Source organism: Amycolatopsis nalaikhensis (assembly GCF_030264295.1).
Classification (GTDB): domain Bacteria; phylum Actinomycetota; class Actinomycetes; order Mycobacteriales; family Pseudonocardiaceae; genus Amycolatopsis; species Amycolatopsis nalaikhensis.
This window is the reverse complement of the sequence record NZ_CP127173.1, coordinates 4479436-4535491: the sequence shown is the minus strand read 5'-3', so window position 1 is coordinate 4535491 and position 56056 is coordinate 4479436. Positions and strand designations below refer to the sequence as shown.

Annotated in this window: 55 protein-coding genes, 2 pseudogenes and 1 riboswitch (2 of these 58 running past the window's edge); of the genes and pseudogenes, 29 read left to right on the top strand and 28 right to left on the bottom strand. The window is 71.2% G+C overall.

Features of this window, described 5'->3' with window-relative positions; genetic code table 11:
* The 5 genes from QP939_RS22440 to typA all read right to left on the bottom strand — a co-directional run.
* Positions 1-25, bottom strand: the 5' end (the start) of a protein-coding gene (locus QP939_RS22440) for an ABC transporter permease (protein WP_414641914.1). 905 nt of this gene lie to the left of the window's left edge; the window shows 25 of its 930 coding nt (coding positions 1-25); the start codon lies at positions 23-25; its stop codon lies beyond the left edge, outside the window.
* A complete protein-coding gene (locus QP939_RS22435) occupies positions 18-1034 on the bottom strand; it encodes an ABC transporter permease (protein ID WP_285458782.1) in 1017 nt (338 codons plus the stop codon). The genes QP939_RS22440 and QP939_RS22435 overlap by 8 nt, the downstream gene beginning before the upstream one ends.
* A 186-nt stretch (positions 1035-1220) precedes the next feature.
* Positions 1221-3032: an ABC transporter family substrate-binding protein gene (locus tag QP939_RS22430; RefSeq protein ID WP_285458781.1), complete on the bottom strand. Its 1812-nt coding sequence runs from the start codon at positions 3030-3032 to the stop codon at positions 1221-1223.
* Between the two features lie 285 nt (positions 3033-3317).
* Complete coding sequence (locus QP939_RS22425) at positions 3318-5054, bottom strand: ABC transporter family substrate-binding protein (RefSeq protein ID WP_285459817.1); 1737 nt, start codon at positions 5052-5054, stop codon at positions 3318-3320.
* A gap of 377 nt (positions 5055-5431) precedes the next feature.
* Positions 5432-7357 carry a translational GTPase TypA gene (gene typA / locus QP939_RS22420; RefSeq protein WP_285458780.1) on the bottom strand — a complete coding sequence of 642 codons (1926 nt, stop codon included), beginning with the start codon at positions 7355-7357 and terminating at the stop codon, positions 5432-5434.
* 190 nt (positions 7358-7547) lie between these two features.
* Between typA and QP939_RS22415 the strand changes: the two genes are divergently transcribed.
* Positions 7548-7697: a hypothetical protein gene (locus tag QP939_RS22415; protein WP_285458779.1), complete on the top strand. Its 150-nt coding sequence runs from the start codon at positions 7548-7550 to the stop codon at positions 7695-7697.
* Here QP939_RS22415 and QP939_RS22410 read toward each other — a convergent pair.
* Positions 7694-7993: a YciI family protein gene (locus QP939_RS22410; RefSeq protein ID WP_285458778.1), complete on the bottom strand. Its 300-nt coding sequence runs from the start codon at positions 7991-7993 to the stop codon at positions 7694-7696. The genes QP939_RS22415 and QP939_RS22410 overlap by 4 nt on opposite strands.
* A gap of 257 nt (positions 7994-8250) precedes the next feature.
* Between QP939_RS22410 and trpS the strand changes: the two genes are divergently transcribed.
* Positions 8251-9216: a tryptophan--tRNA ligase gene (gene trpS, locus QP939_RS22405; RefSeq protein WP_285458777.1), complete on the top strand. Its 966-nt coding sequence runs from the start codon at positions 8251-8253 to the stop codon at positions 9214-9216.
* A 69-nt stretch (positions 9217-9285) separates the two neighbouring features.
* On the opposite strand, the gene QP939_RS22400 is transcribed toward trpS, so the two are convergent.
* The gene (locus QP939_RS22400; protein WP_285458776.1) at positions 9286-9678 is read right to left on the bottom strand and encodes an NUDIX domain-containing protein; all 393 of its coding nucleotides are present in this window, start codon (positions 9676-9678) and stop codon (positions 9286-9288) included.
* A 216-nt stretch (positions 9679-9894) separates the two neighbouring features.
* Here QP939_RS22400 and QP939_RS22395 point away from each other — a divergent pair, with 216 nt between their 5' ends.
* A complete protein-coding gene (locus tag QP939_RS22395; protein ID WP_285459667.1) occupies positions 9895-11169 on the top strand; it encodes an IS701 family transposase in 1275 nt (424 codons plus the stop codon).
* Here the strand turns inward: QP939_RS22395 and QP939_RS22390 are convergent.
* Positions 11166-12485, bottom strand: a complete 1320-nt coding sequence (locus QP939_RS22390; RefSeq protein WP_285458775.1) for a sensor histidine kinase — start codon at positions 12483-12485, stop codon at positions 11166-11168. The genes QP939_RS22395 and QP939_RS22390 overlap by 4 nt on opposite strands.
* On the bottom strand, positions 12482-13198 hold the full coding sequence (locus tag QP939_RS22385; protein ID WP_285458774.1) for a response regulator transcription factor: 717 nt from the start codon (positions 13196-13198) through the stop codon (positions 12482-12484). The genes QP939_RS22390 and QP939_RS22385 overlap by 4 nt, the downstream gene beginning before the upstream one ends.
* Before the next feature lie 148 nt (positions 13199-13346).
* On the opposite strand from QP939_RS22385, the gene QP939_RS22380 reads away from it, so the two are divergent.
* The 3 genes from QP939_RS22380 to QP939_RS22370 are packed head-to-tail and all read left to right on the top strand — an operon-like array spanning position 13347 to position 16290.
* Positions 13347-14441 carry a LolA family protein gene (locus QP939_RS22380; RefSeq protein WP_285458773.1) on the top strand — a complete coding sequence of 365 codons (1095 nt, stop codon included), beginning with the start codon at positions 13347-13349 and terminating at the stop codon, positions 14439-14441.
* The gene (locus QP939_RS22375) at positions 14438-15412 is read left to right on the top strand and encodes an ABC transporter ATP-binding protein (RefSeq protein WP_285458772.1); all 975 of its coding nucleotides are present in this window, start codon (positions 14438-14440) and stop codon (positions 15410-15412) included. Before QP939_RS22380 ends, QP939_RS22375 begins: the two co-directional genes overlap by 4 nt.
* Entirely contained in the window at positions 15409-16290 is an 882-nt protein-coding gene (locus tag QP939_RS22370) for an ABC transporter permease (RefSeq protein WP_285458771.1), read from the top strand. The genes QP939_RS22375 and QP939_RS22370 overlap by 4 nt, the downstream gene beginning before the upstream one ends.
* A 52-nt stretch (positions 16291-16342) precedes the next feature.
* Here QP939_RS22370 and QP939_RS22365 read toward each other — a convergent pair whose 3' ends face one another.
* The 4 genes from QP939_RS22365 to QP939_RS22350 form a co-directional block, all read right to left on the bottom strand.
* Positions 16343-16684, bottom strand: a complete 342-nt coding sequence (locus tag QP939_RS22365) for an antibiotic biosynthesis monooxygenase family protein (RefSeq protein ID WP_285458770.1) — start codon at positions 16682-16684, stop codon at positions 16343-16345.
* 53 nt (positions 16685-16737) lie between these two features.
* Complete coding sequence (locus QP939_RS22360) at positions 16738-17745, bottom strand: ABC transporter ATP-binding protein (protein WP_285458769.1); 1008 nt, start codon at positions 17743-17745, stop codon at positions 16738-16740.
* Positions 17745-19307, bottom strand: a complete 1563-nt coding sequence (locus tag QP939_RS22355) for an ABC transporter permease (RefSeq protein ID WP_285459816.1) — start codon at positions 19305-19307, stop codon at positions 17745-17747. Before QP939_RS22355 ends, QP939_RS22360 begins: the two co-directional genes overlap by 1 nt.
* 110 nt (positions 19308-19417) lie before the next feature.
* On the bottom strand, positions 19418-20467 hold the full coding sequence (locus tag QP939_RS22350) for a thiamine ABC transporter substrate-binding protein (protein WP_285458768.1): 1050 nt from the start codon (positions 20465-20467) through the stop codon (positions 19418-19420).
* A 20-nt stretch (positions 20468-20487) separates the two neighbouring features.
* A riboswitch (TPP riboswitch) is annotated at positions 20488-20594 on the bottom strand.
* A 32-nt stretch (positions 20595-20626) separates the two neighbouring features.
* Here QP939_RS22350 and QP939_RS22345 point away from each other — a divergent pair.
* Complete coding sequence (locus QP939_RS22345) at positions 20627-20911, top strand: 4a-hydroxytetrahydrobiopterin dehydratase (protein ID WP_285458767.1); 285 nt, start codon at positions 20627-20629, stop codon at positions 20909-20911.
* Positions 20912-21329: 418 nt separating this feature from the next.
* Here QP939_RS22345 and QP939_RS22340 read toward each other — a convergent pair whose 3' ends face one another.
* Together QP939_RS22340 and ychF are read right to left on the bottom strand one after the other, a co-directional pair.
* Entirely contained in the window at positions 21330-21623 is a 294-nt protein-coding gene (locus QP939_RS22340) for a DUF1330 domain-containing protein (protein ID WP_285458766.1), read from the bottom strand.
* Between the two features lie 78 nt (positions 21624-21701).
* The gene (gene ychF, locus QP939_RS22335) at positions 21702-22784 is read right to left on the bottom strand and encodes a redox-regulated ATPase YchF (protein ID WP_285458765.1); all 1083 of its coding nucleotides are present in this window, start codon (positions 22782-22784) and stop codon (positions 21702-21704) included.
* 102 nt (positions 22785-22886) lie between these two features.
* Here ychF and QP939_RS22330 point away from each other — a divergent pair, with 102 nt between their 5' ends.
* Complete coding sequence (locus QP939_RS22330; protein WP_285458764.1) at positions 22887-24269, top strand: DNA-3-methyladenine glycosylase 2 family protein; 1383 nt, start codon at positions 22887-22889, stop codon at positions 24267-24269.
* Here the strand turns inward: QP939_RS22330 and QP939_RS22325 are convergent.
* From QP939_RS22325 to QP939_RS22315, 3 genes are read right to left on the bottom strand one after another with little or no spacing between them, the layout of a single operon-like run.
* Positions 24266-24457, bottom strand: coding sequence for a DUF1737 domain-containing protein (locus QP939_RS22325; RefSeq protein WP_285458763.1), 192 nt, complete (start codon positions 24455-24457; stop codon positions 24266-24268). The genes QP939_RS22330 and QP939_RS22325 overlap by 4 nt on opposite strands.
* Positions 24458-24478: 21 nt before the next feature.
* On the bottom strand, positions 24479-27430 hold the full coding sequence (locus tag QP939_RS22320; RefSeq protein WP_285458762.1) for an AAA family ATPase: 2952 nt from the start codon (positions 27428-27430) through the stop codon (positions 24479-24481).
* Positions 27427-28578 (bottom strand): exonuclease SbcCD subunit D, encoded by a 1152-nt coding sequence (locus QP939_RS22315; RefSeq protein WP_285458761.1) that lies wholly within the window; start codon positions 28576-28578, stop codon positions 27427-27429. Before QP939_RS22315 ends, QP939_RS22320 begins: the two co-directional genes overlap by 4 nt.
* A 222-nt stretch (positions 28579-28800) precedes the next feature.
* On the opposite strand from QP939_RS22315, the gene QP939_RS22310 reads away from it, so the two are divergent.
* The 3 genes from QP939_RS22310 (at position 28801) to QP939_RS22300 (ending at position 31192) form a co-directional block, all read left to right on the top strand.
* Positions 28801-29715 (top strand): DNA recombination protein RmuC, encoded by a 915-nt coding sequence (locus tag QP939_RS22310; protein ID WP_285458760.1) that lies wholly within the window; start codon positions 28801-28803, stop codon positions 29713-29715.
* 65 nt (positions 29716-29780) lie between these two features.
* Positions 29781-29936, top strand: a complete 156-nt coding sequence (locus QP939_RS22305; protein ID WP_285458759.1) for a hypothetical protein — start codon at positions 29781-29783, stop codon at positions 29934-29936.
* A 398-nt stretch (positions 29937-30334) separates the two neighbouring features.
* Complete coding sequence (locus QP939_RS22300) at positions 30335-31192, top strand: DUF6542 domain-containing protein (protein WP_285458758.1); 858 nt, start codon at positions 30335-30337, stop codon at positions 31190-31192.
* A gap of 59 nt (positions 31193-31251) precedes the next feature.
* Here QP939_RS22300 and QP939_RS22295 read toward each other — a convergent pair whose 3' ends face one another.
* Positions 31252-32247, bottom strand: coding sequence for a 4-hydroxy-3-methylbut-2-enyl diphosphate reductase (locus tag QP939_RS22295; RefSeq protein WP_285458757.1), 996 nt, complete (start codon positions 32245-32247; stop codon positions 31252-31254).
* Positions 32248-32398: 151 nt separating this feature from the next.
* Between QP939_RS22295 and QP939_RS22290 the strand changes: the two genes are divergently transcribed.
* From QP939_RS22290 to QP939_RS22265, 6 genes are all read left to right on the top strand, one after another.
* A complete protein-coding gene (locus tag QP939_RS22290; RefSeq protein ID WP_285458756.1) occupies positions 32399-33124 on the top strand; it encodes a lipid droplet-associated protein in 726 nt (241 codons plus the stop codon).
* The gene (gene xseA / locus QP939_RS22285) at positions 33121-34359 is read left to right on the top strand and encodes an exodeoxyribonuclease VII large subunit (RefSeq protein WP_285458755.1); all 1239 of its coding nucleotides are present in this window, start codon (positions 33121-33123) and stop codon (positions 34357-34359) included. Before QP939_RS22290 ends, xseA begins: the two co-directional genes overlap by 4 nt.
* The gene (locus QP939_RS22280; RefSeq protein ID WP_285458754.1) at positions 34356-34754 is read left to right on the top strand and encodes a hypothetical protein; all 399 of its coding nucleotides are present in this window, start codon (positions 34356-34358) and stop codon (positions 34752-34754) included. The genes xseA and QP939_RS22280 overlap by 4 nt, the downstream gene beginning before the upstream one ends.
* On the top strand, positions 34751-34972 hold the full coding sequence (locus QP939_RS22275; protein ID WP_285458753.1) for an exodeoxyribonuclease VII small subunit: 222 nt from the start codon (positions 34751-34753) through the stop codon (positions 34970-34972). Before QP939_RS22280 ends, QP939_RS22275 begins: the two co-directional genes overlap by 4 nt.
* Positions 34973-35056: 84 nt before the next feature.
* Complete coding sequence (gene glpX, locus QP939_RS22270) at positions 35057-36106, top strand: class II fructose-bisphosphatase (RefSeq protein ID WP_285458752.1); 1050 nt, start codon at positions 35057-35059, stop codon at positions 36104-36106.
* 8 nt (positions 36107-36114) lie between these two features.
* Positions 36115-36864, top strand: a complete 750-nt coding sequence (locus tag QP939_RS22265; protein ID WP_285458751.1) for a S1 family peptidase — start codon at positions 36115-36117, stop codon at positions 36862-36864.
* 1 nt (position 36865) lies between these two features.
* Here the strand turns inward: QP939_RS22265 and QP939_RS22260 are convergent, their stop codons facing one another.
* Positions 36866-37855: an NAD(P)/FAD-dependent oxidoreductase gene (locus QP939_RS22260; protein ID WP_285458750.1), complete on the bottom strand. Its 990-nt coding sequence runs from the start codon at positions 37853-37855 to the stop codon at positions 36866-36868.
* A gap of 77 nt (positions 37856-37932) precedes the next feature.
* Here QP939_RS22260 and QP939_RS22255 point away from each other — a divergent pair, with 77 nt between their 5' ends.
* From QP939_RS22255 to QP939_RS22230, 6 genes are all read left to right on the top strand, one after another.
* A complete protein-coding gene (locus QP939_RS22255) occupies positions 37933-38556 on the top strand; it encodes a hypothetical protein (RefSeq protein WP_285458749.1) in 624 nt (207 codons plus the stop codon).
* A gap of 27 nt (positions 38557-38583) precedes the next feature.
* On the top strand, positions 38584-39981 hold the full coding sequence (locus tag QP939_RS22250; protein ID WP_285458748.1) for a class II fumarate hydratase: 1398 nt from the start codon (positions 38584-38586) through the stop codon (positions 39979-39981).
* A gap of 18 nt (positions 39982-39999) precedes the next feature.
* Entirely contained in the window at positions 40000-40863 is an 864-nt protein-coding gene (locus QP939_RS22245) for a helix-turn-helix domain-containing protein (RefSeq protein ID WP_285458747.1), read from the top strand.
* Positions 40864-40914: 51 nt separating this feature from the next.
* On the top strand, positions 40915-42573 hold the full coding sequence (locus QP939_RS22240; protein WP_285458746.1) for a PstS family phosphate ABC transporter substrate-binding protein: 1659 nt from the start codon (positions 40915-40917) through the stop codon (positions 42571-42573).
* Positions 42574-42613: 40 nt separating this feature from the next.
* Positions 42614-44146, top strand: a complete 1533-nt coding sequence (locus QP939_RS22235) for an ATP-dependent DNA ligase (RefSeq protein WP_285458745.1) — start codon at positions 42614-42616, stop codon at positions 44144-44146.
* Positions 44147-44333: 187 nt separating this feature from the next.
* Positions 44334-44774: a hypothetical protein gene (locus QP939_RS22230; protein ID WP_285458744.1), complete on the top strand. Its 441-nt coding sequence runs from the start codon at positions 44334-44336 to the stop codon at positions 44772-44774.
* Between the two features lie 41 nt (positions 44775-44815).
* Here QP939_RS22230 and QP939_RS22225 read toward each other — a convergent pair whose 3' ends face one another.
* The 3 genes from QP939_RS22225 to QP939_RS22215 all read right to left on the bottom strand — a co-directional run bounded on the left by QP939_RS22225 (position 44816) and on the right by QP939_RS22215 (position 46522).
* Positions 44816-45190 (bottom strand): hypothetical protein, encoded by a 375-nt coding sequence (locus QP939_RS22225; protein ID WP_285458743.1) that lies wholly within the window; start codon positions 45188-45190, stop codon positions 44816-44818.
* Positions 45190-45537: a hypothetical protein gene (locus tag QP939_RS22220; protein WP_285458742.1), complete on the bottom strand. Its 348-nt coding sequence runs from the start codon at positions 45535-45537 to the stop codon at positions 45190-45192. The genes QP939_RS22225 and QP939_RS22220 overlap by 1 nt, the downstream gene beginning before the upstream one ends.
* Positions 45538-45718: 181 nt before the next feature.
* A complete protein-coding gene (locus tag QP939_RS22215; protein ID WP_285458741.1) occupies positions 45719-46522 on the bottom strand; it encodes an NBR1-Ig-like domain-containing protein in 804 nt (267 codons plus the stop codon).
* Between the two features lie 88 nt (positions 46523-46610).
* On the opposite strand from QP939_RS22215, the gene QP939_RS22210 reads away from it, so the two are divergent.
* On the top strand, positions 46611-47246 hold the full coding sequence (locus QP939_RS22210) for a Pr6Pr family membrane protein (RefSeq protein ID WP_285458740.1): 636 nt from the start codon (positions 46611-46613) through the stop codon (positions 47244-47246).
* Here the strand turns inward: QP939_RS22210 and QP939_RS22205 are convergent.
* Entirely contained in the window at positions 47243-48463 is a 1221-nt protein-coding gene (locus tag QP939_RS22205) for an NADH:flavin oxidoreductase/NADH oxidase family protein (protein ID WP_285458739.1), read from the bottom strand. The genes QP939_RS22210 and QP939_RS22205 overlap by 4 nt on opposite strands.
* A gap of 97 nt (positions 48464-48560) precedes the next feature.
* Between QP939_RS22205 and QP939_RS22200 the strand changes: the two are divergent.
* A pseudogene (locus QP939_RS22200) lies at positions 48561-49185 on the top strand (MBL fold metallo-hydrolase).
* Here QP939_RS22200 and QP939_RS22195 read toward each other — a convergent pair.
* Positions 49182-49649, bottom strand: a complete 468-nt coding sequence (locus QP939_RS22195; RefSeq protein ID WP_285458738.1) for a DUF309 domain-containing protein — start codon at positions 49647-49649, stop codon at positions 49182-49184. The pseudogene QP939_RS22200 and the gene QP939_RS22195 overlap by 4 nt on opposite strands.
* Before the next feature lie 68 nt (positions 49650-49717).
* On the opposite strand from QP939_RS22195, the gene guaB1 reads away from it, so the two are divergent.
* Positions 49718-51157 carry a GMP reductase gene (guaB1, locus tag QP939_RS22190; RefSeq protein WP_285458736.1) on the top strand — a complete coding sequence of 480 codons (1440 nt, stop codon included), beginning with the start codon at positions 49718-49720 and terminating at the stop codon, positions 51155-51157.
* A 59-nt stretch (positions 51158-51216) separates the two neighbouring features.
* Here guaB1 and phoH2 read toward each other — a convergent pair.
* Positions 51217-52510, bottom strand: a pseudogene (gene phoH2, locus QP939_RS22185) (RNA 5'-3' helicase PhoH2).
* Between the two features lie 725 nt (positions 52511-53235).
* On the opposite strand from phoH2, the gene QP939_RS22180 reads away from it, so the two are divergent.
* On the top strand, positions 53236-53484 hold the full coding sequence (locus tag QP939_RS22180) for a hypothetical protein (protein WP_285458735.1): 249 nt from the start codon (positions 53236-53238) through the stop codon (positions 53482-53484).
* A gap of 59 nt (positions 53485-53543) precedes the next feature.
* Here the strand turns inward: QP939_RS22180 and QP939_RS22175 are convergent, their stop codons facing one another.
* The gene (locus QP939_RS22175; RefSeq protein WP_285458734.1) at positions 53544-54320 is read right to left on the bottom strand and encodes an isoprenyl transferase; all 777 of its coding nucleotides are present in this window, start codon (positions 54318-54320) and stop codon (positions 53544-53546) included.
* Positions 54321-54433: 113 nt separating this feature from the next.
* Here QP939_RS22175 and trhA point away from each other — a divergent pair, with 113 nt between their 5' ends.
* Positions 54434-55075, top strand: a complete 642-nt coding sequence (trhA, locus tag QP939_RS22170) for a PAQR family membrane homeostasis protein TrhA (protein WP_285459815.1) — start codon at positions 54434-54436, stop codon at positions 55073-55075.
* Positions 55076-55183: 108 nt separating this feature from the next.
* Here trhA and QP939_RS22165 read toward each other — a convergent pair whose 3' ends face one another.
* Complete coding sequence (locus QP939_RS22165; protein ID WP_285458732.1) at positions 55184-55657, bottom strand: carboxymuconolactone decarboxylase family protein; 474 nt, start codon at positions 55655-55657, stop codon at positions 55184-55186.
* Between the two features lie 294 nt (positions 55658-55951).
* Between QP939_RS22165 and QP939_RS22160 the strand changes: the two genes are divergently transcribed.
* Positions 55952-56056: the start of a PRC and DUF2382 domain-containing protein gene (locus tag QP939_RS22160; protein ID WP_285458731.1), read on the top strand. It continues 675 nt past the right edge of the window; only the first 105 of its 780 coding nucleotides appear in the window; the start codon lies at positions 55952-55954; its stop codon lies beyond the right edge, outside the window.

The window sequence follows — 56056 nt, the reverse complement described above, 5'->3', positions numbered from 1 at the left end:
CGAGAAGGGAGTTCAAGTCAGCCAACGCGAATCCTCGGGTCCAGGATGCCGTACACCAGGTCGGCGATCAGGTTGGCGACGATCACGCTGGTGGCGATCACCACGAGCCAGCCCATCATCACCTGAGTGTCGTTCTTCGAGACGGCTTCCACCAGCAATGTGCCCATACCGTGCCAGTTGAACACCGTTTCGGTGATGATCGCGCCGGCGAGCACCGACCCGAAGTTCACCGAGAACAGCGTCGTGACGGGGATCAGGGCGTTGCGGAACGCGTGCCGGAAGATGACCCGGCCGTTGCCGAGGCCCTTGGCGCGCGCGGTGCGGACGTAGTCCGAGCCCATCACCTCGAGCATCGACGCCCGCTGGAACCGGCTGTACGCGGCGAAGCTGATCGCCATGATCGACAGCGTCGGCAGCAGGTAGGCACCGATGGTGCTCGTTATGAAGTCCCCGACGCCGTCCGTTTTCAGCTGTTCCGGGCTGGTCGTGCGTAGCCACGGATTGCCGAGGACGTCCTGGAGGCCGAGGTCGCGGACCCACCCGTTGATCTCGATCGCGTAGTTCTTCAGGACGATCGCCACGCAGAAGATCGGCATGGAGAACAGCAGGAAGGCCAGGGTGGTGGCCAGGTAGTCGATGATCGAGTACTGCTTCACCGCGGCGAGCACGCCGACGATGATCCCGATGACCAGCGCGAGGATCTCGGCTCCGACGACCAGCTTGAACGTGACGCCGAACGCCGCCATCACCTTCGGCGCGACCGGCTGCAGCGCGTTGCCCTGCGCGATGGACGTGCCCCAGTCGCCCTGGAGGAAGTCCCCGAGCCAGCTGAAGTACCGCGGCACGACACCCTGGTCCAGGCCCAGCTTGTGGGAGAGCGCGTCGATCGCGTCCTTGCTCAGCTGCGGGTTGTTGCGGAGCTCGCCGAGCGGGTCACCGGTGGCGGCGACCATCACGAACGACAAAAAGGTCCCGACCAGCAGGACGGGAATCGATATCGCCAGACGGCGAAGGATGTAGATCACCAGGTTCAACGAACTGCTCCTCATCCGGGCCTGGTCGTCAGAAGTGCGCTGGACCGCTACCCGGTTGTCTACCGTAGTGGGGGTAACCCTACGGTCAACAGCTACTTCCGGTGGGTACCGGGGCCCGGCTCGTGGCCGGGCCCCGGTACCCCCCAGGTCATCTGGAACGAGGGGAAAGAAGAGGCGGGACGAGCCCTACTTCTTCTGCTCCCACTCGCCGGCGTTCCACAGGACACCGTTGTAGGACTGCATGTACACGCGGTCGATGCCCTTGAACGCCCACATGCTCGGCGTCTGGAACAGCGGGAGCGTCGCGTACTTGTCCGCGATGGCCTTGTCGGCCGCCTGGTAGGACTGCAGCTTGACCTGCTCGTCCGTCGCGCTCACAGCGGTCTTGAACGCGTCGTCGATCTTCGGGTCGCACAGGTTCTGGTAGTTCTGGTCGCCACCGTTGTTCGGGCAGACGTAGATCGACCGCGACTGCGACTTGTACGGAGCCGACGACCAGCCGAACAGCGCGATGTCGTAGTCACCGGTCGAAACGCGGCCACCCTTGAGGAAGTTGGCGTCGGTCTCGTCCTTGACCTCGATACCGGCCGCCTTGGCCTGCGAGATGATGATCTCGACGGTCTGGCTGCGGCGGGCGTTCTGGTTGTGCGTGATCTTGAACGAAGCCCGCTGGCCGCCCTTGGCGAAGATGCCGTCGGCACCCTTGGTCCAGCCCGCGTCGGTCAGCGTCTTCGCCGCCGCCTCGGCACCCAGGCCGGCCTTGCTGCCGTACAGGTCGGTGTAGCCCTCTTCACCCTGGAAGAACACGATCGAGTTCAGCGGGGCCGCGTCGGCCTGGACTTCCTTGAGCAGCTTGTCGGTGATCGCCTTGCGGTCGACGACCTCGAAGAACGCCTTGCGGAGCGCGTCGTCCTTGAACATGCGGTTGAACTGCAGGTCCAGGTGCTCGTAGGTCAGCTGCGGGGCCGAACCGTAGGTCACGCCCTGCGCCGCGAGGCCCTTCATCGTGTTCGCCGCGGTGGCGTCCGGCTGGGTCGACGCCGCGACGTCGATCTCACCGTTCTGCAGCGCGGTCGCCATGGCCTTGGTGTCTTCCATGGCGCGGACCACGATCTTGGCCGGGCCGCCCTTGCCGCCCGCCCAGTTCGGGTTCTTCACGAGCGTGACGGACTTCTGGTTCGCGTCGAACGAGTCGATCATGTACGGCCCGGAAGCCGGCATGAGGGCCTTGTCGAAGCCCTTCCACTTGTTCGTCCAGAAGTCGCCGGCCTTGGACAGCAGGGCCGGGTCGCCGGTCGGCGCCAGCTTGGTGATGTCCGGGATGCCGGTCTGCTTCTCGAGGATGTGCGCCGGCAGGATCGACACGCCGGAGAACAGGCCCTTGTAGTCGAGGTACGGCTCGCTGTAGTCCGTCTCGAAGGTCAGGTTGTCCTTGCAGGTGGCGGTCTTGATCTTGTCGTAGCCGGTGGTCGAAGCGGCGTTGAACGGGTTCTTGCCGTCCGTGCCCTTCGCCTGGCCGCTCTGCGACAGCCAGTTCAGGTACAGGTCCTTGCAGTCGAACGGCTCGTTGTCCGACCACTTGAGGTTCGGCCGGATCTTGTACGTGACGACCTGCGGGTCCTTGGAGGTCACGTCGACCGAGTCGAACATGTCCTTGTTGAGCAGGATCTTGTTGTTGCCGTCGAGGACGAAGGAGTCTTCGAGGACAGCGGTCAAGATGTAGGTGTTGTACGAGCTGTTGGTGTCCGGGGTGTTGTTGTTGTACCCGGAGTACCCGTCGTCGATCCCGACCGTGACCGTGCCGTCCCAGCCCTGGACGTCCGCGAGCTTGAACGTGTCACCCTGCTCGGCCTTGCCGACCGCCATCGCCTTGACGTCGGTGGACGACCCGTTCTGGTCGGTGCTACCCGAGCCCGAGTCGCCGCCGCTGCAGGCGCTCAGCAGCAGCGAGGCGCCTGCGACGAGCGACAAGGCGGAGACTGCTTTGGTTCTCCTCATGAAGTGTGCCCTCCTAGCACTGAGTCCCTGAATTGTGACAAGGACCCACACCGCTCCGGTTTGGTGCCGGAGCCTACGACACGCCAAGCGACACTCAACTGGCGCACTGCGGGAGCACGCTAGAAAGGAAAAGCACCGACAGTCACCAGTTCAGGGTCGATCGTGACCAAAGGGTGACTTCCAGCCGACATCCAGAAATACGACGGTTACCTCACGGATTCAAAGCCTCCCACTCGAAGGCGTCGGTGAAGATCACCCGGTAGTACTGAATGCGTAGCCGAGCGATTACTTCGGGCCGCGAGTCCAGTTCACCGCCGACCCGAACGGGCCCACCATGGGGGGACCCGGCGTGACGCCCGAGATGCCCGAACCGATCGCCAGGGTGTCAGCCAGCTGGAACAACGGGATGACCACGTTCTGGCGCCAAAGTTCAGGCTCCAGAGTGGTGAGCGCGTCGGCGATCGGGGTCGCGCCGGAGAGCGCCGCGTCGATCGACGGCTGCAGCGCCGGATCGCAGAACCCGGCCGAATTGCCCGGAACGACGGGTTTGGTCTTGTCCGCGCCCGCGGCCGTCTGCTCCGGGCGGCAGCCGAAGGTCGACGCGAGCACCGACGCCGTGTCGCCGCCGACCGGCTGCGGCACGACCGCGATGTCGACGCCGACGTTGCCCGCCGAGTCGCCGGTCGGCTGCTGCACCCCGTTGACGACTGGCATCGCGAGCAGGCCGCCGAACAGGTCGCGCGGCTGCGGCGTGATCGCGTTGACCTCGATGCCCTGCGCGACGAGCTGGGTGGCGAGCTCCTTCGCGATCGTCGCGTACGGCTCCTGGGTGCCCGGCGAGGCGATCACCAGCGAGAGGGCCTTGCCGTTCTTGCGCCAGGTGCCCGCGGTCTTCGCGTAGCCCGCGGCCTTCAGCGACTCCTCGGCCTTGGCGACGTCGGGCGCGGTCGGCGGGCCGGGCGGGATGGTCGCGGCGTACCCCGCTTCCGAGGGCGCCTTCACCTGGGCGTCGGCGTGCAGCGTCGACGACGGTCCGCCGTTGACGCCTTCGGTGATCAGCTTGCCGCGGTCGAGCAGCGCGGCGACACCCGCGCGGACCTGGGCGTCCTGCAGCGTGGCGCTGACCGGGCGCAGCAGCACGTCGGCCACCACCGGCCGGGCCACGGTGTGCAGCCGCACGGCCGGGCCGAGGTCGCCGAGCCGCTTGAGCTCGTCGCCGCTGGTGCGGGCCAGCGCGAACTGGTCGTTGCCGCTCTGCAGCGCCGGCAGCAGCGTGCTCTGGTCCGAGCGGCGCAGCACGATCCGGTCGATGGCCGCGGGCTTCTCCCAGTAGCGCTCGTTGCGCTCGAGGATCACTTCGCCGCGGGCGGTGTCGATGCTCTTGATCGAGAACGGGCCGGCGACGGCCGGGAAGTTCGCCGCGAGCGCCCCGCGCCAGCCGTCGGGCGCGTCCTTGAGCAGGTGCGCGGGCAGCAGACCGGAGAACAGCGTCTGCCAGCCGGGGTACGGCTTGGCGAAGGTGACCTCGACGCGCTTGCCGCCTTCGCGGGACTGCAGGTCGGTGATCTGCCGGTAGCCCGCGGGCTCGATCACGCCGGGCTGGTCGCGCATTTGGGTGCGCAGGTAGTCGAAGTCCTCGGCGGCGATGGGCGCGCCGTCGGACCAGGACGCGTCCGGCCGGATGTCGTAGGCGACCACGAACGGCTGCTGCGAGATCACCTGCGCGGACTTCATCAGGTTCTTGTCGAGCTGGGTGCTGCCGTCGTCCTTCTGCCGGAACACCGAGGGCAGCAGCAGCTGCGAGAGCGCCGACGTCACCTGGGACGAGTCCGCGAGGTTGTGCGGGTTGTACCCGCCGAGCACGTCGTCGACCCCGACGACGATCTGCGACGGCGTCTTGCCGGTGGTCGACACGGGCGCGACCGACGACGACACGACCGGTGGCGGCGGGGTGTTCGAGCACGAGGTGAGCAGCACGGCCGCGAGTGCCAGTACCGGCACCGCCTTGCGATTCACCCGCACGCCCCGTTCCTCCCAGGTTCCGCCGATCGGGTCAGCCATGCTCCCACGGCCGCCTCCGCCGCCGGAACCGAGATTCCCACACCCGGATCGGCCGGGCCCGGCCCCCCTTGGTGCCGCTATCGGAAAGGACGCGCGGGACGCCGTCCGGGTTCCCGGACCGTTCCGGAACGACGGAACGAACACGGCCCGGACACGGGACGGGATTCACGCGGTGGTGAACACCAGGCGTCGAGTCCGTCGGATCCCCTATAAAGATATAAGGAGAAGAACGGCGGAATTCGTGACTTCGCGTCGGCCGATCGTAGACCGAGCGTGATGGTCCGGGCAACGAAAAACCTCCCGGTGCGGGACACCGGGAGGTTTTCGCGTAATCGGGGTCAGCCGTTTTCGCGGCTCTTCGCGCGCGAACGCTCCTTCGCGCGCGTGGAGATGTCGAGCGTGACCTTGCGGACGCGGACCACGTCCGGCGCCACCTCGACGCACTCGTCGACGGCGCAGAACTCCAGCGCTTCCTCCAGGCCGAGCTTGCGCGGCCGGGCGAGGCGCTCGAGCTCGTCACCGGTAGACGAGCGCATGTTGGTGAGCTTCTTCTCCTTGGTGATGTTGATGTCGAGGTCCTCCATGCGCGGGTTCTCGCCCACGACCATGCCCTCGTACACCTCGGCGCCCGGCTCGACGAAGAACGTGCCGCGGTCGGCCAGCTGGATCATCGCGTACGCGGTGATCGGGCCCGAACGGTCGGCGACCAAGGAGCCGCTGTGCCGGGTGCGGATCTCGCCCGCCCACGGGAAGTAGCCCTCGAACACGTGGTTCGCGATGCCGGTGCCGCGGGTCTCGGTGAGGAAGTCGGTGCGGAAGCCGATCAGGCCGCGCGAGGGCAGCACGTAGATCAGCTTGATCCGGCCGGTGCCGTTGCCGCTCATGTCCTCCATGCGGCCCTTGCGGGACGCGAGCAGCTGCGTGATCGCGCCGAGGTGCTCCTCCGGCGAGTCGATGTAGAGGCGCTCGAACGGCTCGTGCAGCTTGCCGTCGATCGTGCGGAGCACCACCTGCGGCTTGCCGACGGTCAGCTCGAAGCCCTCGCGGCGCATCTGCTCGACGAGGATGGCCAGCGCGAGCTCGCCGCGGCCCTGGACCTCCCAGGTGTCCGGGCGCTCGGTCGGCAGGACGCGGATCGAGACGTTGCCGACCAGCTCCTGGTCGAGACGGGCCTTGACCAGCCGCGCGGTGACCTTGTCGCCGCCGTTGCGCCCGGCCAGCGGCGAGGTGTTGACGCCGATGGTCATCGAGATCGCGGGCTCGTCGACGGTGATCCGGGGCAGCGCCACCGGGTTCTCCGCGTCGGCGAGGGTGTCGCCGATGGTGATGTCCGGGATGCCGGCGATCGCGACCAGCTCGCCCGCGGTGGCCTCGGTGGCCGGGACGCGGGTGAGCGCCTCGGTGACGAGCAGCTCGGAGATGCGCACGTTCTGCACCGAGCCGTCCTCGCGCATCCAGGCCACGGTCTGGCCCTTGCGCAGCTTGCCTGCGTGGATGCGGATCAGCGCGATGCGGCCGAGGAAGTTCGACGCGTCGAGGTTGGTGACCAGCGCCTGCAGCGGCGCGTCGAGGTCGGCGACGGGCGGCGGCACGTGGCGCAGCAGCGTGTCGAAGAGCGGGTCGAGGTTCTCGCTGTCGGGCAGGCCGCCGTCCGCGGGCTGCTCGAGGCTCGCCTTGCCGGCGCGCGCGGAGGCGTAGACGACCGGGAGGTCGAGGATCGCGTCGAGGTCGGCGTCCTCGATGTCGCCCGCCAGGTCGAGCAGCAGGTCGTGGGTCTCCTCGACGACCTCGGCGATCCGCGCGTCCGGCCGGTCGACCTTGTTGACCAGCAGGATCACCGGGAGCCGGGCTTCGAGGGTCTTGCGGAGCACGAACCGGGTCTGCGGCAGCGGGCCTTCGGACGCGTCGACCAGCAGCACCACGCCGTCCACCATGGACAGCCCGCGCTCGACCTCGCCGCCGAAGTCGGCGTGGCCCGGGGTGTCGATGACGTTGATGGTGATCGGGCCGTCTTCGGTCTGGCGGCGGATCGAGGTGTTCTTCGCCAGGATCGTGATGCCCTTTTCGCGCTCGAGCTCACCCGAGTCCATCACGCGGTCGACGAGCTCGGCGCGCTCGGCGAAGGCGCCGGACTGGCGGAGCATCGCGTCCACCAGCGTCGTCTTGCCGTGGTCGACGTGGGCTACGATCGCGACATTGCGCAGGTCGGGCCGGGTCTTACCGGTCGGCCGGCCGGTTTCGACGGTAGCGCTGGCTGCGGGCACGCGAGAACTCCTGAACTTCAAGGGTTGGATGGCCGCGTAAGCCCGTCAGGCATCCCGTGACCGGCTCTGGTCACACGCGGACCTCACTCAGGATACCCGCAGCCCCGGTGTGAGCGGCCCCACGCCCCCTTGTCGGTTAGGCTGACCTAACGTGGATACCCGGTGAACGTCGCCGAGCCGAGGAGCGCACGTGGGCAAGAAGGCGAAGGATCCGCGCAAGGTCGTGCGCAAGCTGATGAAGGCCGGCAAGGTCAAGAAGAAGTGCTGCCGGTCGAAGCCGCGCTGCAAGAAGTGCCCGGTGCTGGCGTTGAAGAAGGCGAAGCTGGACCTCGCCGCCTAGTGCGGCACCGCCTCGTTGACCAGCCGCAGTTCGGGCGCCGTCTTCGTCGGCGAGAACTCGATCACCTCGTACTTCGCGAGGTGCTTCACGGAGAACGGGTCGGACGCGAGGATCGCGTCGAGCTTCCCGCGGGCCATCGGCCGCGTGATGATCACGCCGCCGGTGCGCGGGTTCCGCGCCCCGGACGCCAGGAAGTGGCCGTGTTCGTACTGCTTGTTCAGCCATTCGACGTGGTCCGGGAGCGCGTAGTCGATTTCCTCGATGGGGGCCGTGTAGTTCAGCAGGACGACATACATGGTTAAGAAGGTAACTCCGCCGGGCGGCCGCCACACCCCTCGCGCGGCGCGTCGATGCGAAGTGTTGACGGATCGGGCGAACGGAGAAGTCCGGCGCCGCCGGGTCCGCTACAGTGGGTGCATGCGTGCGCAGACCTCCCAGTGGTGGCCGCCCTCCGGCGGCCCATTGAACCTGCGCTGAACCACCAGCGGCCGCCCCGGACGGGCGGCCTTTTTCGTGCCTTCTCCGGGGTGGTCCCCCTCGGAAGGAAGACACGATGAGCAAGCTGTCCGGCATCACCCCCTCCGGTCACGTCCACCTCGGCAACTACCTCGGTGCCGTGCGCCGCTGGGCGCTCGAGGGCGGCGCGGACGACCTGTACTTCGTCGCCGACCTGCACGGCATGACGACCCCGCACAACCCGGCGAAACTCCGATCACTGGCGCACGAACAGCTGGCGGTGCTGATCGCCGCCGGCATCGATCCCGAGCGGGTGTTCGTCCAGTCGGACCTGGCCCGCGAGCTGGGCGCGCTGACCTGGGTGCTGGAGTGCACCTGCAACTACGGCGAAGCGGCCAGGATGATCCAGTTCAAGGAGAAGTCCAAGGGGCAGGCCGGGGTGCGGCTGTCGCTGCTGACCTACCCGGCGCTGATGGCCGCGGACATCCTGCTGCAGGGCGCGGACGAGGTGCCGGTCGGCGAGGACCAGCGCCAGCACGTCGAGCTGACACGGACGCTGGCGAAGCGCTTCAACAGCACGTACGGCGAGGTGTTCACGATCCCGGAGGCGGTGCTCCCGCCCGCGGGAGCGCGGGTGAAGGACCTCAGCGATCCGACGCGCAAGATGTCGAAGTCGACGCGGGACGCGGCGGGCGTGGTGTTCGCGCTCGACGAGCCGGACCAGATCCGCCGCAAGATCCGCCGCGCGGTGACCGACGGCGGCTCGGTGCCGGTCCACGCCCCGGACACCCGCCCTGGGATGGCGAACCTGCTGGAGATCCTGGCCGCGTGCCGGGGCGGTTCCCCGGCCGACCTGGCGGAGGAGTTCTCGTCGTACGGAGCGGTGAAGGACGCCGTCGCCGACGCCGTGATCGAGGAGCTGAGTCCCGTGCGCTCGCGGGCCATGACGCTGCTCGACGACGTCGCGGAGCTGGACCGGGTGCGGAAGGCGGGCGCGGAGCGGGCCCGCGAGCGCGGCTCGCACCGGCTCGACGCGGCGTTGCGGATGATCGGCGCGTGCTGAAGGGGACGTTCATCGCATGTGATCGGCTGAAGGGGACTTTGCTCGCATCTGATGCGAGCAAAGTCCCCTTCAGCCCACCAGCAGCGCGCGGAAGGCGGGGAGCAGGATCCGGTCGGCGGGCAGCCAGTCGAGGTCGTCGAGGTCGTCGGGCCCGAGCCAGCGCACGGCTCGGTGCTCGACGGCCCGCGGCTCCTCACCGGGCGATACGAGCGTCGCGGCGTAGATGCGGAGGACCTTCCCGCCGGGCAATGCGACGTCCTCGCCGACGCGTTCGCCGACCTCGACCACGACGTCGAGCTCCTCGCTGCACTCCCTGGCGAGCGCGAAGGCCTCGGACTCCCCGGGCTCGACGCGTCCCCCGGGCAGCTCCCACTGCCCCGCGTGCCCCGGCGGCCAAGCCCGCTGCTGGGCGAGCAGCTTGCCGTCCCGCACCAGCGCGGCACCCACGATCACACCGTTCACAGCCCCGGAATCTACCCGGAAGCCCCCGCGGCACCGGTCGTGAGTGGCAAGGGCGGTTCTAATACTCCAGCTGTAGTTCGTGATCTTGCTGGAGGGGGCCGGTGAGATGGGTGCGGCCACCACGTGATCATGGTGTTTGTGAAGACAACTCAAGATCATGTGGTGGCCGCGGCTGCCAGCGTAGACCCTGCGGGGTGGCAGTCGCTGCTGGGTGAGATGTTCGTGCGGGTGGGGCACCGGTTCGCGCGGGTGGAGTCGCGTCGCCGCGCGGGGCGGTTCGTGCAGGGGCTGCTGGCCGGGCTGGTTCGGGTGAACTGCTGGACCATCGCCGAGGCTGTCGGGGACACGACCCCGCATGGGATGCAGAACCTGCTCTCGCGCGCGAGCTGGGACGTGGACGGGGTTCGTGACGACCTGCGCGAGGTCGTGGTCGAGCAGCTGGGTGATCAGGATGCGATGCTGGTCATCGACGAGACCGGCGACCTGAAGAAGGGCACCGAGTCGGTCGGAGTCCAGCGGCAGTACACGGGCACGGCGGGCCGGATCGAGAACTCGCAGATGTCGGTGTTCCTGACGTATTCCACCCCGGCCGGGCATACGTTCATCGACCGTGAGCTCTACCTGCCTGAAAGCTGGGCCGAGGACCCCCGGCGCCGGGACCGGGCCGGAGTGCCCGCCGGGACCCGGTTCACCACGAAATCCCGGCTCGCGTTGGCCATGATCACCCGGGCGCTGGACGCGGGCGTGCGGGTGGGGTGGGTGACCGGGGACGAGGCTTACGGCAAAGACGCTGCCGGCCTGCGTGATCCGCTCGAACAACGCGGACAGGCCTATGTGCTGGCCGTGGCCTGCGACCATCGCATTCCCGGGCCCGGCAGGCAGAGCGTGCGAGCTGATGAGCGGGCGGCCGCGCTGCCGAAACGGGCCTGGCAGAAGCTCTCCGCCGGAGCGGGCGCGAAAGGCCGGCGCTACTACCTGTGGGCCCGCATCCGGCTGCACCCCGCGGGCACCACCGGTTATCACTGGATCCTGATGCGCCGCAACCGGCGCACCGGGGAGACTGCGTTCTACCGCTGTTACAGCCCCCGCCGCGTCTCGCTGGCCAAGCTCGCCCGCGTTGCCGGGCGTCGCTGGACGATCGAGGAAACCTTCCAGACCGGCAAAGAACTCACCGGCCTGGACGAGCACCAGGTCCGCACCTGGACCTCCTGGTATCGCTGGACCACGCTGGTCATGCTGGCCCACGCCTTCCTCGCCATCGCCGCCGCCCATGCCCGCCACACAAAACCGCATGAGGGCCTGATCCCGTTGACACGCAACGAGATCAGGCACCTCTACGCCCAGCTCATCCTCAAGCCAGCCCGCCGCGTCGCCGACATCCTGGCCTGGTCCACCTGGCGCCGACGACACCAACATCACGCCCGGCAAAGCCACTACCAGCGACGACACGAAAACCCAGCACCCGATCACGAACTACAGCTGGAGTACTAACCGCCCTTGCCACTCACGACCCGCCAGACGACCACGAACCGCGCGCCGCCGTCCGGGGACTCGCCCACCTGGACGCGTCCGCCCCGGCGGCGCACCGTCTCGGCCACCATCGCCAGCCCCAGCCCCGTGCCGCCCGAGGACCGCGCCCGGTCGTCGGCGATGCGGTAGAACCGGTCGAACACCTTCTCGCGGTGCTCCGGCGCGATGCCCGGGCCGTCGTCGTCGACCACCACCCGCACCGATGCCCGCGACGCCAGCACCGACACCACGATCTGGCCGCGCGCGTACCGGCACGCGTTGCGCAGCAGGTTGTCCAGCACCAGCTCGACCTCGGCGTGCGCCGCCGACGCCCACGCCTGCGCCACCGCGTTGCTCACCCGCGTCTCCGGCGCCCCCGCCGGCAGCCGGGCCACCGCCGCCCGCACCTCGCTCACCAGCTCCACCGGCGAGGCGGGCGGCACCTCCCCCGCGTCCGACCGGGCCAGCGACAGCAGCCCGTCCAGCAGCGCCGACAGCCGTTCGGCCTCGGTCAAGATGTCCGACAGCGTCTCCTGGGCCAGCTCCGGGTCCGGGTTGGTGACGGCGACCTCGGCCTGCACGCGGATCGACGCGACCGGCGACCGCAGCTCGTGCGCCGCGTCGCCGGTGAACCGCCGGAGCCGCTCGCTCGCCTGCTCCTGCCGCTCCAGCAGCGCGTTGAACTCCTCCGCCAGCGCCCGCAGCTCGTCGTTCGAGTCCGGCAACGCGAGCCGCGCGCCCGGCGGCAGCGCCCGCACCGAACCCCGCATGCGCGCCACCGGCCGCAGCGCCAGCCGCACGACCAGCCACGTCGCGAAGCCCGCCACCACCGCGCCCACCGACGCGACGACCACCAGCCACACCCCGCCGTAGTGCACCGCCGCGGCGAACCCGACCAGGCCCGCGCCCGCGACGACCAGCCGTTGCGACCCGTCCGGCGCGGACACGACCGTGCCCAGGTATCGCGCGCCGTCGCGCTGGACCGGCTGGCCCGCCTTGAGCGTCGAGACGTCCGCGGGCGCGAGGCCGGTGGGCGTGCCGCCGTCGACCGGGGCGCCCGCGATGTCCAGCACCCGCAGCGTCACCGGGGCCGCGCCGGACAGCGCCCGCCCGGCGCTCACCTCGGCACTCGCCGGGCCGAGGGCGTTCGACAGCTCCCGGTCGACCGAGCCGATCAGCAACGGCGAGAGGTTCGACGCGGCCAGTGCGGCCAGCCCGAGCAGGCAGCCCAGGGTGATCGTCGCGGCGAGCACGGTGATGCGGACCTGCAGGGACCGGCCCCGCCACCACGAGATCACGGGGTGATGACCTCGTCGAGCTGCGCGTCCGAGGCCAGGTAGCCGTGCCCGCGCACGGTCCGCAGCAACGCGCCCGCGCCGACGGCGTCGAGCTTGCGCCGCACGTACCCGACGTACACCTCGACGAGGTTGCGCGTCACGGCCTGCTCCTCGCCCCAGACCGCGCGCAGCAGCTCGTCCTTCGTGACGACCGTGCCCGCCCGGCCGACGAGCACCTCGAGCAGCGCGAACTCGCGCGGGCTCAGCGGGACCTCGACACCGTTCCAGTGCACCTGCCGCAGCCCGCGGTCGACCTCGAGCGCGCCGAGCCGCAGCGTGCCGCGCCCGGCTTCCGGCCCGGCCCGGCGCAGCACCGCGCGCACCTGCGCGACCAGCACCACGAAGGAGAACGGCTTGACGAGGTAGCCGTCGGCGCCGAGGTCGAGGCCGTCGGCCTGGTCGATCTCGCCGTCCTTGGCCGAGACGAGCAGCACCGGCGTGGTGACGCCGTCCTTGCGCAGCCGCTCCAGCACGCGGTAGCCGGACAGGCCGGGCAGCATGATGTCGAGCAGCACGACGTCGAACGAGCCCGTGCTCGCCAGCTGCAGGCCGGTGGGCCCGTCGGCGGCCGTGACCACGTCCATGTCCTCCGCGCGCAGCCCGCGCTGCAGCGCCTTCCGCACGCCCGGTTCGTCGTCGACCACCAGCACCCGAGGTTTCACGAGACTCATCATGGCCGGTTTGCGCAGGTCCTGCGTCAGCTCTCAGCACGATCTCAGCCGGAGAGGGAGAACCTTCAGGGGTATCTCAGTCTCGAGAGGGAAGCGTCGGTGCCAGGGAGCCGGGCACACTCGAGCCCGGGAACACCACAGGGAGAGACGCATGAAACCGAAGACGAAGGGCATCACCGCCGCGGTCGTCGGCACCGCGCTCGGTGCCGGCGGGCTCGCGTTCGTCGCGATGCCCGCCAGCGCCGACGACAAGCCGGCGCTGCCGCAGGTGAGCGCCGAGGACCTGGTGCAGTCGGTGATGAAGGCGAAGCCGGGGGCGTTCGACGGCACGGTCAAGGTCAGCAACGACCTGGGCCTGCCGCAGGTGGGGAACGCGCTGCCGGGGGCGTCGGCGCTGAACATGGACTCGGCGCACATCTTCACCGACGGCGCGGGCAAGAGCCGCCTGGCGGTGACGCAGGGGGCGAGCCAGGAGACCGTCGTCCACGACGGCACCACCGTCTGGGACTACAGCTCGAAGACGAACACCGCGACCAAGGTGACCATCCCGGCCGAGGTGGCGCAGCAGAAGGGCGCGGGCAGCGACAAGACCGCCGACCCGGTCGCGGCGTCGACGGAGCTGCTCGCCAAGGTGCGCGAGAGCAGCACGGTGTCGGTCGACGGCACCGCGACCGTCGCCGACCGCCCGGCCTACGAGCTGGTCCTGACGCCGAAGCCGACCGAGCGGACGCTGTTGCGCGAGATCCGCGTCGCGGTCGACTCGCAGACGCGGATGCCGCTGCGGGTGTCGGTGCTGAGCAACGGCACGGCGACCCCGGCGCTCGAGGTCGCGTTCACCGAGATCGAGTTCACGCAGCAGCCCGCCGACCTCTTCACCTTCACCCCGCCGAAGGGCGCGAAGGTCGAGGAGAAGACGCCGTCGATCGACCAGCAGCACAAGGACATGGCCGAGCAGGCGCGGCAGGACGTCAAGGTCGTCGGCGACGGCTGGGACACCGTCGTCACCGGCAAGGTGCCGGCGGACGCGCTGAACGCGGCGCCGAAGCAGCAGTCGGGTGAGCGCCAGGGCCGCAACACCGACCCGAAGGCGTTGCTGGAGCGGTTCGCGAAGAAGGTCAACGGCGCGTGGGGTAGCGGCTACCTGGTCACCACGAAGGTGGGCAGCGCGGTCCTGACCGACGACGGCCGCTTCGCCGCCGGTGCGGTGCCGGAGCAGGTCCTCTACGAAGCGCTGGGTCAGAAGTGACCAGCACGGCGGTCGAGTCCGGGGCGGACGTTTCTTCGGAGACGTCCGCCCCGGCGGTCCCGCTCGCCGCGCGCACCCGGGGGCTGCGCAAGGTCTACCGCGGCACGGTCGCGGTGGACCACGTCGACCTCGACATCCCGGAGGGCGCGGTCGTCGGGATGCTCGGGCCGAACGGCTCGGGCAAGACGACGACGATCCGGATGCTGCTCGGCCTGGTCCGCCCGACCGAGGGCGAGGTCGAGCTGCTGGGCCGCCCGATGCCGGAGGCCGCCGCGCACGCGCTGCCGGACGTCGGCGCGCTGGTCGAGGGGCCGGGCTTCCACCCGTTCCTGTCCGGGCGCGACAACCTCCTGCGCTTCGCGGCGGCCGAGCCGCGGCTGACGTCGGCCGGGATTCCCCGTGCCGTCGACACCGCGTTGGAGCGCGTCGGGCTGACCGGAGCGGCGCGGCGGCGGTACCGCGGTTACTCGCTCGGCATGAAGCAGCGGCTCGGGCTCGCTTCGGCGTTGCTCGTGCCGCGGAAGATGGTCGTGCTCGACGAGCCGACCAACGGCCTCGACCCCGCGGGTACCAGGGAGATCCGCAGGATCGTGGCCGAGCTGCACGCCGAGGGCGTCACCGTGCTGGTGTCGTCGCACCTGCTGGCCGAGGTGGAGGCGACGTGCACGCACGTGGCCGTGCTGCAGGCGGGCAACGTCGTCGCGCAGGGCGAGCTGGCCGAGCTGCTGGAGTCGGGTAACGCGGCTCTGCTGGTCCGCACGCCGGACGCGGAGCGGGCGGTGGAGGCGTTGCGGGAACATCGGATCGGCGCGCGGCTCACGCCGGACGGCGTCCGCGCGGACCTGACGGCGACGCCGGCGCCCCGCGTGCTGGAGGTCCTGGTGGGCGCGGGGGTCGCGGTCCACGAGGCGACGCGGGCCCGCACCGGGCTGGAAGACCTGTTCGCGCGGCTGACCGAGGGGGCGGAATGACGACGGCGGTTCTCGACGCACCGGCGGCCCGCACGGGCCACGACACGGTGCCGCTGCCGCGGTTGCTGGCCGCGGAGCTGCGCTGGATCTTCCGGCGGCCGCGCACGCTGGCCGTGCTGGGGTTGCTGGCACTGATCCCGATCGTGATCGGCATCGGCCTGACGCTGGTGGACGACGCCGGTGCGCAGGGCGGCGGCCCGGACGACGGCGGCGGAGCGCTGCTGGCGTCCGCGGTGAACAACGCGTTCGTGCTGCCGATCGCGGCGATCGTGATGTCACTGGCGTTGCTGCTGCCGCTGGCGTCGGCGATGGCGGGCGCGGACGCGATCGCGGGCGAAACGGCGCACGGCACGCTGCGGGGCTGGCTGATCGCGCCGGTCGGCCGGGGCCGCCTGCTGGCGGTCAAGGCGTTCGGCGTGGCGACGGTGTCGGTGGTCTCGGTGCTGGCGATGTGCGTGACGGGCGTGGTGACCGGCCTGATCATCAACGGCACGGACTCGCTGTTCACGCTGTCGGGCACGACGTTGTCGCTGGGCGGCGCGCTGGTCCGGATCCTGCTGGTGGCGGGCTGGGTGGTGCTGCAGCTGTGGGCGGTCGGCGCGGTGGCGCTGGCGATCTCCAGCTGGACGGAACACCCGATGCTCGTGGTGGCTTCGGTCCTGGCGGCCGACATCGTGTTCACCATCCTCGGGTTCCTCAGCTCGCTGGACTGGCTGCACCCGTTCCTGCTGACGCAGAACTGGTCGGTGGCCCCGGCGGAAGTGCTGCAGGACCCGATGGGCACGCAGATGCTCGGCGAAGGTGCCCTGCGGGCGGCCTGCTACATCGTGATCGGGCTTTCGCTGGCTTACGCGCGGCTGTCCACCCGGGATGGCTGACGATGTCGTGAGTGGCGATTAGGGTTCTAACCCGAATCGCCACTCACGACGGTCAGTCCGCCGCTCGCGTGAAGCCGTGGCTGCGCTCCACCTTCGCCACGTGCAGCGTGTAGCTCTCGTACCACTCGGCCCGCCCGCGCTTCTGCGCCGCGCGGTGCTCGGCGTTGGTCCGCCACTCCGTCAGGGCGTCGGCGTCGCGGAAATACCCGACCGTGATGCCCAGCCCGCCGGGCGTCTGCGCGTGGTCCATCCCCAGGTACCCGGGGACGTCCTTGACCAGCTCTTCCATCCGCGCGTTCGTCTCGCGGTAGCCGCCCTGCTCCTCGGTGCGCACCGTGGTGAAGACAGCCACGTAGTAGGGCGGGTCGAAAGCCTCGACCGGCGATTCGCTCATGGCGTCACCGTAAGGCGGAACGCCCCGCCGCTCCACCGCGTTTCCCGGCGACGTCAGCCGACCAGCGCGATCCCGTCCGGATCCAAGGCGAGCGTCACGGCGTCCCCGGCGCGCAGGTCCGAAGCCGCCGGAGCCACGGCGTCCACAGTGGACTCGGGCAGGCGCACCACCAGTCGCACGTGCTCACGCCGGTGCACCGCCGCGACGACCTCGCCCGCGACCCCCTCGGACGCCACCCGCAGCGCGTGCGGGCGCAGCCCGAGCCGCACCGGGCCGTCGCCGACGTCCGGGAGCGTGACGTCACCGAGCGGCGTGCGCACCACGCCCCCGGCCGCGACGCCGTCGGCGAACGTCGTCACCCCGAGGAACCGGGCCACGTCGTCGTCCGCCGGGTTGCGCCACACCCGGCGGACCGCGCCCTCCTGCCGGACCTCGCCCGCGTCGAGCACCGCGACCCGGTCGGCGAGGGTGAACGCCTCCTCCTGGTCGTGCGTCACCAGCAACGTCGTGATCTTGCTGCGCCGCAACAGGTCCGCCAGGTCGATCGCCAGCTGCTCGCGCAACCCGGCGTCCAAACCGGACAATGGCTCATCGAGGAGCAGCAGCCGCGGCTTCGGGGCCAACGCCCTCGCCAACGCCACCCGCTGCGCCTGACCGCCCGAAAGTTCCGTCACCCGCCGCCGTTCAAAGCCGGACAGGCCGACCAGCGCCAGCAACTCCGCCACCCGCGACGCCCACTCGGCCCGCGGCACGCCGTGCATCCGCAGGCCGAACGCGATGTTCGCCGCGACGTCGCGGTGGCCGAACAGCTGGCCGTCCTGGAACACCAGGCCGAAGCCGCGCCGGTGCACCGGGACCGCGCCGAGGTCCTCGCCGTCCCAGCTCACCGTTCCCCGCGCCGACGGCTCCAAGCCGGTGATCGCGCGCAGGAGCGTCGACTTGCCCGAACCCGACGGGCCGAGCAGGGCCAGCACCTCGCCGTCGGCGATGTCGAGGCGGACGTCGCGGACCGCCGCGAACGCTCCGTAGTGGACGGTCAAGTCCCGTACCGACAGCGCCATCAGAACTCTCCCACCCGGCCGCGCGCGGCGCCGAGGCGGTCGATCAGCGCGACCGCCAGCACCGTCACGAGCATCAGCAACGCGCACGCCGCGTACGCCATCTGGTTGTTCAGCTCGCCCGGGCGCGCCATCAGCGTCGCCACCGCGACCGGCAACGTCGGCGCCGTCGGGCGGGCGAGGAAGCTCGTCGCGCCGAACTCGCCGAGCGCCACCACGAACCCGAACCCGGCCGCCGCCACCAGCGGGCGCAGCGTCAGCGGCAGGTCGATCTCGCGCCACACCCGCAGCGGGCTCGCCCCGAGCGTCGACGCGGCCTGCCGCAATCGGACATCGACCGAGCGCAGCACCGGCAGCACCATCCGCACGACCAGCGGGATGATCACCAGCGCCTGCGCCAGCGGCACCAGGTACGGCGACGTCCGGAGGTCGCCGGGCAGCGCGTCGAGCGTCACCAGGTAGCCGAACCCGACCGTCACCGCCGACACCCCGAGCGGCAGCATCAGCACGGCGTCCATCGTCTCGCCGAGCCCGCGCGCGGCCCGCACCGGCGACCGGCGCAGCACCACCAGCACCACGGACGCGAGCACGCCGACCACCATCGCCAGCAGCGTCGCGTCGGTGGCGACCTTCAGCGAGTTCAGGGCGGCGTCCCAGCCGGACACCTGCAGCGCGCCCTTCTCGCCGGTGCTCGTCAGCGCCCGGTACCCGGCGAGGCTCCAGCCGTCCTCAGTGGACACCGATTCGGCGAGCAGCGCGACGATCGGCGTCAGCAACAGGGCCAGTACGACACCCGCGGCGCCGACGACCCACCACTCGCCGCCGCGTGGGCGTCGCGCTTGGCTCACGCCGATCCGGGCGCCCTCCTTGCGACGTCGCGCCAGCCCGCCGAGCACCAGCGCGGCGACCACGGCCGCGAACTGAATCAGGGAAAGCGCCGCGGCGCCGGAGAGGTCCAGGAGGTCGACGGTCCGGAGGTAGATCTCGGTTTCCAGGGTGCGGTAGCGGGCGCCGCCGAGGATCAGGACGACGCCGAAACTGGTGGCGCAGAACAGGAACACCACGGCCGCGGCGGACGCGACCGCGGGCGCCAGCGCGGGCAGCGTCACCGACCGGAACGCCCGCCACGGCGAGGCGCCGAGCGCGCGGGCGGCGTCGGTCGTCCGCGAATCCAGCCGCGCCCACAGCCCGGCGACGGTCCGCGCGACGACCGCGACGTTGAAGAACGCGTTGGCCAGCACGATCGGCAGCACGCCGCCGTCCGGCCAGAGCGCGCGGAACGCGAGGCCGACGACGACCGTCGGCAGCACGAACGGCACCAGCACGAGCGTCCGCGCCAGGCCGACGCCGGGCAGCCGCACCCGCGCCAGCAGGAACGCCACCGGCAGCCCGGCCAGCACCGCGACCACCGTCGACGCCGCCGCGCTGGCCACGGTGAACCCGGCGAGCTGCCAGGTCCGCGGGTCGCCGAGGACGACGTCGAGCCCGCCCGCGGCGAACCCGCGGCCGACGATCGCGACGACGGGCCAGGCGAAGAACACCACCAGGAACCCGATCGGGGCCAGCCCGAGCAGTGCCAAGCCGACGCCGCGGGCGGTCCTGGGTGGGGCTAGGACTGATGGTTTTCGGGGGCTCCGGGTGGCGGAGCCCCCGGCCCGAGGCGGAGCCTCGGATGTCACTGCACGAGCGTGCGCCATTCGCCGATCCACTTCTCGCGTCCGGCCTGGACCTGGTCCGCGGGCAGCGTCTGCGGCTTCTGCGGCAGCGGGGCGACCTGCGCCCAGCCCGCGGGCAGGTCGACGCCCTGGCGCGCGGGGTAGACGTACATGTTGGCCGCCACCGTCACCTGGAACTGCTGGGAGAGCAGGAAGTCGACGACCTTGCGCGCGTTCTCGGCCTGCTTGCCGTTCGCCAGCACCCCGGCGTACTCGACCTGCCGGTAGCAGGTGTCGAGCAGCGCCTTCGTGCGCGGCTTCCCGTCCTCGCCGACCTCGGCGGCGGGCGACGACGCGTACGAGACGACGATCGGGCGCGGCCCCTTGCCGGACGAGCCGGAGAAGTCCTTGGTGTAGGCCTCTTCCCAGCCGCTGACCACCTTGACGCCGTTGGCCTTCAGCTTCGTCCAGTAGTCCTTCCAGCCGGCCTCGCCGTACTTGGCGATGGTGCCGAGCAGGAACGCCAGTCCGGGCGAGGCCGTCGCCGGGTCCTCGGCGACCATGAGGTCCTTGTACTTCGGGTCGGCGAGGTCGTCGTAGGTCGACGGCGCCGGGATGCCCTTGCTCGTGAAGTAGTTCGTGTCGACGTTGACGCAGACGTCGCCGACGTCGACCGCCGACAGCCGGTGCTCGGGGTCGACGGCGTAGCGCTGCGGCCCGCGGTCGGCCTCCGGGCTCGTGTACGGCTCGAAGACGCCCTCGCTGAGCGCGCGCGAGGCGAAGGTCGAGTCGACGCCGTACGCGACGTCGCCGATCGGGTTGGCCTTGGTGAGCACGAGCTTGTTGGTCAGCGACCCGGCGTCACCCTGCTTGAGCACGGAGATCTTGATGCCCGACTGCTTCTGGAAGGCGTCGAGCACCTCCTGCGGCGCCAGGAAGGAATCGTGCGTCACGAGGGTGACGGTGGGCGTCTGCTGCGTACCACCGTCACCGTCCGACAGCGAGCACGCCGCCGCGACGGCGCTGACGGCGGCGATGGCCGTCGCGGCGCGAACAGCCCTGCGTTTCATCTACCCTCCTGCACTTCGCCGGACGAGGAGGGCAGCCCTCCCTTCGCCGGCATGATCCGGTCAGGTGCGAACGGTCGCGGGTGACCCGCCTCTCAGCCCGGCTCACCGGACTCCCGTGGCAACCGTGCAGCGTAGTCCAGGACGCAGGACGATGGAGACATGACGGAAATCTTGAGCGACTCCGAGGCCGACGAGCGATTGGGGACGCACTGGACGCGTTCCGGCGCCGTGATCTCCCGCGAGGCGGAGCTGGCGAGCTTCATGCAGGCGATCGAGGTGGTGGACCGGGTGGCGGTGCTCGCCGAGGCGGCCGACCACCATCCGGACATCGACATCCGCTGGCGCACGCTGACGTTCCGGCTGAGCACCCACTCGGCGGGCGGGCTGACGGCCAAGGACTTCGACCTCGCCCAGCAGATCGACGAGGTCCTCGCCGCACTGTGATCTCGGCTACTCTCAGTGCACGAACGCGGGGTTTCGACGTCTCTCGGTTACCAGGAGATTTTTCGAGGGAGACGCAGGATGACCCAGGCGATCGTGGTGGGAACGGCGGCATTCGCGACGATGGTGGCCGCGGCGGGTGGCGTGCTCTGGTTCACGGCCCGCAATCGTCGTCACTCGGACGGCTGAGAGTTCGATCACAGCCGCTAACGAAGGGCATGATCAGCGCGCTGAGCAGGCGGAAGCATTGGTTTCGGCCCTAGGAAACGCCATGAACAGCACCGCCCTCACCGCCGCTCAGCGCGCTTGGATCAACGCACTCGCCCCCGCGGTGGTGCTGATCGCCATCGCGCTGCTGGGCTTGCTCGGCTAGTGGTCGGGGCCTGCCGGGCCTGGCGACGTCCGAGGCCCGGCAGGATCTTCACGCGACGCCGTCGACGAGCAGCAGCCGCCGGTTCAAGGCGACCTTGGCGATTTCCCGCCCTTCGGCGTACTCGGGCGAGTCGTACCAGCGTTCGGCGGTCGCCCGATCCGCGAACTCGACCACGACGACCACCCGTTCCTCTTCGAAGTCGCCTTCGAGAACGGTGGGCTTGGCACCGCGGGCGAGGTAGCGGCCGCCGTAGGCCGCGATCGACGCGGCGGCGATCTCGCGGTAGCGATCGGCGAGGGTCGGGTCGAGGATTTCGACCTCGGAGATCAGATAGGCACTCACGAGTTCGAGAGTGGCAGAGACTCAGGCGCCGCGGGTGGTGTTGCGACTACCCGGCTTCTTCCGGGACCCGCTCCCGGCTCACACGTTGAAGCGGAACTCGACCACGTCGCCGTCGGCCATGACGTAGTCCTTGCCCTCCATGCGGACCTTGCCCGCCGCCCGGGCCGCCGCCATCGAGCCCGCCTCCATCAGGTCGTCGTACGAGACGATCTCCGCCTTGATGAAGCCGCGCTCGAAGTCCGTGTGGATGACGCCCGCCGCCTGGGGGGCCGTCGCGCCCTGGGGGATCGTCCAGGCCCGCGCTTCCTTCGGGCCCGCCGTCAGGTACGTCTGCAGGCCGAGCGTGTGGAAGCCCGCGCGGGCCAGGGAGTACAGGCCCGGCTCCGGCTGGCCGACCGACTCGAGCAGCTCTCGCACCGACTCCTCGTCGTCCAGCTCCAGCAGTTCCGCCTCGACCTTCGCGTCGAGGAACACCGCGTCCGCGGGCGCGACCAGCTTGGTCAGCTCCTCGCGGCGGGCCTCGTCGGTGAGCACCGACTCGTCGGCGTTGAAGACGTACAGGAACGGCTTCGTGGTGAGCAGGCTGAGCTCGCGCAGCGCCTCGAAGTCGACTTCCTTCTGCGCCTGGAAGAGCGTGCGCCCGGCGTCGAGGATCTCCTTCGCCTTCTGCGCGTTGTCCAGCGCGGGCTTGTTCTCCTTCTTCGTCCGCGCTTCCTTCTCCAGCCGCGGCAGCGCCTTGTCAAGGGTCTGCAGGTCGGCGAGGATCAGCTCGGTGTTGATCGTCTCGATGTCGCTCGACGGGTCGATCCGGCCGTCGACGTGCACCACGTCGGGGTCGTCGAACACGCGGATGACCTGGCAGATCGCGTTGGCCTCACGGATGTTCGCGAGGAACTTGTTGCCCAGTCCGGCACCCTCGGACGCGCCCTTGACGATGCCCGCGATGTCCACAAAGGACACCACGGCCGGGACCGTCTTCTCCGACTTGTACAGCTCGGCCAGCTTGTCCAGCCGGGGGTCCGGCAGCGGCACGACGCCGACGTTCGGCTCGATCGTCGCGAACGGGTAGTTCGCGGCGAGCACGTCGTTGCGGGTCAGCGCGTTGAACAGGGTGGACTTGCCGACGTTGGGCAGGCCGACGATACCGAGGGTGAGGCTCACGACCCCGCAGTCTACGTGGCTGTCCCGGCCGGGCCCCACGCACCCAACGCCGCGTCGGATTTCCGCCAGCGAGCGCGCTGACCTGCTGGCATGCTCGGATCCATGGTCACATCGACGGAGGCACCGGCGCTCTGGCGCGACGCCGAGCGCTGCTACCGCGTGGTCACCGCCCGCGACTCGCGCTTCGACGGCCAGTTCATCATGGCGGTCCGCACGACCGGCATCTACTGCCGCCCGTCGTGCCCGGCGTCGACGCCGAAGGAGCAGAACGTCCGCTTCTTCCCGACGTCGGCGGCGGCGCAGGCCAACGGCTTCCGCGCCTGCCGCCGCTGCCTGCCCGACGCGGTGCCGGGCTCGCCGGACTGGAACGTCCGCGCTGATCTCGCGGCGCGGGCGATGCGCTTGATCGCGGACGGGACGGTCGAGCGCGAAGGCGTCCCGGGCCTCGCGCGTCGGCTGGGCTACTCGGAACGTCAGCTCGGCCGGGTGCTGACCGCCGAACTGGGCGCGGGCCCGTTGGCGCTGGCCCGTGCGCACCGCGCGCACTCGGCGCGGCTGCTGATCGAGATGTCCGAGCTGCCGCTGACGGACGTCGCGTTCGCGGCGGGCTTCTCGAGTGTGCGGCAGTTCAACGAGACGATCCGCGAAGTGTTCGCGACGACGCCTTCGCAGCTTCGCGCCTTCGCTGCTTCGCGACGTCGGGGTGGCGATCTGAGCGGGACGCGGCTCAGCCTGCGGTTGCCGTTCAGGCCGCCCTTCGACGCGGCCGGCTTGCTTCGCTTCTTCGCGGCTCAGGCGGTGCCGGGGGTCGAGGAAGTCACTTCGGAGTCGTACGCGCGGACGCTGCGGCTCGCCCACGGCTCCGGCGTCGTGCGGTTGACGCCGCAGCCGGACCACGTGCGGTGTGAGCTGGTGCTCACGGACCTGCGCGACCTCGGGAGCGCGGTCAGCCGGGTGCGCCGGTTGCTGGACTTGGACGCCGACCCCGCGGCGGTGGCCCGGGTGCTCGGCGCCGACCCGATTTTGGCACCGCTCGTGGCGGCGGTGCCGGGGATCCGGGTCCCGGGCGCGGTCGACGGCGACGAGCTGCTGCTCCGCGCCCTCGTGAGCGAGGTGCCGCTCGGCGAGGAGGTACCGGGCGAGTGGGGCGTGACGCGACTGTTCCCGACGGCGGCCGAGGTCGCCGCGGCCATGCCGGGCCACGCCGGGATCGCCGCCCTGGCGGAAGGTCGGCTGGACGTGCACGTCGGCCGGGACGCCGCGGAGCTGCGGGCGGAACTGCTGGCGTGCGTCGACCCGGCGACCGCAGACTACGTGGTGATGCGGATCCTCGGCGCCCCGGACGTGCTGCTCGCCGACGACCCCGCCGTCCGCCGCGGCGCCGAGGCGCTGGGAATCCCAGCGGAATCCCTCGGCGAACGAGCCCGTGCGTGGACGCCGTGGTGTTCCTACGCCGGGATGTACCTCCGGCGCGCCGCTGCCTAGCCCTGCTCTCCGTGCCACAGCAGCGCTTGGGCCACGATCACCTGATTGCCGTCGAATGTCGCCGCCGGGGAACCGTGCAAGCGGTAGCCCAAGTCCAGTGCCTCGCTCACCCGGTGGCAGAACTTCGCGTCGTCCGGGCCGGTCAGCAAGCGGTAGCGGGGCAGGCCGTTCGGCGGCTGGTCCGTCATGGCTTCATCTTGGCCGAATCCTCAGCCCGCGCGCACCTCCAATGTCGAGCCCGTGCGGGACTTGCGGACCCGCAGCCGCGTCGGGATGCGCTGCCTCAGCTCCTCCACGTGCGACACCAGGCCCACCACCCGGCCGCCCGCGCGGAGCTCGTCGAGGATGTTCATCACCACGTCCAGGGTTTCGGCGTCCAGCGTGCCGAATCCCTCGTCGACGAACAGCGTGTCCAGCAGCGCGCCGCCCGTCTCGCCGGCGACCACGTCCGCCAGCCCCAGCGCCAACGCCAGCGACGCGAGGAACGACTCCCCGCCCGACAGCGTCTTCGCCGGGCGGATCGTGCCCGAATAGTCGTCCAGCACGTCGATGCCGAGCCCGCCGCGGGTGCCGCGCGCGCCCGCCGCGTCCGAGTGCACGAACGAGTAGCGGCCCTGGCTCATCGTGCGCAGCCGGTGTGTGGCGGCGACCGCCACCTCCTCCAGCCGCGCCGCCAGCACGTACGAGCGCAGCGACATCTTCCGGCTGTTCTGCCCGCGCCCGTTGACGACCTCGGCCAGCGCCCGCAGCTCGGCGTACGCCGCTTCGGCCGGCGCGAGCCCGGCGAGAGACTTGCGCAGCAGGCCGGCCAGCCGCGTCAGCTCTTCGTGCTGCGCGGTGGCCACCCGCAGCGCCGCGTACGCCGAGTCGGCGCGCGCTCGCGCCAGCTGAGCCGCGTCGGCCGCGCGGTCGACGTCCGCGACGTCGTCCGGGGAGATCCCGAACAGGTCCGGCTCGGACAGCAACGCCCGCGCCCCCGCCGCGGCCGCTTCGGCCTCGGCGATGCCCTGCTCCAGCTTCTCGATCTGCTCGTCCGGCAGCATCGCGGCCCGCGCCTTCTTCAGCGACGTGAACCCCTTCGCCTTCACCGCCGCCTCGACGAGCGCGCGCTGCTGGGTCACCCGCTCCCGCGCCCCCGCGACCGCCGTCCGCGCTTCGGCGACGGCTTCGAGGGCTTCGGCCAGCCCGATCAGGTGCGTCCGCCGGGCCGCGACGTCCGCGAACTCGCCCCGCCCGGCGATCAGACGGCGTTCGCGCTCGGCCAGCCGTTCGTCCAGGGCCCGGACGTCGGCGGTGGCTTCGGTCGCTTCCTGTTCGGCGCGGCGACGCCGTTCGGTGCGCGCGTCGAGGTCGCGTTCCAAGAGCACGACCTGCTGGCCCAGCTTGGCTTTTCCGGCCGCCCGCTCGGTCAGCGCGACGACCGCGGAGCGCGCTTCGGCCAGCTCGGCGGTGATCGACTCCGCCGTGCGCCCGGCCAGCCGTTCGACCAGCCCGGCGAGCCGCGCCTTCGCCTCTTCCAACGCGACGACGACCCGCTGGCGCACCGCGTCCGCCGCCTGCTCGGCTTCTTCGGCGGCGCGTTCCTCGGCCGGGTCGACCAGCTCGACGTTCCGGTTCGCGGGGGCCGGGTGCTCGGCCGACCCGCAGACGGGGCACGGCGCCCCCTCCGGCAACGCGGCGGCCAGCTCGGCCGCCATTCCGTCGAGCCGCCGTTCGCGCAGGTCGAGGCGCCGCTGACGCGCGGCCTGGTGCGCGTCGACGACTTCGCGCAGCTTCGCCTCGCCGCGCGCGACTTTCGCTTCCGCCTCAGGGAGTTCGGCCGCGTCGCGCGCCGCCGCCCGCAGTTCTTCCACCTTCGCCCGCGCACCGTCGAGCTTGGCTTCGGCCTCGGCGGCTTCGAGGGCGTCCGCACGCAGCTTGGCCAGCTGGCCCGGAATCGCGGCCAGCTCGGCCGTCAGCTCCTCGACCTGCTGCCGGGCCGTGACGGCGGCCAGCTTCCGGTCATCCCGCCGCATGACGTCGAGCTGCTGCAGCTCGGCCTCGGCGACCAGTTCGGCGACCGCGCCCGCCTCTTCGCGCACGGTCGCCGCCCGCGCTTTCAGGTCACCGGTTGCATTGGTGCCGAACGCGCGAAGCTCGGCGCCGCAAGCCTTTTCGGCCTGCTCGGCTTCGGTCAGTTCGGCGGCCCGGCGGTCGAGGAGATCGGCCTCGACGGCGACCCCGGCCGCCCGTCGCGCGGCCGCGACCTCCCGCGCCCACTCGGCGCGTTGCGGCGCCTGCTCGGTGATCTCGAGCAGGCGCAGGTGCGCGGTGCGGACCCGGCGGATCTTCTCCGCGTTCGCCCGTTCTTCCTGCAGGTAGACATCGGCCCGCTGGGCGGCTGCCCTGGCCCGCTCCTCTTCGGCCGTCACCTGCCCGACGCGGTCTTCGGACGCCGCCAGCACCGCGCCGGCCCACTCGGCGACCTCGGTTTCCGGCGGGTCCTGCTGGGCCTCCTGCGCGTACCTCGCCAGCAGCTCCCGCACGTCCTGCTGCCGCTTTTCCAGCTCCCGGCCGCGTTCGGCACGCAGGTCGGCGAACCAGCGCTCGACGTCGGCGAAGCGCTCGGTGCCGAACAGCCTCTCGAGGAGCTTTTCGCGCTCGGCGGTGTCCGACCGCAGGAACCGGGCGAACTCGCCCTGCGGCAGCAGCACCACCTGGAAGAACTGCGCCGCGGTCATCCCGAGCAGCCGCTCGACCGTGCGCGCGACCTCTTCGATCCGGATGAGCCCCTCCGGCGGCAGACCGGCGGGCGCGGCGCCGATCCAGCTCAGCGACACCTTCGCCTGCTGGGTGGTCGTGCCTTCGCCGCGCCGCTTCGGCCGCTGGTACTCCGGATTGCGCACGATCTTCAGCCGGTGCCCCTGCACGGTGAGCTCCAGCGCGACCTCGGTGACCTGGTCGGGTTCGGCCAGGTCACAGCGCAGCCGCTTGGCCTCGTTGCGGGCGCCGGGGACCACGCCGAACAGCGCGAACGCGATCGCGTCGAGCAGCGTCGTCTTGCCCGCGCCGGTTTCGCCGTGCAGGAGGAAGAGGCCGTCGGCGCCGAGCACGTCGAAGTCGACGACTTCGCGTGCGCAGTACGGCCCGAAGGCTTCGACCTCCAGCCTGTGCAGCCTCATTTCGCGAGGGCCCCCCGGTCGGCCGCTTCCAGGGCCTTGAAGAGGAGCTGTTCTTCGCTCTCGGTCGGCGGGGCGCCGCGGCAGTCGTCGAGGAAGCTGCGCGAGATCTCGATGTCGGAGCGGCCGCGCACGGCGTCGGAGTACCGCAGCGGGGCGCCCGCGTAGCCGCCGGCGGGCTCCCACTCGAGGTGCACCGCGTGCGGGAACCGCTCGCGCAGCCGCCGCATCGCGTCGACCGGGCGCACCCGGTCGGTGACCGTGATCGAGAGGAAGTGGTCGAGGAACTCGTCGTGCGCCGGGTTCACGAGGAGATCTTCGATGTCGCCTTCGAGCGTGGCGAGCGCCCGCGGTACCGGCAGCTCGTGCCTGCGGACCTCGCCGAGGCCGGTTTCGTCGAAGTCGACCAGCCAGACGGATTTGCGTTGCCGCGCCTCGGAAAACGAGTACGCCAGGGGGCTGCCGGAGTAGCGCAGGTGCTCGGCGAGCGTCTGAGGCCCGTGGAGGTGGCCGAGCGCGACGTAGCCGACGCCGTCGAAGACCGAGCCGGGCACCTGCTCGACGCCGCCGACCGCGATCGTGCGCTCGGAGTCCGTCGGCTCGCCGCCGGTGACGAACGCGTGCGCGAGCACGACCGACCGGGTGCCCGGCCGGGTTTCGAGGTCCGCGCGGATCCGGCGCATGGCCTCGGTGAGCACGCCGGTGTGGCCGCGCGCGTCCGGCACGCCCAGCGCGTGCCGCGCCGGTTCCGGTTCCAGGTAAGGGATTCCGTAGACGGCGACCGGGCCGTGCGCGTCTTCGAACAGCACGGGTTCGGCCAGGCCGGCGACGGTGGTGCGCAGGTGCAGGCCGCCCGCCGCGGCGAACTCCGCGAAGGCGCCGAGGCGGGGCGCCGAGTCGTGGTTCCCCGGCGTGACGACCAGCTGCGCGCCGGCCGCGCGGATCCGGGCGACGGCTTTCGTCGCCACCCGCACGGCTTCGGCCGAAGGGACCGCGCGGTCGTAGATGTCACCCGCCACCAGGACGACGTCGACCGCCTCGCCGGCCACGAGGTCGGCGAGGTGCCCGAGCACCGCGTCCTGTTCCGCGAGCAGGTCGGCGCCGTGGAACGTGCGGCCGACGTGCCAGTCGGAGGTGTGCAGGAATCTCACGGAGGCCAAGGTACGACCCGGCCCCGACGAAATCGCGCAGGCTCGCCGCCGTCTCACTCGAACGTGTGTACTAACACGAGCGTGCAAGATCGGACACGCCCTGCGTGGAACCGATTTGTTCGCAGGTCAGCTACCCAGAGCGACGGATCGGGTGCGGTTTTTGTCGGTGGGGTCCGCCATGATGTCCCCGCGGTCGGAACCAGGCCGGAGGGAGGAGAAGACGTGGCGACAGTGCTGACCACCGCGGCGATCGTGCTCGCGGTCCTGCTGCTGGTCGCCGTCGCGGTGCTGTGGCGGCTGTACCAGGACGGGATGCGCCGGGCGGACGCGGCGGCCCGGCTGGTGGCGGCGGAGCGGGCGAAGGCGGACCAGCAGCAGCTCGCGTTGCGCCGCTACGAGGTGGCGTTCGCCTCGATCAGCGGGCGCGGCGAGCTGGGCGAGCAGGTCCTGGTGGAGACGGCGCGGGCGCTGGGGTTGCGCGAGGACCTCCACTTCACGCTGCAGACGGACCTGGCGGGCGGCGGCGCGGCGAAGCCGGACATGGTGCTGCGGGTGGGCGGCGACCGCACGGTGCCGGTCGACGCCAAGGCGAGCATGGCGACCTGGTCGGAGGCGGTGGAGACCGACGACCCGGAGGAGCGGCTGGACGCGTTGCGCGCGCACGTCCGCCAGATCCGGTCGCGGGCGGCCGAGCTGGCGGGCAAGGGGTACCAGCGCTGGGCGGACGCGATCTACGGAACGATCATGTTCGTGCCCTCGGACGCGGCCGTGGTGGCGGCGATGGACACCGATCCGGAGCTGTTGAGGTGGTTGATCGACCGGCGGGTGTTCTTGTGCGGGCCGACGGGGTTCGGGGTACTGGCTTCGGCAGCTTTGTTCGCGGCCAGTGACCGGACGCTCGAGGCGGATGTGGAGCAGGTGCGCGCCGGGGCTGCTGCGGCTCATCGGGCTGCAGGTGGGGCGGTTGATGCTTTGAACCTTTCCAGTACGCATCTTCAGCGGTTCTTGTCGGCGCGGCGGCGGGAGTTGGAGGCCTTGGAGACCTTCCGGTCGACGGTTGCTCCGCTGACGGATGCCGCGGGGAGTCCGGCGCCCGTTCCTCCCGTGCGGAAGGGGGATGAGCTGGCGGCTAGCTGACTTGGGGTGATCCGGGCCCGGCGGGTGCGGCGAGCGGTTGCGGACGCTGCGCGAGCCGGTGGCGGGTGCCGGATCCGCGCGCGGCTGCGGAGGGCTGCGGCTTGGCCGCCGAGGCACCCCGGCGCGCAGGCGCGGAGTGGCGGCGCGAGCCGGTGGCGGGTGCGCTGGCACCGGCCCACGCGGGACTCGGCGCGGCGGGCTCCAGCGCGCGGGCCCGCTGACGCGGCGCGACCTCGCGCGCGGGCGTGTCCGCCGACGCGGCGCGATCTGGCGCGACAGCTCCCGGGACCTGCGGGCAGACCCGCCGGCCGATAGCGGGCGGCCGCGGAACTGCGCGCAGGCTCGCGAGCCCGCGATCGCGCGGCCACGAGCACGGCCAAGGTCGCGGTGGCTGCGTCCAGGCCCAAGCCGGGCGCCCCGGCGGCAGCCGAGCCGCGAGCTTCCGACCTGCGCATACCCCGCCACCGGACACCGCCACCACACGGCCAGGCGAAAGGACTGGACCACACCACACCCACCCCCGGCGAGGCCACTCGAGTCACGCCGCCGGGTGGCGATACACCCACGTCGGCGGCGGTGCTGGCAAGATCTTCACAACCACGAGATACGGTGTTGCCCTGTGACCGCGATTCGCGATCGCCAGAGCGATCCAGATGCCGACGACGTCCCCGTTCCGTGGGACGAGCGTCCTGTCGTCGGTTCGAGGCGCGGGCTGCCGTGGTGGGCCGCTGTGCTCGTCGGGCTCGGGCTGGCCGTTGTCGGTGCCCTCGTGGGGAAGCCCGCCCAGGGCAACATCCCGGTGATCTTCACCGTCTGCTACATCGCCGGGGCGATCATCGCCGTCTGCGCGGTGCGGCGGCGCGGCCTCTTCGGCCCCATGGTGATGCCGCCGCTCGTGCTGGCCGTCACCGTGCCCGGCGTGATCCTGCTGACCTCCGGGTCCCAGGGCGACGACATGCTGTCGAAAGCCCTGAACATCGGCACGCCGCTGATCAACCTCTTCCCGACGATGGCGATCACCACCGGCCTCACCCTGCTCATCGGCTTCGTCCGGTTCTTCCGCGAACGCGACCCGGACGCCCCCAAGAAGGGCAAGAAGACCGACGACGAACCGGCGCCGCGGGCCGCCGCCGGGCGGACCCGGCCTCCCGGCTCGAACCGCACCGGGCAGACTCCGCTCCCGCAAGGGGCTCGGCGGGGCGAGCCGCCCCGGCGGCCGCGGCCTCCCGCCGATGGTGAACGTCGCACGCCGCGCACCCCGCCGCCCGAGCGCGAGCGCGAACGGGGCGCCCGGAAGCCGCCGCCTCCCGTGCGGCGGGCTCCTCGGCCGGACGAAGGCGACCCGCGTCGCCGGGGTGAAGCTCCGCGGCGACGTCCGCGTCCGCCCGCCGAAGACGGCCGGGACGCTCCCCCGCCCCGACGGCCGCGGAACGCGCCGCCTCGGCGGAGCCGTCCCTGGGACGAAGAAGAACGCTGACCCACCGAAAACGGCGGTCGCCCTACCCGAGGGCGACCGCCGTTTTTCGTATCCAGGACTCAGACCTTGCGAAGCTCCTTCGGCGGCGCGAACGAGATCTTCTCGTTGGCCGTCGTCACCTCGTTGACGTCGCCGTAGCCGCGCTCGGCCAGCCAGTCCAGCAGCTCCATGACCAGCACGTCCGGCACCGACGCCCCGGACGTCACGCCGACCGTCGTCACGCCCGACAGCCACGCCTCGTCCACCTCGCGCGCGAAGTCGACCAGGTAGGACGCCCGCGCGCCCGCCTTCAGCGCCACCTCGACCAGGCGCTTCGAGTTGGACGAGTTCTTCGACCCGACCACCAGCACCAGGTCGCACTCGGCCGCCATCGCCTTGACCGCGACCTGGCGGTTCGTCGTCGCGTAACAGATGTCGTCGCTCGGCGGGTCCGCCAGGCCCGGGAAACGCTCGCGCAGCTGGTCGACGCGCTCCATCGTCTCGTCGACCGACAACGTCGTCTGGGACAGCCAGATCACCTTCGAGGGGTCGCGCACCTCGACCTTGTCGACGTCCTCGGCCGTGTCGACCAGCTGGACCTTGTCCGGCGCCTCGCCGGCCGTGCCCTCGACCTCTTCGTGGCCTTCGTGGCCGATCAGCAGGATGTCGTAGTCGTCCTTCGCGAACCGGTTGACCTCCTTGTGCACCTTCGTCACCAGGGGGCAGGTCGCGTCGATCGTGCGCAGGTTCCGGTCGGCGGCCTCCTGGTGCACCATCGGCGAGACGCCGTGCGCGGAGAACACCACCAGCGCGCCTTCGGGCACCTCGGACGTCTCGTCGACGAAGATCGCGCCGCGCTCGCGCAGCGTCTCGACCACGTGCCGGTTGTGCACGATCTCCTTGCGGACGTACACCGGCGCGCCGTAGACCTCGAGGGCCTTCTCGACAGCGATCACCGCGCGGTCGACGCCCGCGCAGTAACCACGGGGCTTGGCGAGCAGCACCCGCTTGCCGGAAGCGGTTCCGGTGATCGTCGGGGTACCCGCGGGCTCGATTCCGGGACTCGCTGAACTCATGGCACCCAGGGTACGGGCAGGCCCGAGACGAACTCGAAGTCCCTTTCGGGTGAGCTTCGTCCCTCTTCAGAGCTGTGCCGGGGGTCACGCACCGCGCCCGAGTCCACCCGTTCGGTTGGGCAGTTCGGCGCGGATGCGGCAGGCTAGGCGTATGAAGCCTTTCCCGCTCCCCCTCCGGGTCGCCGCGGGCCTCGCCGTCTCCACCGCCGAGCGGGTTCGCGAACTCCCCCGGCAGCTCGCCGGGCTCCCGGTGACCGTGGTCAGCCAGGTGCTGCAGGCCTCCATGCGGGTCCAGCAGCACGTCACCGAGCTGGCGATCAAGGGCGACAACGCCCTGTCGAGCCTGCGCCCGGTCGAGGACACGCCGAGCTGGGCGACCTTCGACGAGGACCTCGACGTCAGCCCCGCCCGGCCGAACCTGGCACCGGTCGCCGACGTGCCCGAGCCGCGAACGGAACTCAACGGTCACCCGGGGTCACTCTCCGAACTCGAAGCGGAACTGGGCGACCCGTGGGCCGAAGAGGAACGCGCGCTCGCCGAGGACCACGCGGACGGCGAGAACGACGCCCAGGAAGACGACACCAAGCCGCAGCCCGGCACGCCCAAGATCGACAAGAAGACCAAGGCCGAGACCCCGCGGACCAGCGCGGGCGGGTACGAGGGCCCGGCCGGGCTGACCGGCTACGACCAGCTCACCCTGCCGCAGCTGCGGGCCCGGCTGCGGCAGCTCTCGATCGACCAGCTCGAGACCATCCTCGAGTACGAGCGCGCCAACGCCGACCGCTCGTCGTTCACCGGGATGCTGGCCCGCCGGATCGCCAACGCGCGCAAGGCGGAGCAGGCCGGGGAAGAAGACGGTCAAGAGAACGGCCAGTGACCACCGAGACCGAAGCGAGCACCGCCGAAAAGCCGTGGCCGGTCCGGACCGTCGCGCGCAAGATCGGCGACTGGATCCACCGGCTCGGCACCGTCTGGGTCGAGGGCCAGGTCACGCAGATCAACTCGCGGCCGAACACGCAGACCGCGTTCCTGACGCTGCGGGACCCGTCGGCGGACGTGTCGATGTCGGTCACCTGCCCGAACTGGCTGATCCGCGAGATGGAACCGCCGCTGCGCGAGGGCGCGAGCGTGGTCGTGCACGCGAAGCCGTCGTTCTTCTTCGGGCGCGGCACGATCAGCCTGCGCGCCGACCAGATCCGCGCGGTCGGCGTCGGTGAGCTGCTGGCGCGGATCGAGCGGCTGCGCAAGCTGCTGGCCGCCGAAGGCCTGTTCTCGCCGCAGCGCAAGCGGCCGATCCCGTTCCTGCCGAAGGGCGTCGGGCTGGTCACCGGGCGCGCGTCGGCGGCCGAGCGGGACGTCCTCGTCAACGCCCAGACCCGGTGGCCGCACGTGCGGTTCAAGGTCATCAACACCGCCGTCCAGGGCCCGCAGGCGGTGCCGCAGGTCATGCGCGCGCTGCGGATCCTCGACGCCGATCCCGAGATCGACGTCATCGTCATCGCCCGCGGCGGCGGCAGCGTCGAGGACCTGCTGCCGTTCTCCGACGAGGCGCTCTGCCGCGCCGTGTCGGCCGCGGGGACGCCGGTGGTCAGCGCGATCGGGCACGAGCCGGACACCCCGCTGCTCGACCACGTCGCCGACCTGCGCTGCTCGACGCCGACCGACGCCGGCAAGCGGATCGTCCCGGACCTGCGCGAGGAGACCGAGCGGGTCCGGCAGATGCGCGACCGCGGCCGTCGCGCCCTGCACGGCTGGGTCGACACGCAGACGCGCCTGCTCACCCAGCTCCGCAGCCGCCCGTCCCTGGCCGATCCGCTCGGTCCGGTGCAGCGGCGCCAGGACGACGTCGACGTCCACCGCGAGCGGGCGCGCCGCGCGATGCTGACGCTGCTCGCCAAGGACCAGGCCGAGCTCGCGAGCGCGCGGGCCCGGCTGACCGCGCTCGGCCCGGCCGCGACGCTGGCCCGCGGCTACGCGGTCGTGCAGTTCCTCGATTCCGAAGGCAACCTCCAGGTACTCCGCTCCGTCTCCGAAGTCGAGGCCGGTGCCCAGCTGCGCGTGCGCGTGGGCGACGGCGCGATCAAGGCGGTGGCGGAAGGAGAGCAGGGGTGAAGGCGACGTTCCTGCCGCTCACCGTGGACGCCGCCCGGCGCTTGGGCGCGCGTCCGCTGCTGGACCAGGCGATGCGCACGGACCGGGCGGCCGCGGAGTGCTGGACGGCGCTGCTCGCCGGGTGCCACAGCTCGGCCCGCCGCGCCCTGGGGCCGCAGCTGCGGCGGCTGTCCGAGGCGACGTCGACGCAGGTCGGCTCGCGCTGGTGGTTCGCCGAGGGGGCCGGGCACCGGAAGCGGGTGGCGGGCGCGCAGGAGAACCTCGAAGAGGCGATCGCGGACGGTGACGGCCAGGAGTTCGCCCTCGCGTTCGTCGGGTACGACCACGCGATGGCGAGCGCGGTAGTGTGCGCGAACAGCGTGCAAGCCCGGAAGGTCGGAGAACACCGAGCGTGAGTGAAGCAACCAGCGAGGAGCTCGGCTACGAGCAGGCCCGTGACCGCCTCGTCGAGGTCGTCCGCGAGCTCGAAGCCGGCGGTTTGTCCCTCGAGCAGTCGCTCGCGTTGTGGGAGAAGGGCGAGAAGCTCGCGAAGGTCTGTGAGCGCCATCTCGAAGGCGCGCGCGAGCGCATCGAAGCGGCCCTGGCCTCGGTGGAGGACGACTCCGAACAGTGAGGTAGGCCATGCCGACGGTATCTGGAAACACAGCGGGTATCTGACAGACTGTTGACCCGCCAGTTCCACGATCCGGGAGGCCTGATGTCCACCGCACCGCGCCGTCGTGAAGCACCCGACCGCAACCTCGCGATGGAGCTGGTCAGGGTGACCGAAGCCGCCGCGATGGCCGCCGGTCGCTGGGTCGGCCGGGGCGACAAGATCGGCGGGGACGGCGCGGCCGTCGACGCGATGCGCCAGCTCGTCTCGACGGTGTCGATGCGCGGGGTCGTGGTGATCGGCGAGGGCGAGAAGGACGAAGCGCCCATGCTGTTCAACGGCGAAGAGGTCGGCAACGGCGACGGCCCGGACTGCGACGTCGCGGTGGACCCGGTCGACGGCACGACGCTGATGGCCAAGGGCATGCCCAACGCCCTCGCGGTGCTCGCCGTCGCCGAGCGCGGCGCGATGTTCGACCCGTCCGCGGTGTTCTACATGGAGAAGCTGGCCGTCGGGCCGGACGCGGCCGGCAAGGTCGAGCTCGGCGCCCCGATCGCGGAGAACATCCGCCGGGTCGCGAAGGCGAAGAACAGCAGCGTCAGCGACGTCACCGTGTGCATCCTCGACCGCCCGCGGCACGAGCAGATCATCAAGGAGGTCCGCGACGCCGGCGCGCGGATCCGGTTCATCTCCGACGGCGACGTCGCGGGCGCGATCGCCGCGGCCCGCCCGACCACCGGCGTCGACATGCTGATCGGCATCGGCGGCACGCCCGAGGGCATCATCGCGGCCTGCGCGATGAAGTGCCTCGGCGGCGAGCTGCAGGGCCGCCTGTGGCCGAAGGACGACGCCGAGCGCGAGAAGGCCCTCGCCGCCGGCCACGACCTCGACCGCGTCCTGCTCAACGACGACCTCGTGCGCGGCGACAACGTCTTCTTCTGCGCCACCGGCGTCACCGACGGTGACCTGCTGCGCGGCGTCCACTACCGCGAGGGCGGGGCGACGACGCAGTCCATCGTGATGCGGTCCAAGTCCGGGACCGTCAGAATGATCGACGGCTACCACCGGCTGAACAAGCTGCGGGCGTACTCCTCGGTCAACTTCGACGGCCACCTGGACGCGCCCGACGACGACGTCGTGCCCCCGCTGCCGTAAGGAGTTCCGTGACCAGGCGACTGCTCGCCCTGCTGGTCCTCAGCCTCGTCCTGGTCCCCGGCACCGCCGCGGCCGCCCCCGTGATCGTCGGAGGCGGTGACGCGGACCAGCCGTACCCGTTCGCGGTGTCGCTGCACTCGTCGACGGGCAAGCTGTTCTGCGCCGGCGCGCTGATCGCGCCCACCTGGGTGGTCACGGCCGCGCACTGCGCGTTCGACAAGACCCCGCCCGCGGTGTCCGTGCGGGCGGGGACGAACGACTCCGGTCAGGGCGGCGAGGTCGCCCAGGTCGCCGCGATCGTCGTGAACCCGGCGTTCAACACGCAGAGCCCGGCGGGCGACATCGCGTTGCTGCGGCTGGCGACGCCGGTCAAGGCGGCGCCGATCGCGTTGGCCACGGCCGCGTCGCCGGGCACGGCGACCCGGATCCTCGGCTGGGGCCAGACGTGCCCGAAGCTCAACTGCGGCCAGATCCCCACGACGCTGCAGCAGCTCGACACGCACATCGTCGAGGGCGCGAAGTGCACGTCGGTGTTCGACGGCACGGCCGAGTTGTGCACGGACAACCCCGGCGGCAAGTCCGGGGCGTGCTTCGGTGACTCCGGCGGGCCGGAGATCGTCCGCGACGGCGACCACTGGCTGCTCGCCGGCGTCACCAGCCGTCCGGGCAACAACGACCCGGAATGCGCGACGGCGCCGTCGATCTACACGTCCGTCGTCGCGTACGCGCCGTGGATCGCGGAGAAGACGAAGGCCTGAGCTACTCGGCGTTGCTGGAGTGGCCCGGGAACAGGTGAGCCTCCGGGTCGAGCGCGACGGCGATGTTGTTGACGGCCGTCGCGGCCTCGCCGAAACCGGTCGCGATCAGCTTCACCTTCCCCGGGTACGCGGCCACGTCGCCCGCCGCGTAGACGCGCTCGCGAGCGGTCGCCATCGTCGAGTCCACGGCGATCGCGCGGTGGTCGATCTCCAGGCCCCAGCTCTCGATCGGGCCGAGGTCGGCGGTGAAGCCGAGCGCCGCGACGACGGCGTTGGCCGGGAGCCGCTCGTCTCCGGCGCCCTTGATCGCGACGTCGACGGCTTCGAGCGAACCGTCGGCGGCCTCGACGAACCGGGTGACCTCGGCGTCGGTGATGATCCGGACGCCGAGTTCGCGCGCCTGCCGCACGATCGACTCGGCGGCGCGGAACTTCGCCCGGCGGTGCACGAGCGTCACGCTCGCCGCGACCGGGTGCAGGGCGAGGATCCAGTCGAACGCCGAGTCGCCGCCGCCGACGACCACGACGTGCTGGCCCGCGTGCGCCTGCAGCGACGGGACGAAGTGGACCATGCCGCGGCCGAGCCAGCCGTCGCCGGCGGGCAGCGGACGCGGGGTGAACTCGCCGATGCCGGCGGTGATCAGCACGGCGCCCGCGCGCAAGGTGTCACCGCCGTCGAGGGTCAGCTCGACGCCTTCGCCGACGCTCTCGAGCTTTTCGGCCTTGCGCCCCAAGAGGTACTTCGGCTTCCACGGCGCGGCCTGCTTCACCAGGCCGTCGACCAGATCGCGGCCGCGGACCTCGGCGAACCCGCCGACGTCGTAGATCATCTTCTCCGGGTACATCGCGGTGACCTGGCCGCCGGGCTCGGGCAGCGAGTCGACCACCGCCATCGACAGCCCGCGGAACCCGGCGTAGTAGGCGGCGAACAGGCCGGTCGGGCCCGCGCCGATGATGACGAGGTCGTAGGAGTCCCCAGCAACGTCAGTCATGCTCGCTCCAGCCAGTGGTGGATGGCGGTGATCGAGAACACAGCCGATCCTAGCCGGATCGGAGTTCACTCGACGTGGTGCGACACCGGCGCCCCGACGACCGGCGCCCGCCGTGGGGCGTGCGGCGGACGGTGCTGAGCGCGGCCGCGGCGGTCGTGCTGCTCCTCGGCTGGTTCGCGCTGGCCGTCCGGCTCGCGCTGCCGTCGGCCGAACCGGTGGGGTTTCTCCCGTTCGTTCTCATCGCCTTCGCGGCTCTCGTCGTGGTCGGCCGCCGGCTGGCCCGGACGGGTCTCCTGCTCGCACTGCTGGGGCTGCTGCCGGTGCTCGCCGCGGTGCTCGGCGGCTGGACGGCGGTCGGCGACGAGATCCTGCGATCCCGGGGAAAGCCGGTCGAGGTGCTGGTGACCGCGGAGTCCGCGGTCAGGCTGAGAGGCGGGTTCGCCTACACCTACGACGTGCGGAAACCGGACGGGAGCCCGGATTCGCTCGACCCGGGCACCGGCACGCGGCTGGTGGTCGGCAGCCGGGTGCGGATCGTCGAAGATCCCGGCGGGCTCGTGGCCACCCAGCTGGCGGGAAAGCAGGACCCGGCGGTGCCGCTGGTCTTCGCCGGGCTCGGCGTGGGCGGCCTCGTCGGCTCGGTGGCCGTGACCGCGGTCGCCGGTGAACGGCGCAGGGTGCGCAACGCCACCACGCGGTGACTCGCGAACAGGTCCAGAATCGGTGTCATGGCTGACCAGGAATACCGGATCGAACACGACACGATGGGCGAGGTCCGCGTGCCGGCCGACGCGCTCTACCGCGCGCAGACCCAGCGGGCCGTCGAGAACTTCCCGATCTCCGGCCGGGGCCTGGAGCGCGCCCAGATCCGCGCGCTCGGCCTGCTCAAGGCCGCCGCCGCGCGCGTCAACCTCAAGCTCGGCGTGCTCGACGCCGACGTCGCGGAGGCCATCGCCAAAGCCGCCGACGAGGTCGCCGAAGGCGCCCACGACGCGCACTTCCCGATCGACGTGTTCCAGACCGGCTCGGGAACGTCGTCGAACATGAACGCCAACGAGGTCATCGCGACCCTCGCGAGCAGGGCCCTCGGCAAGGACGTGCACCCGAACGACCACGTCAACGCGTCGCAGTCGTCGAACGACACCTTCCCGACGACGATCCACGTCGCCGCGACCGAAGCCGTCACCAAGGACGTCATCCCCGCGCTCGAGTACCTCGCGGGCGCCATCGAGGTGCGCGCCGCGGAGTGGGCCGACGTCGTGAAGTCCGGCCGCACGCACCTGATGGACGCGGTGCCGATCACGCTCGGCCAGGAGGCGGGCGCGTGGGCGTCGCAGATCCGGTTCGGCATCGAACGGCTGAAGTCGGGCCTGCCGCGGCTGGGCGAGCTGCCGATCGGCGGCACCGCCGTCGGGTCGGGCCTCAACGCGCCGGACGGCTTCGGCGAGGCCGTCGCGACCGAGCTGGCCACCGTGACCGGGCTCCCGCTGACCGAGGCCCGCGACCACTTCGAGGCGCAGGCGACGCAGGACAGCGTCGTCGAGACGTCCGGGCACCTGCGCACGATCGCCGTGTCGCTCAACAAGATCGCGAACGACCTGCGGTGGCTGGGCTCCGGCCCGCGCACCGGGCTGGCCGAGCTGGCGCTGCCGGACCTGCAGCCGGGCTCGTCGATCATGCCGGGCAAGGTGAACCCGGTGATCCCGGAGGCGACGCTGCAGGTGGTCGCGCAGGTGATCGGCAACGACGCGGCGGTCGCGTTCGCCGGTGCCGCCGGCAACTTCCAGCTCAACGTCAACCTGCCGGTGATCGCGCGGAACGTCCTCGAGTCGGCGCGCCTGCTCGCGGCCGTGTCGCGGCTGCTGGCGGACAAGGTGTTCGCGGGCATCACCGTGAACGCCGAGCGCACCCGCACCTACGCCGAGGGTTCGCCGTCGATCGTGACGCCGTTGAACAAGTACATCGGCTACGAAGAGGCCGCGGCCGTCGCGAAGCAGGCGCTGAAGGAGCTGAAGACGATCCGCGAGGTCGTCATCGAGCGCGGCCACGTCAAGGACGGCAAGCTCACCGAAGCCCAGCTCGACGAAGCGCTCGACGTCCTCCGCATGGCCCGCGGCGGCAAGTGAGCCCGGGATACTGGGGGCATGAGTGACGCAGCCGAGCTGGGCGCCTTCCTGAAGGCACGCCGCGCCGCACTGGACCCCGCCGACCTGGGCCTGCCGCCCGGGATCACACACCGGCGGGTCCAGGGCCTGCGCCGCGAGGAACTCGCGCAGCTGTCGGGGATCAGCGTCGACTACTACACGCGGCTCGAGCAGGGCCGCGCGAAGAACGTCTCGGACGCGATCCTCGACGCGCTGGCCCGTGCCTTGCGACTCAATCCCGGCGAGGAGGCCTACCTGCGCAACCTCGCCGCGCCGAAGCGCCGGGACGAGCGCGCGCCGCAGCGGGTCCGGCCCGAGCTGCAGCAGCTGCTCGACGCGATCCAGGCACCCGCCTTCGTGTTCGGGCGGTACATGGACGTGCTGGCCTGGAACGCCCTCGGCGGCGCGATCGCCTTCGCCTTCGCCGACCTCGAAGAGCGCAACATGCCGAAGCTCGTCTTCACCGACGAACGCGCGAAGGAACTGCACCCGGAGTACGACGCCGTGTGCCGCGAGCTCGTCGCGAACCTGCGCGCCGAAAGCGGACGGCACCCCGGCGACCCGGAGTTCGCGCGGTTGATCGACGAGCTTTCGCTGGCCAGCGAACGGTTCCGGAAGCTGTGGGCCGAGCACGCCGTGCGGGAGAAGGCGCAGGGGTGGAAGGTGCTGCGCAACCCCGTCGTCGGCGAGCTGCGGCTGCGCTACGAGACGCTGCGCCTGCCCGACGACCCGGATCAGGGCATCGTCGTCTACCACGCCGAACCGGGGTCGGAAAGCGAACGCGCGCTGGGCCTGCTGGCCAGCTGGATCGCCGCCGATGAACGGCCGGTGAACACTCGGTCGGCGCGGCCCCACACGGCGTGAGGCCTGCTTAGGCTGCTTGACCTGGGGAACCGGGGGCAGAGGAGCGGCACGGTGGGCGTCGGCGCGACGATGCAGTCACTCGCCGAGATCCTCAGCTCGGACTCGGGCAGCCTCGTCCTCGGCCTCGCCGCGCTGGTCGCGATGGCCGCGCCGTTCGTGGACCGCTACTTCATCCGGCGCCGCCGCCTGACGTTCCGGGTGCTCTACAACTCCAAGATCGGGCTGTCCCCGATCGACCTGCACGACGGCGAGAACGGCTCCGCGCAGGCCGACCCGCAGCTGGAGCGGACCGCGCGGCTGCTGAGCCGGATGAGCGTCGTGGTGATCCGGATCCACAACACCGGCGGGTTCGACATCGCGCCGGAGGACTTCGAGATCCCGCTGTCGTTCACCTTCGGCAGCCGGATCGTCTGGGACGCGCGGGTTTCCGACGCCACCGACGACGGCCTGCGCCAGCACGTCCGCGAGGGCCTCGAGTTCTTCACTCGCGAAAGCCAGCCGGTCGAGAGCGCGAAGCTGTCCCGCGTGCGCGCGTTGCTGCCGAAGCGGCTCGCCGGGGTGCCCGCGCCCGAGGCTCCGGAGTGGCACGGCGTCCGGCTGGCGCGGCTTTCCTTGAAGCGCAAGGAAAAGTTCAAGCTGGTCGTCGTGCTGCGCGAGTCCGGCGGCGACGGCGAGATCAGCAAGGAGATCGACCACCACGCGCGGCTCGCCGCCGGCCGCATCAAGGACGACCGCAAGCAGCGCCGGTTCGGCTGGCCGGTGCTCACGACGGCGGTCGGGGTGCTGCTGACCGGGGCCCTGCTGGCCACGCTCATCGTTTCCTGGTCACGCCCCGCCGCCACCGCGCAGTGCGCCACCGGGAAGCTGTCGGTCGAGGGCTCGAGCGCGTTCGTCCCGATCATCGACCGCATCGCCGCCGAGTACCACGGCCAGTGCGACGGCGCCGCCATCACGACCCGCGCGACCGGCAGCGTCACCGGCGTCCGCGCGCTCGCCCCGGTCGGCGCGGCGGGCAAGGACGAGCTGGCGGTGCTCTCGGACGGCCGGTCCGGCGAGGCCGGGCCCGATCTCGAGGCGAAGGCCGTCGCGGTGGTCGTGTACAGCCTCGTCGTCAACCGGGCGGCCGGGGTCGACAAGCTGACGACCCAGCAGGTCAAGGACATCTTCAGCGGCCGCGTGCGGGACTGGGACCAGCTGCGGCCGGGCCCGTCCGTGCCGATCGGGATCGTCGGCCGCGGCCAGGAGTCGGGGACGCGCAAGACGTTCGAGCAGAAGGTGCTCGGCGGCGCCGAGGACCGGCTGACGTCGGACTCGTGCCGCGAGCCCGAGCGCGACCCGGCCGCGGCGACCACCCGCTGCGAGCGCGGCACCACCGCCGAGGTGCTCACCGAGGTCGCCGCCGTCCCGGGCGCGATCGGGTACGCCGACGTCCCGGCGGCCAAAACCGCGGCCGCTCGGGACCGGCAGGTGGCGGTCGTGCAGCTCGACGGCCGCTACCCCGACGTCACGTCGATCGCCGCCGGCTACCGGTTCTGGACCGTCGAGTACCTCTACACGAAGGGCGTGCCGGACGGCGCGAGCGTGCTGAAGCGCTTCCTCGACTACCTGGCGAGCCCGACCGCGCGGGCCGAGCTGCAGGACGCCGGGTACACGCCGTGCGTGACCAGGGACGGCCTGCTCGACCCCGTCTGCACCAGGCCGGACATCTGACCACCCTGAAATTGTCGGTGGTGCGGGTCATGATGTCCGGGTGTTGCTGAGCGAGTTGGTCCGGGCGTCCGCCGAGCTGGCGGCGACGAGGTCCAGGAAGGCGAAGATCGCCCTCCTGGCCGCGGTGCTGCGCGCCGCCGAGGTCGGCGAGCTGCCGGTGGTGATCGCCTACCTGACCGGGCAGACGGCGCAGGACCGGCTGGGTGCGGGCTGGCGCACCCTCGCCGGGCTGGGCGCCGGTGCGGCTCCGGAACCCGTCGCCACGGTGGCCGAGGTCGACGCGGCGCTCACCGCGGCGGCCGGCGTCGCGGCCGGCACGGGCTCGTCGACGCGGCGGCAAGAGGTGCTGCGGGCGTTGTTCGAGCGGCTCACGAAAGACGAGCAGCAGTTCCTGTTCCGGCTGGTCACCGGCGAGCTGCGGCAGGGCGCGCTGGAAGGCGTGATGGTCGACGCGGTCGCGGCGGCGGCCGACGTGCCCGCCGAGGACGTGCGGCGGGCGTTCATGCTGTCCGGCAAGCTCGGCGTCACCGGGGTCGCGGCGATGACCGGCGGGCAGGCGGCGCTGGCGGAGTTCCGGCTCACCCTGGGCACGCCGATCAAGCCGATGCTGGCGTCGCCGGCGGAGTCGCTGGACGAAGCCGTCGCCGAGCACGCCGAGGCGATCGTCGAGTACAAGATGGACGGTGCGCGGATCCAGGTCCACCGCCAAGGCGACGAGGTGCACGTCTGGACGCGCACGCTGCGCGAGATCACCGGGAGCGTGCAGGAGCTGGTGGAGCTCGTGCGGGCGCTGCCGTGCGAGTCGGTGGTGCTGGACGGCGAGACGCTGGCGCTGACCGACGCCGGGCGGCCGCGGCCGTTCCAGGACACGATGAGCCGGTTCGGCAGCACGCGCGAGGAGCAGGTGAAGGCGCTGCTGCTGCGGCCGTACTTCTTCGACTGCCTGCACCTCGACGGAGTCGACCTGCTGGACGCGCCGCTGTCCGAGCGCAACGCGGCGCTGCGCAAGGTCGCCGGGGCGCACGTGATCCCCGGCGAGATCGGCACGGCGCGGGCTTCGGCGGTCCTGGAGGCGGCGATGGAGGCCGGGCACGAAGGGGTGATGGTCAAGGACCTGGCGTCGCCGTACGCGGCCGGGCGGCGCGGGCGGGCGTGGCTGAAGGTCAAGCCGGTGCACACGATCGACCTGGTGGTGCTCGCGGCGGAGTGGGGCCACGGCAGGCGCACCGGCCGGCTGTCGAACCTGCACCTCGGCGCCCGCGACCCGGACGGCGGCCCGCCGATCATGGTGGGCAAGACGTTCAAGGGCATGACCGACGAGCTGCTGGCCTGGCAGACGGAGAAGTTCCAGGAGATCGAGACCCACCGCGACGACTGGACCGTGTACGTGCGCCCCGAAGTCGTGGTGGAGATCGAGCTGGACAGCGCCCAGGTGAGCACGCGCTACCCGGGCGGGCTGGCGCTGCGGTTCGCGCGGGTGGTCCGCTACCGCCCCGACAAGGACCCGGCGGACGCGGACACGATCGACACCGTCCGCGGTCTCCTGCACGGCGACCGGCCGGAAGGGAGCTGACCACAAAGGACTGAAGCCGACATCCCCCCCCTTGCGCGCCACTTCCGGGCACGCGTTCGACGAATTCGACCGCGGCATTCCTTGCGGTGGCGAGAATTTTGCCGCCGCGCCGGTACCCCCGGGCTCCCTAGAGTGCGCTCCTCACCCCCAGTCCCGCCCGCTTCCGGGCGGTCATCGAGGAGCGCAAGTGGTCAGCAAGGAACAGATGAAGGCGGCGATCCACGCCGCTTTCGACGGGGCCGTCGCGGACGGTGCCGGTTACACGAAGGTGTACGCCGTGGAGATCAGACAGAAGAACTTCCTGATCTTCCGGACCACCACCGTCAGCAACTTCGCGCTGGGTTTCCGGCCGGGGCAGACGGACTTCGTCCTCGTCCCGATCGAGGAGAAGAACGGCACCGTCGTCGCGGGCACCCCGCTGACGATCACCGACGCGAACCGCGCGTCGGTGAAGAAGCGCGACCTGCAGGGCCGGTTCGTCATCAAGACGACCGACGGGCAGACCTTCCGGCTCACGATCATCCCGTCCGTGGCGAAGATCCTGGCCGCCACCTACCAGCTGCCGGTCGAGCAGAAGGCCGAGTACGAAGCCTTCACCGCCCTCCGGGACGCCCTCACCGCGGCTTGACGACCGAGCGCCCCGGTGACCGCACCGGGGCGCCTCCGGGCTCAGTAACAGCGGTCCGACTTGATCGCGTACGTGTAGTTGTTGGACAAGTTGGACGTCACCTCGAAGCGGATCTTGTGGTAGACGGGCGGGTCGCCGAGCACGCCGTGCGACACCGTGTGCTCCTTGCCAGGGGCGATCGCGCCGCTCCACAGGCCCTTGTCGAAGACGTCCTCGATGATCTGGACGAGCATCCCGCGGTAGTCGTGGTTGTGCACGGTGATGTCGATCTTCTGGCCGGCACTCACCTCGACGACCTTCGTGGACCCGCCCATCAGCGGCCCGCCGCTGCAGACCTTCGTCGCGGCGGCCGACGCCGAGGGCGCCACCACCAGCGTCGCGGCCAGCGCCGCCACCGGCACGGTCAGCTTGCGCATCAGCGGTTCCCCACCTTCGTCTTGACCACGTTGGAGGTTTCGGCGATGTCGATGCCGTACTTCATCGAGCCGCCGCAGTAGGCGTGCTTGCCGTTCTTGAAGTAGAGCGTCAGGTCGCCCGCGCACTCGAAGACGCGGATGTCCCAGGTGCGCTCGCCCGGCCACAGGCAGATGGCGTCCTTGCCGGCCCGGCGCATCCAGCCGTGGTACCCCGATTCGCACGTGGTGATCGGATCACTCGCGACGGTCCCCGCCGCCGGAGCCGCCGCCGAGGCCGTGCCCACCGGCAGCAGTCCCGCGGCGAGCGCGGTCCCGATGACGGCCGCGACCCTCAGATTCGGACGCATGGATTTCCTTTCCCCACCCCGATGATGTGCAGTGGATTCGCCCGGCGATTCCGGGCACCGCCGACGTTAGGGACCGCCCGCGGCGCCGGGGAAGACGTGCACCGGCCGTCGCCGCGCGCAAGCCAAACGAAGATCGTCCGCGCAGGTCAGCGCAATGGCCACCGGGCCGGGAAAGCCAAATTCAGGGCACGATCCGCACCGAGAAGAACACCGCGCGGGCGTCGGGCAGCAGCAGGTGCCCTTCGGAGTCGGCCATCTTCCAGTAGACCTGGCAGTGCCCGGGCGACGACGGCGCCCGCACCTCGACGGAGATCCGCACGTGCTCGCCCGGCGCCGTGTACGGGATCGGCACGCGGTCCGGCGTCACGCATTCGTCGGGCCCGCCGAACGAGCCCGAGCGCTTGAGGTACCGGCCGATCCATCCGACCGATCCGGCGTTGCGCAGCTCCCACGTCTTGACGAACGTGCTGCCCCCGGGCACCGGGGTGCCGTCGGGGACCGTGACGTCGGCGACGAACTCGGAGACGTCGCCCGTGCCCGCGGGCACCTCGGTGCGGAACGCGCCGCCGAACACGAGCGCGAGCGCCACCACCAGCACGACGGCGACGGTCGCGGCCAGCCCGTAGGCCGCCCACCGGCGTCGCGGCGACGGCTCGGGCGCTTCCGGTTCGCGGGCCTTTTCCCAGTGGCTCCGCCACTCCAGCCGCGCGGACGTCTCGTCCTGGCCCAGCACCCCGACCGCGAGAACCCGCGCGAACTCCCAGGCGGTCTCCCAGCTGGGCAGGTGCCGGCCCCGCGCGGCCGCCGACAGCGCGGACTTGGACGCCAGCGCGCCGAGTTCGTCGCGCATCCGGTCGTAGGACGGGTCGCCCGCCGCGCGTTTGAGCTCCCACAGCCGCCGCGCGAACGCGCCGACCGGCCCGGTGTCCTCCGCGGGGCCGAGCGCGACCCGCCCGCGCCGCCCCGGACTGCGTTCGCCGTCCATCGCCGCCGAGGATAGGACCCGCACCGGGTGACGGGCGCGCCCCGATCGAGTGGTCCACAGTGGAACTACCCGCGGGTATTCTGCGGCGATGCGCAGCGAGAAGCTCACCCGCGCCTGGTTCGCGATCACCGCGCTGGTCGCGCTGACCGGCCTGGTCGCCCAGGTGGTCGCGACCGCGGGCGACACCACCGGCCGGTTCACGACGGTGGCGGGCCGGGTCGCGAACCTGTTCTGCTTCTTCACGATCGACTCGAACCTGCTGGTCGCCGCGACGTCGGCGGTGGTCGCGCTGGGCGTCGCGCGCGGGCGGCTGTTCACCGTGCTGTGGCTCGACGCGCTGGTCGGCATCATCGTGACCGGCATCGTCTACCAGGTCGCGCTCGCCGGGCTGGTCGACCTGCACGGGCTGCCGCTGTTCGCCGACACCGTGCTGCACAAGGTGACGCCGCTGGTGTTCGTGCTCGGCTGGCTCCTCGCGGGCCCGCGCGGCACGCTGACCTGGCGCGCGGTGTGGTGGTCGCTGCTGTACCCGCTGCTCTGGCTGACCTTCACGCTGCCGCGCGGCGCGCTCACCGGCTTCTACCCGTACCCGTTCGTCGACGCGGGCGCGCTCGGCTACGGCCAGGTGGCCGTGAACTGCGTCTTCATCGGGCTGTTCTTCACCGCGCTCGCCGCGGGCGCGTTCCTCTACGACCGCCGCGTCAGCAGGCTCGAGCCCGCCTAGCCGCGGACGCGTCGGAACGCGTTGAGCCCGTCGGTCAGCCCGGCCTGCACCAGCGTCGGCAGCGCGCCGCGGCGGTCGACCGGCTTCCCGGCGGCGATCCGGTGCATCTGGCGGGTGTGCCACTGAATCTCGAGAAGGCTGTCGGCCAGCCGGATGCCGGTCTTCGGGCACCGCCGTTCGGCTTCGACGTCCTCGCCGCCGAGCAGTCGCGCCGGCAGACCCGGGTCGACGACGAGCGGCCGGCCGAGCCCGATGACGTCCAGCGCGCCGGAGCGCAACGCGTCCGTCATGCCGTCGGGCGTCGCGAAGCCGCCCGTGACCATCAAGGCGACGTCGGACACTTCGCGCGCCTTCGCGGCGTAGTCCAGAAAGTACGCTTCGCGCGCGACGGTGCTCGCGCGGCCGGAGCCCATCATCGCGGCTTTCTCGTACGTGCCGCCGGAAACCTCCAGCAGGTCGATGCCCACTTCACCGAGGGCGTGGACGACCTGCAGCGACTCCTCTTCGGTGAAGCCGCCGCGCTGGAAGTCCGCGCTGTTGAGCTTGACCGACACCGGGACGCCGTCGCCGACGGCCGCGCGCACGCGCCGCACCACTTCGAGCAGGAACCGGCGGCGGCGGACGGCGTCGCCACCCCAGGCGTCGGTCCGCAGGTTCGTCAGCGGGGACAGGAACTGGGAGACGAGGTAGCCGTGCGCGCCGTGGATCTGCACGCCCGCGAAGCCCGCTTCGACGAACGTGCGCGCCGCGACGCCGAAGCGTTCGATGATGGCTTCGATCTCTTCGCTCGTCAGGGCGCGCGGAGCGGCGAAGGCGGTGCGCACGCCTCGATCGCCGAAGGGCACCGCGGACGGCGCGACGGGTTCGCGCGACAGGTACCGCGGGCTCTGCCGTCCCGGGTGGTTCAGCTGGACCCACAGCCGCGTGTCCGTGCCGTCGACCGCGCTCGCCCACGGCCGGTAGACGTCGGCGTCCGGGGTCGCCGCGACGTTGCGCGGCTCGCCGAGCGCGGCCGGGTCGACCATGACGTTCCCGGTGATCAACGCACCGGCGCCGCCGCGGGCCCAGGTGCGGTACAGCTCGTACAGCTTCCGCGTCGGCGCGTTGCGCCGGTCGCCGAGTTGTTCGCTCAGCGCCGACTTGACCAGGCGGTTCGGCAGGACGGCGCCGCAGCGCAGCTTGAGCGGCTCCGCCAGGAGCTCCCGGGTCGCGGTCATCGCGGCACTCCTCGAACTTACCGACAGTAAGATTACCCGAAAGTAGCATACCGTCGGTATGTCGTCGACCCGCCCGCGGAGCATTAGGGTCGGGCGCATGACGGCGATCGTGCAGAACCTGGTGACCTCCGGTGTGTTCCAGCTCGACGGGGGCAGCTGGGACGTCGACAACAACGTGTGGATCGTGGGTGACGATTCGGAGGTGGTCGTCATCGACGCGGCGCACGACGCGAAGGCGATCGAAAACGTCGTCGGCGAGCGGAAGCTGCTGGCCATCATCTGCACCCACGCGCACAACGACCACGTCAACGCCGCCCCGGAGCTCGCCGACGCGACCGGCGCCCCGATCCTGCTGCACCCGGACGACCGGGTCGTCTGGGACCTGACGCACCCCGGCCGCGCCCCGGACGGCGAGCTGGCCGACGGGCAGGTCCTCACCGTCGCCGGCACCGAGCTTCCGCGTCATCCACACGCCGGGTCACGCGCCGGGCGCGGTCTGCCTGTACGCGGCGGAGCTGGGTGTGCTGTTCACCGGCGACACCCTGTTCAACGGCGGGCCCGGCGCCACCGGACGGTCCTATTCGGACTACCCGACCATCGTGAAGTCGATCCGCGAGAAGCTGTTCACGCTGCCGGACACGACCAAGGTGCACACCGGCCACGGCGACGGCACGACGCTCGGCGCGGAGAAGGCGGCGTCGAGCGGCTGGGAGCAGCCCTAGCCGGTCAGCCGCGGCGGGGCCGGGGTCACCCGCACCCGCCGCTTCGCCTCTTCGGCCAGGCTCCGCGCCCACTCCTGCAGCCCGGCGACGTCGATGCCGTGGGGCGGATCACCCCGGAACGGCTCGATGTTCGCCGAGCCCCGCTCCAGCAGCGACACCGCGCCCACGACGTTGCCGCGCGCCGCGTGCGTCAGGCCGACCGCGAGCTGCGCGAGGCCGCGCCAGAGCTCGCGGTCGGAGCCGTCGGTCGACTTCCACGCGTCCTCGAAGACCTCGTGCGCGTGGAACGGCTTGCCGTCGTCGAGCAGCCGCTGCGCCTCCGCAAGCGTTTGCGACGGCGTCCGCTCGATGCCCTCCGGCTGGCGCTCGACGCCGTCGGCGCCGTACGGCAGCGGGCGGCCGAGGCCGTCGCGCGGCCGTGCGTTGCGTGCCCGTCCCTCGGCGTCCCGGTCGCGGCGGCTCATGCCCCCGATCCTCCCACGGGCCCGGCCGCGTTCGCCGTCTCCCGGACTGCCCCGTAGTCTGGGGACTCGTGCGTTTCCTCGACGGCCACCGGCCCGCTCACGACCTGACCTACGACGACGTGTTCCTGCTGCCGAACCGTTCGGACGTGGAGTCCCGCTTCGACGTCGACCTGTCCACCGCGGACGGCACCGGCGCGACGATCCCGATCGTGGTCGCGAACATGACCGCGGTCGCCGGCCGCCGGATGGCCGAGACCGTCGCCCGGCGCGGGGGCCTGGTGGTGTTGCCCCAGGACGTGGACAGCTCCGCCGTCGCCGAGATCGTCGGCTGGGTGAAGAGCCGCCACACGGTGTGGGACACCCCGCTGGTGCTGACCGGCGGCGACGCGGTCGCCGACGCCCTCAACCTTGTCCACAAGCGCGCCCACGGCGCGGTCGTCGTCGTGGACGGCGAAGGCCGCCCGGTCGGCATCGTCGACGAAGCGGCCTGCGCGGGTGTCGACCGCTTCGCGCGCCTCGCCGACGTCGCGCAGCCCGCGGCCGTCGCGGTCCCGCTCACGACGCCGCCGCGCGAGGTGTTCGAGCAGCTCCACAGCCACGGCGCCCAGCTCGCGCTCGGCCTCGACGCCGAAGGCCGCCTCGCGGGCGTGCTGACCGCTGTCGGCGCGTTGCGCGCGGAGATCTACACGCCGGCGGTCGACGACGCGGGCAAGCTGCGCGTCGCGGCCGCGGTCGGGGTCAACGGCGACGTCGCTTCGAAGGCCGAAGCCGTGCTCGACGCGGGCGTCGACGTGCTGGTCGTCGACACCGCGCACGGCCACCAGGAGAAGATGATCGCGGCGCTGAAGGCTGTCCGGTCGGTGTCTCCGAAGGTCCCGGTGGTCGCCGGGAACGTGGTCACCGCCGAGGGCACGCGCGACCTGATCCAGGCCGGCGCCGACGTCGTCAAGGTCGGCGTGGGGCCGGGCGCGATGTGCACGACCCGGATGATGACCGGCGTGGGCCGCCCGCAGTTCTCCGCGGTCGCCGACTGCGCGGCCGCCGCGCGCGAGCTGGGCAAGCACGTCTGGGCCGACGGCGGCGTCCGCCATCCGCGCGACGTCGCGCTCGCGCTGGCCGCCGGCGCGTCGGCGGCGATGGTCGGCTCGTGGTTCGCCGGCACCTACGAATCCCCCGGCGACCTGCGGTTCGACGAGCAGGGACGGCCGTACAAGGAGTCGTTCGGGATGGCGTCGAAGCGCGCCGTGGGCGCGCGGACGCGCACGGACAACGTCTTCGACCGCGCGCGGAAGGCGCTGTTCGAGGAGGGCATCTCGTCGTCGCGGATGTCCCTCGACCCGCAGCGCCCCGGCGTCGAGGACCTGCTGGACTCGATCGGCTCCGGCGTCCGCTCTTCGTGCACCTACGCGGGCGCTCGCACCCTGGAGGAGTTCCACGAGCGCGCGCTGCTGGGCGTCCAGTCGGCGGCAGGCTTCGCGGAGGGCCGCCCCCTCCCCTCGGGCTGGTGACCGCGGTCGTGAGTGTTTAGGGCGGTTAGAACCGCCCTAAACGCTCACGACCCGCTACGTCAGCCGTGGTCCTCCAGCATTTCGGTGACCAGGGCCGCGATCGGTGACCGCTCGGAGCGCGTCAGCGTGACGTGCGCGAACAGCGGGTGGCCCTTCAGCTTCTCGATCACCGCCGAGACGCCGTCGTGGCGGCCGACGCGCAGGTTGTCGCGCTGGGCGACGTCGTGCGTGAGCACCACCCGGGACGCCGTGCCGAGCCGCGAGAGCACCGTCAGCAGGACGTTCCGTTCCAGTGACTGCGCCTCGTCGACGATCACGAACGCGTCGTGCAGCGAGCGGCCGCGGATGTGGGTCAGCGGGAGCACCTCGAGCATGCCGCGGTCGAAGACCTCGTCGAGGACGTCCTGGCTGACCAGCGCGCCGAGGGTGTCGAACACCGCCTGCGCCCACGGCTGCATCTTCTCGCTCTCGGACCCGGGCAGGTAGCCGAGGTCCTGGCCGCCGACCGCGTAGACCGGCCGGAACACCACGACCTTGCGGTGCTGACGGCGTTCCATCACCGCCTCGAGCCCGGCGCACAACGCCAGCGCCGACTTGCCGGTGCCGGCCCGGCCGCCCAGCGACACGATGCCGACGTCGGAGTCGAGCAGCAGGTCGAGCGCGACGCGCTGCTCGGCGCTGCGACCGTGCAGGCCGAACGCCTCGCGGTCGCCCCGGACCAGCCGGATGCGCTTGTCCGCCGTGATCCGCCCCAGCGCGCTGGAGCTGCCCGCGAGCAGCCGCAGCCCGGTGTGGCAGGGCAGTTCGGCGAGCTCGTCCATGCCCCACTCGAGGGGGTCGACGGTGCTGCCGCCGAACAGCGCGTCCAGCACCTCCTGCTGGACGTCGACGTCCGCCATGCCGGTCCAGCCGGACGGCGTCACCTCCTGCGCGCGGTACTCGTCCGCCTCGAGACCGACGGCCCCGGCCTTGACCCGCAGCGGGATGTCCTTCGTCACCAGCGTGACCGCCTGGTTCTCGGCCGCGAGGTTGAGCGCGCAGGCGAGGATGCGGTGGTCGTTGGAGTCGGTCCGGAACCCCGACGGGAGCACCGACGGGTCCGAGTGGTTCAGCTCCACCTGCAGCGTGCCGCCGTGGTCCCCGATGGGGAGCGGCGCGTCGAGCCTGCCGTACTGCCGGCGCAGGTCGTCGAGCATGCGCAGGGACTCCCTGGCGAACCAGCCGAGCTCCCGGGTGGTGGCGCTTCGCCTCCAGTTCACTGATGACGACCAGCGGAAGCACGACGGCATGCTCGGCGAAGCGGGTGACCGCCCACGGGTCCGACAAGAGGACCGACGTGTCGAGCACGTACATGTGCTGCTGGGATTCGGGCGAGGTCGAGGCTTTCCCCGGGCCGGGAACGGCACCGGTCGAAGAGTGGCCAGAGGCCTTACGGGGCAAACGCTGCGCAGTCACGACGGCATCTCCCTCGAGGGCGTGTGCACCTCACGCCCGCACTCGCTGGGCCGGGCACCTCCCTGGCTGGACCACTCCCTCTGACCGGTGGGTCAGGTGGCGCGGCCACGAGGGCCGGGTGCCGGCCCCCTCGTGCGTCTCGTGGGCGGCTTAGCCGCCCCCTCGATCACCGTCACGACCAGGGCCTCCCGCGAGGACCCGCACGGAACGCGCGCCCTCATCTCGGAAGGTACCCACGAATGCCGGATCGCGCAGGGAGCCAACACGGTGATTCGCCAGATCGTCACCTCACTGTCGGTCGTCCGACATCAGCGGGACGTGACGATCACCGTGCGTGACGACACTCTCGATCGATACACCCACGGCGGAATGATCTTACCGGGAATTGCTGACCCGTTGTATTCACAAGATCGACTGAAGAGCTTTTACCACGTTCGGTTCCCCGACGCATTTTCCGCGACCGGAATCGAACCGGTCCGAGTGAAAGCGCCTGCACACGGCTCACACAATGGGCTTACGCGGCGGACGGGACGCCGGATAAGCGAGTAATTTTCTGGCTGCGGGACACACCACCGGACCCCCGGTGCCCCGGATCCCAACAGTTCTACCTAGGAGTGTGCGAAGTGCTGAAGAAGGCTGGTTTCGTCGCCGCCACCGCTGCGGGCCTGATGATGGTGGGCAGCACCGCGTTCGCCGCGACGGGCGACACGACGGGCACCCCGGACCCGACGTTCGGCGACGCGTACGCCACGTTCATCGAGGGCGGCGGCGCCCTGGGCTACGGTGCGGCCTCCCTGGTCGCCGGTGCCTACACGGGCATCGCCACCACCCCGGCGCTGATCCTCCACTCGCTGGAGCACCACCACCACTGAGTGCGGTTGCCGAAGGGCCCCGGAGTTCGCTCCGGGGCCCTTCGGCGTTTCCCGGGTTCTCAGGATCCGAACCGGCGGTGGCGCCAGGCGTAGTCGCGCATGGCGCGCAGGAAGTCGACCCGCCGGAACGCGGGCCAATACGCCTCGGTGAACCAGAATTCCGAATGCGCGGACTGCCAGAGCAGGAATCCGGAAAGCCGTTGCTCGCCGGAGGTGCGGATGATGAGATCCGGGTCGGGCTGCCCCGAGGTGTAGAGGTGCTCGGAGATGTGGTCGACGTCGAGGATTTTCGCGAGCTCGTGAATCGTGGTGCCTTCGTCGGCGTGCTGGAGCAGCAGCTTGCGCACGGCGTCCGCGATTTCCTGGCGCCCGCCGTAACCGACGGCGACGTTGACCTCCATGCCGGTCCGCCCCTCGGTGCGCGCGGCGGCTTCGCTGAGTCGCTTGGCCACTTCGGCGGGTAGCAGATCGAGGGCGCCGACGATCCGCAGCCGCCACGGCGTCCCGGGCGCGGCGAGCTCGTCGGTGACGTCGGTGATGATCTTCAGCAGGGGCGTGAGCTCGTCCGGGTCCCGGTTGAGGTTGTCGGTCGAGAGCAGCCACATGGTGACGACCTCGACCTCGGCCTCCTGGCACCAGCTCAGGAAGTCGGCGATCTTCTTCGCCCCGGCCCGGTGGCCGTCCGAAACGTCCGTGAAGCCCGCTTCACGGGCCCAACGGCGGTTGCCGTCGAGCATGATGGCGATGTGCCGGGGGTGCCGCCCCGCGGCTTGCTGGATGAGGCGCCTGCCGTAGGCGCTGTACACGACGTCGGACAAGAAGGAGCGCACACTCACGTCGAAGCAGCCTACGCACTCGGTGTGAGGCGCGTGACTCGACCGCTGCCGGGCAACTTACGGTCCCGTAACCTGGAGGGGTGAGCCTGACGACGGAACCACCCGAGCCCGTTGTGGACCTCCGCCCCCGGCTGCGAGGTCACATCCACTTCTGGACCTTCTTCGGCGCCCTTGCCGCTGCTGCCGCGTTGATCAGCCTGGCGGCGTCCACTGTGTCTCCGGTGGCCGCTCTTGCCACGTCGGTCTACGGGCTGACTGTGCTGGGGTTGTTCGGTGTGAGCGCGCTGTACCACCGGCGGTTTTGGAGCCCTCGCGCTTACAAGTGGATGAAGCGTGCCGATCACTCCATGATCTTTCTCTTCATCGCTGGGACTTACACGCCGTTCACGCTCCTGGCCATGTCCAAGCCGACCGGGTACGTGATCCTGTCCATCGTCTGGGGCGGGGCTCTTGCCGGTGTTGCGCTGAAGATGTTGTGGCCCCATGCCCCTCGGTGGCTCGGAGTTCCCATCTACATCGCGCTTGGCTGGGTTGCTGTCTTCGTCTTTCCTGAGCTGGCCACCCATGCTGGGGTTGCCGCTTTGGTGCTTCTCTGCGTTGGTGGGCTTTTTTATACGCTTGGGGCGGTTTTTTATGCCGTCAAATGGCCTAACCACTGGCCGGATACCTTTGGGTATCACGAGTACTTCCATGCCTGCACCGTGCTTGCCGCCGTGTCCCACTACATCGCCATCTGGTTGGCGATGTACGCCTGAGGGCACTCCGCTGCCTCTGGCCCGAGATGTAGCTCGATGGCGAGGTGCCGTTACGCCGGGGGAGGCTTCGTTCGCACTCCCCCGCGAACGAAGCCTCCCCCTTCACCCTCAGCCGAACATGCCCGGCTGGTACTCGCCCGCCGGGTTGCGGGCGATCACGTTCAGCCTGTTCCACGCGTTGATCGTCGCGATCAACGCGATCAGCGCCCCCACCTGCTCGTCGTCGTAGTGCTTGCGGACCGCTTCCCACGTGTCGTCCGAGACCCCTTCGTGCGCGTCCGCCAGGCGGGTTCCCTCCTCCGTCAACGCCAGCGCCGCTCGCTCCGCCTCCGTGAACACCACCGCTTCGCGCCACGCCGCCACCATGGCCAGGCGGACCGGCGTTTCGCCCGCCGCCGCCGCGTCCTTCGTGTGCATGTCCAGGCACATTCCGCAGCCGTTGATCTGGCTCGCGCGGATCTTCACCAGCTCCTGCGTCGCCTTCGGGAGCGACGACTCCTCCACCGGGCGGGAGGCCGCGATCAGGCGCTTGACGAACTTCGCGGTGATCTCGTTCTCGAACATGTTGATGCGCGCTTCCATCGTTCTTCCCTTCCGTCTTCCCGTTTCACCCCCTTGACGACCCGCGCGACGGCGGTGTGACAGCGCGGGACGTGGCGCCCGTCACATCCACACCTTCGCGGCATCACCCACGCTCCCGGCCCCCGCCGGGACACCCCTCTCCACCTGCGGGGACACCTCGGACCTCGCCAGGAGACCACTCCTTAAACCACCACTTTCCGGGGTCACCCACACGAACACCGCGGCGGTTGCCGTGATCATCCGGGCGGCCGACCGTGGCTCCAGGAACCCCCGTGCGAAAGGAGCAGACAGACCATGCAACCCCAAGAGCTCATCGACAGCGCCGTCGTCGACCCGGCCGGCAACAAGCTCGGGAAGGTCGGGAACGTCTACCTCGCCGACGCCACTCGGCAGCCGGAG

Coding starts and splice junctions, on each gene's coding strand:
- QP939_RS22245 (WP_285458747.1), top strand. CDS start 40,000: ATGAGTGACGCAGCCGAGCTGGGCGCCTTCCTGAAGGCACGCCGCGCC.
- QP939_RS22360 (WP_285458769.1), bottom strand. CDS start 17,745: ATGGCGCTGTCGGTACGGGACTTGACCGTCCACTACGGAGCGTTCGCG.
- trpS (WP_285458777.1), top strand. CDS start 8,251: ATGAGCAAGCTGTCCGGCATCACCCCCTCCGGTCACGTCCACCTCGGC.
- QP939_RS22370 (WP_285458771.1), top strand. CDS start 15,409: ATGACGACGGCGGTTCTCGACGCACCGGCGGCCCGCACGGGCCACGAC.
- QP939_RS22250 (WP_285458748.1), top strand. CDS start 38,584: ATGGCTGACCAGGAATACCGGATCGAACACGACACGATGGGCGAGGTC.
- QP939_RS22210 (WP_285458740.1), top strand. CDS start 46,611: ATGCGCAGCGAGAAGCTCACCCGCGCCTGGTTCGCGATCACCGCGCTG.
- QP939_RS22345 (WP_285458767.1), top strand. CDS start 20,627: ATGACGGAAATCTTGAGCGACTCCGAGGCCGACGAGCGATTGGGGACG.
- QP939_RS22260 (WP_285458750.1), bottom strand. CDS start 37,855: ATGACTGACGTTGCTGGGGACTCCTACGACCTCGTCATCATCGGCGCG.
- QP939_RS22295 (WP_285458757.1), bottom strand. CDS start 32,247: ATGAGTTCAGCGAGTCCCGGAATCGAGCCCGCGGGTACCCCGACGATC.
- QP939_RS22195 (WP_285458738.1), bottom strand. CDS start 49,649: ATGAGCCGCCGCGACCGGGACGCCGAGGGACGGGCACGCAACGCACGG.
- QP939_RS22320 (WP_285458762.1), bottom strand. CDS start 27,430: ATGAGGCTGCACAGGCTGGAGGTCGAAGCCTTCGGGCCGTACTGCGCA.
- QP939_RS22365 (WP_285458770.1), bottom strand. CDS start 16,684: ATGAGCGAATCGCCGGTCGAGGCTTTCGACCCGCCCTACTACGTGGCT.
- QP939_RS22330 (WP_285458764.1), top strand. CDS start 22,887: ATGGTCACATCGACGGAGGCACCGGCGCTCTGGCGCGACGCCGAGCGC.
- QP939_RS22325 (WP_285458763.1), bottom strand. CDS start 24,457: ATGACGGACCAGCCGCCGAACGGCCTGCCCCGCTACCGCTTGCTGACC.
- QP939_RS22225 (WP_285458743.1), bottom strand. CDS start 45,190: ATGCGCAAGCTGACCGTGCCGGTGGCGGCGCTGGCCGCGACGCTGGTG.
- QP939_RS22290 (WP_285458756.1), top strand. CDS start 32,399: ATGAAGCCTTTCCCGCTCCCCCTCCGGGTCGCCGCGGGCCTCGCCGTC.
- QP939_RS22215 (WP_285458741.1), bottom strand. CDS start 46,522: ATGGACGGCGAACGCAGTCCGGGGCGGCGCGGGCGGGTCGCGCTCGGC.
- QP939_RS22430 (WP_285458781.1), bottom strand. CDS start 3,032: ATGAGGAGAACCAAAGCAGTCTCCGCCTTGTCGCTCGTCGCAGGCGCC.
- QP939_RS22220 (WP_285458742.1), bottom strand. CDS start 45,537: ATGCGTCCGAATCTGAGGGTCGCGGCCGTCATCGGGACCGCGCTCGCC.
- QP939_RS22395 (WP_285459667.1), top strand. CDS start 9,895: ATGTTCGTGCGGGTGGGGCACCGGTTCGCGCGGGTGGAGTCGCGTCGC.
- QP939_RS22165 (WP_285458732.1), bottom strand. CDS start 55,657: ATGGAAGCGCGCATCAACATGTTCGAGAACGAGATCACCGCGAAGTTC.
- QP939_RS22205 (WP_285458739.1), bottom strand. CDS start 48,463: ATGACCGCGACCCGGGAGCTCCTGGCGGAGCCGCTCAAGCTGCGCTGC.
- QP939_RS22410 (WP_285458778.1), bottom strand. CDS start 7,993: ATGTATGTCGTCCTGCTGAACTACACGGCCCCCATCGAGGAAATCGAC.
- QP939_RS22350 (WP_285458768.1), bottom strand. CDS start 20,467: ATGAAACGCAGGGCTGTTCGCGCCGCGACGGCCATCGCCGCCGTCAGC.
- QP939_RS22385 (WP_285458774.1), bottom strand. CDS start 13,198: ATGATGAGTCTCGTGAAACCTCGGGTGCTGGTGGTCGACGACGAACCG.
- QP939_RS22380 (WP_285458773.1), top strand. CDS start 13,347: ATGAAACCGAAGACGAAGGGCATCACCGCCGCGGTCGTCGGCACCGCG.
- glpX (WP_285458752.1), top strand. CDS start 35,057: ATGTCCACCGCACCGCGCCGTCGTGAAGCACCCGACCGCAACCTCGCG.